Below are 55774 nucleotides of genomic sequence, written 5' to 3'. Positions count from 1 at the left end.
GCCCACCCGCACCACCAGGTCGGCGCGCCCGCGCGAGGCCTGCACCAGCGCCGCGTTCGGGTCGTCGACGGCGGCCACCCAGGCCGCCGCGTCGGCGGGCGCCTTCCCGAACGCCACGTGCCGGGCGAGCAGGCGCTCCCGGCGCAGCACCGGGTCGACGTCGCAGAACCAGGTGGCGTCGAGCAGGCCGGGCACCGCGCGCCAGCCGGGGGCGTCGAGGAGCAGGTAGTTGCCCTCGGTGAGCACCACCCGCGCCGCGCGCGACACCGGGATCGACCCGGCCACCGGCTGCTCGAGGTCGCGCTCGAACGCCGGCGCGTACACGACGTCCTCGTCGCGGGCCCGCAGGCGCCGCAGCAGCGCGACGTAGCCGCCGACGTCGAAGGTGTCGGGGGCGCCCTTGCGGCCCGCGCGGCCGAGCCGGGCCAGCTCGACGTCGGCCAGGTGGAAGCCGTCCATCGGGACGTGCGCGACGGCGTCGGGACCGTGCGCGGCGGCCAGCGCGGTGAGCAGGCCGGTGACCAGCGTCGACTTGCCCGCGCCGGGGCACCCGGCCACGCCGACCAGCACCCGGTCGCCCGGGAGGTCGCAGATCCGGGCCACCAGGTCGGGCAGGGTGTGACTCACCGGACGCGCACCGCGAGCAGGACGATGTCGTCGTCGGTGTCGGCGACGCTGTCGCGGACCAGGTGGTCGCAGAACTCCCCGAGCGGGCGGCCGGCGTGCGCCCGGACCAGGTCGAGCAGGTCGGCGGCGGCACGGTCGTCGGGGTCGCGGCGGCGCTCGACGAGGCCGTCGGTGTACAGCAGCAGGGTGCTGCCCGGCGGCAGCACCACCTCGGAGTCGCGCCGCGGGCTGTCCGGCGCCACACCCAGCACGACCCCGACCTCGCCGCGCAGGAACTCCGGCTCCCCCGCGGCCGCCACCAGCACCGGCTGCGGGTGCCCGGCGTTGGACCAGCGGAACACCACCTCGCCTGTGGCCCGCCGCGCGACGTGGCCGTGCACGAGCGTCGTGAAGTGGGTGACGCCCAGCCGGGTGGCGACGCGGTCGAGCGCGGTGACCGCCGCCGACGGGGGCCGGTCGACGTCGGCGAGGGCCCGCAGCATGCTGCGCAGCTGGCCCATCGCCGCCGCGGCCGGGAGGTCGTGGCCCGCGACGTCGCCGACCCCGACCGCGAGGTCGCCGCCGGGCAGCGGGAACGCGTCGAACCAGTCGCCGCCCACCGCGAGGCCGACGGCGGCGGGCAGGTACCGCGCCTCGATCTCCAGCCCCGGCACCGACGGCGGCTCGGTGAGCATCGCGCTCTGCAGCGCCACCGCCACCTGCCGGCTCTGCTGGAACGCCGTCGCCCGCTCGACCGCCGCGGACGCGCGCGTGCCCAGCTCACCGGCCAGGCCGAGGTCGTCCTCGGTGTAGGGGGGCCGGTCACCGACGCCCATGAACAGCAGCACGGCGACGACCACCCCGCCGGAGAGCACCGGGGCCACCAGCACCGAGTGGGCGTCGATACCGATCCCCCACCGCGCCATCTCCGGTGTCGGCCGCCAGTCGGCGGCGTCGATGGTGGGGACCGCGGACAGCACGGGGGCGGCCTCCCGGACGCAGCGGGCGATCGGGTGCGCCGGGCCGAACACGAACCGCACGTCGCCCATCGGCGACTCGGGCAGGCCGGGCGCGGTGCGGGTCACCGAGCGCCGTCCGGTGATGCCGGTGCCCCCCGTGCGGGGCGGGTCGACGAGGTAGACGCGGCAGATGTCGGCGAAGTCGGGCACCACCGCGCCGGCCAGCGCGTCGAGCTCGCCCTCGGTGTCGGTGACGCTGTTCATCGCCAGGGTCGCCCGCGCGAGCAGGTCGAGGCGGTCGCGGGCGCGGACCGCGTCGTCGATGTCGGTCTCGGTGCCGACCCACTGCGCGACCCGGCCGTCGGTCCGCACCGGGACGGCGCGGCTGCGGAACCAGCGGTAGCCGCCCTCGGCGGTGCGCAGCCGGTAGTCCAGGGAGAACACCCCGGCCGACTCCGCGGCCACCGCCCGCTCCCACGACGTGCGCCAGGTGGCGCGGTGCGTGGGGTGCACGGCGTCGAGGAACCCCCAGCCGCGCATCTGGGCGACGCTCTGCCCGGTGATCGCGCGCAGCCCGGGGGCGTCGCGCCGGGCGCTGCCGTCGACCTCGCGCACCCACACCGCGGCGCTGGTGGCCTCGATGAGGCTCTGGTAGCGGTTCAGCGCGTGCGCGCGCTGCGCCGCGACCCGCGCGAGCTCGCGGCGGTTCCGCTCCGAGGAGGTCACGTCGACGAGCACGACCCCGCACCCGAGCACCTGCCCGTCCGGTGCGTGCACCGGGTACATGCTCATCCGCCACTCCTGCGGCGGCCCCGCCCCGTGCCAGAGCCGGCCCCGGATCGGCACGGCCGACCGGGCCCGCCCGTCGGCGAGCACGCCGCGCAGGCCGTCGGCGATCGTGGCCCCGACGGCGCCGTGCACCTCCTCCAGCGTGCGGCCCAGCCGCTGGTCGACGGTGCCCCCGTCGATGTCGAGGACGGCCCCGTTGACCCGGCGGTAGCGCAGCGCGGTGTCGAAGTAGGCGAGCCCCACGGGCGCGCTCTCCCACAGCGCGTCGAGCAGGGCGAACGCCTCGTCGCCCGCGCGGGTGTCCACGACGTCCTGCAGCACCCCGACCACCGTGATCCCCGGCAGCGACACCGGGACGGCCCGGAAGTACAGCGTCGGGCCGGTGTCGCCGAGCACCGGGACCCGGCCGGCGAAGGGCCGGCCGGCGCGCAGCTCGTCGACGATCCGGTGCAGCGTGGGGTCGTCCAGCGGCGCGTCGGCGAGGCGGCTGCCCAGCACCCGCTCGCGCGCCCGTCCCGTCAGGCGCTCGGCGTGGGCGTTCCACACGACCAGGGCGTCGTCGGCGTCGATCGCGAAGACGCCGATCGGCAGGTGGTCCACGACCCCGGCCGGGACGTCGTCGGGGCGTTCCACGTGACGGATCGTAGGTGGCGCGCGGCCCGTCCGGGCAGCGGACATCCGTCCCGCCGGGCCCGGCGGCCGCTACGGTCGGACGGGTGAGCGCACCCGTCGAACGCCTGCGCGCCCTGTGCCTGGCCCTGCCCGCCGTCACCGAGCGGATCAGCCACGGCGAGCCGACGTGGTTCGTGCAGCCGGGCCGGACCGGCAAGGTGTTCGTCTCGCTGGCCGACCACCACCACGACGACCGGCTCGGCTTCTGGTGCGCCGCGCCGCCCGGCGTGCAGGAGGAGCTGGTGGCCGCGGAGCCCGGCCGCTTCTTCCGGCCGCCCTACGTGGGCGGTCGCGGCTGGCTGGGGGTGTGGCTCGACGTCGGGGCCGGCCCGGACGGGCTCGACTGGGCCGAGATCGCCGAGATCGTCACCGACGCCTACCTGGTGGTCGCGCCGCGGCGGCTTGCCGACGAGGTGCGGGCGCGCACCGGCGGCACCGGCGGCGGCTAGGTTCGACGCGTGTCCGATCTCCCCACCCTCGCGGTGCCCGGCGGGCGCGTCGAGGTCGACGACGTCCCCGGCCGCGACGACCGCGCGCCGCTGCTGTTCCTGCACGAGGGCCTGGGCTCGGTCGCGCTGTGGCGCGGCTGGCACCGGCGGGTCGCCGAGGCCACCGGGCGGCGCACCGTGGCCTACTCCCGGCTTGGCCACGGCTGGTCCGACCCGCCGCCTGCGCCCCGCGCGGTCGACTTCATGCACGAGGAGGCGGCCACCGTGCTGCCCGCGCTGCGCGCCGCGCTGGGCCTGGCGGCCCCGGTGCTGGTCGGGCACAGCGACGGGGCGTCGATCGCGCTGCTGCACGCCGCCGCGCCCTCCTCCGGGGTCGCCGGGACCGTGGTGCTGGCCCCGCACGTGTTCACCGAGGAGTTCGGTCTGGTCGGGGTCCGCGCCGCCCGGGACGCCTACGACCACGGTGACCTGCGCACGCGCATGGCCCGCCGGCACCGCGACCCGGACGCGGCCTTCCGCAACTGGAACGACGTGTGGCTCAGCGACGGCTTCCTCGACTGGGACCTGCGCCCCGACCTGCCCGGCATCACCTGCCCGGTGCTCGCGGTGCAGGGCACCGACGACCCCTACGGCACGCTCGCCCACGTCGAGGCGGTGCGGGACCGCGCGAGCGGACCGGTGGAGCTGCTGGTGCTCGACTGCGGCCACGCCCCGCACCTGGACGCGCCGGAGGCCACCACCGGGGCGGTGCTGGCGTTCCTCGCGACGCTGCCGTAGCCCCGGGCGTGCCGTAGCCCCGGGCCTTCAGGGGGCCGGGACGTCGACCCGCACGGCCAGCAGCGCCGCCTCGCGGGTGTCGCGGCGCTCGTGCTCGGCGAACCCGGGGGCGGTGCACAGGAACAGCGTGCGGCCGTCGGCGCCGCCGAGCGCGCAGGCGTAGACGCCGGTGCCGACCTCGACGGTGTCGACGACCGCCCCCTGCGGCCGCACGCGCAGCGCCCGCTCACCGAGCGCGTCGGCCACCCAGACCGCGCCCTCGACGTCGGCGCACAGCCCGTCGGGCGCCACGGCCAGCGCCCCGAGCACGTCGGGCACCTCGGTGCCGGTCGGGTGGTCGCCGAAGCGGGCCCAGTCGCGGCGGCGGCCCAGCGAGCCGTCGAAGTCGACCGGGAAGCCGCTGATCCGGTTGCCGAGGGTCTCGGCGACGACGAGCTCCCCGTCGACGAACGCGGCACCGTTGGGGAAGCTCAGGTCGGTGGCGGCGACCGTGACCGACCCGTCGGGGTCGACCCGCACCAGCGACGCGGTGCGGACCGGCGCTCCGGACATGAGGTCGAACCCGAAGTTGCCGACGTAGGCGCGCCCGGACTCGTCGACGACCATGTCGTTGAGCAGGCCGGTGGCGTGGTCGGACAGGTCGGCGTGGGTGACCAGCTCGCCGGAGGGCTCGCGGCGCAGCACCCGGTGGTCGCGCATCGACACCACCAGCAGGCGGCCGTCGGGCAGCCGGCCCAGCCCGGAGGGCTGCCCGGGCACCTGCGCCTCGACGCGCACGTCGGAGCCGTCCTCGCGGGCGGACAGGACGCGGTGGGTGTAGAAGTCCGACACCCAGATGCGGTCCTCCCACCAGCGGGGGCTCTCCAGGAACGAGTACTTCTCCAGCACGACCGTCGGCGCAGTGGGCATGGCTCAGAGTGTGGCCGTGTCGTCGGCCGCGCGCAGCACCCGCAGCACGTTGCGCCCGGCCAGCTTCGCCCGGTCCGGCTCGCTCCAGCCGCGGTCGTGCAGGGCGTCGAACAGGGCCGGGTAGCGGGAGACGTCCTCCAGGCCGGTGGGCAGCTCCGGGCAGCCGTCGTAGTCGCCGCCGATGCCGATGTGGTCGACGCCCGCCACCTCGCGGGCGTGGTCGAGGTGGGCCACGACGTCGTCGAGGGTGGCGCGCGGGGCCGGCGGCCCGTCCCAGGTGGCGGCGAAGGCGTCGCGGGCGCGCAGGTCGTCGTGGTCGAGACCGACCCCCGCCATCGCCTCGGCCAGCCGCGCGTCCCACTCCGCGACGGCGGTGGAGACGAACCGGGGCACGAACGTGATCATGGCGGTGCCGCCGCCGGCCGCCAGCGCCGCCAGCACGTCGTCGGGCACGTTGCGCGGGTGGTCGGTGACGGCGCGGCAGGACGAGTGGGTGAACAGCACCGGCGCGCGCGTGGCGTCCAGCGCGTCGCGCATGGTGGCGGCAGCGACGTGCGAGAGGTCGACGATCATGCCGATCCGGTTCATCTCGGCCACCACCTCGCGACCGAACGGCGACAGCCCGCCGCAGGCCGGGACGTCGGTGGCCGAGTCGGCCCAGGCGGTGTTCGCGTTGTGGGTCAGCGTCAGGTAGCGCACGCCCAGGCGGCGCAGCATCCGCAGCACGCCGAGCGACCCGCCGATGCAGTGCCCGCCCTCCGCGCCCAGCAGCGAGGCGATCCGCCCCCCGGCCAGCGCCGCCTCGACGTCGTCGGCGGTCGTCGCCGGCGCCAGGTGCTCCGGGTACCGCGCGACCATGCGGTGCACCAGGTCGATCTGCTCCAGCACCGCGGTGACGGCCGCGTCGCCGGTGAACGAGCACGGTACGTAGACCGACCAGAACTGGGCGGCGACCCGCCCGGCCCGCAGCCGCGGCAGGTCGGTGTGCAGGTGCGGCTGCGGCACGGAGACGTCGGCGTCGCCGGTGCGGCGCCCTGCCCGTTTCCGCAGCGCCCACGGCAGGTCGTTGTGGCCGTCGACGAGGTGCATGGGGCCAGTATGGGAACAACCGGGCGCGACCTACTGTTTGCGCAGTCAACAACCGACACGACACCACCGATCGACCGGGAGGTCCCGATGCCCGCCGTCACCGTCCCCGACATCACCGTCCTGCCCCGGGTCGCCGCGCCGGACGCGACGGCGGTGGAGCGGCCCGTCCGCTCCGTCACCACCGCCCCGACCGGCTTCGAGGGCGAGGGCTTCCCGGTGCGCCGCGCGTTCGCCGGCATCGACCTGCGCGACCTCGACCCGTTCCTGATGATGGACCAGATGGGCGAGGTCGAGTACGCGCCCGGGGAGCCCAAGGGCACCTCCTGGCACCCGCACCGCGGGTTCGAGACCGTGACCTACATCATGGACGGCGAGTTCGAGCACCAGGACAGCCACGGCGGCGGCGGGTCGATCACCAACGGCGACACCCAGTGGATGACCGCGGGCGGCGGACTGCTGCACATCGAGCGCCCGCCGGAGGCGCTGGTCGCCAGCGGCGGGCTGTTCCACGGCCTGCAGCTGTGGGTGAACCTGCCGCGGGCCGACAAGTGGCTCGAGCCCAAGTACCAGGACCTGCGCGGCAGCGAGACCGTGCTGCTCACCACCCCCGACGGCGGCGCGCTGATCCGGCTGATCGCGGGCGACCTGGGCGGGCACACCGGGCCCGGCTCCACCTACACGCCGATGACGATGACGCACACCACCGTCTCCCCCGGCGCCCAGGTGCGGCTGCCGTGGCGGCGCGACTTCAACGCGCTGGTCTACGTGCTGTCCGGGTCCGGGACGGTGGGGGCCGACCGGCGCCCGGTCCGCACCGGGCAGGCGGCGCTCTTCGGCCCCGGCGACGTCGTCTCCTTCGCCGCCGATCCCGCCCAGGAGTCGCGGCTGGCCGGGATGGACGTCGTGATCCTCGGCGGCGCGCCGCTGCGCGAGCCGATCGCCTGGGCGGGCCCGTTCGTGATGAACACCAAGGCCGAGGTCCTGGCGGCGTTCGAGGACTACCAGAAGGGCAAGCTGGGCGTCGTCCCGGCCACCTACGTCCCGCACGGCGGCGCGCGTGGCTGACGCCGAGGTCGTCGACGCGGCCGGGCGCTCGCCGTCCTCCGCCCAGATCTGCACCCGGGGTACGCCGACCCGGTGCCGGCCCCGGACTGTCGGGGCGGCTTCGTAGTCTGGGCCGGTGCTCGCCGTCCACGCCCTCTGGTCCCCCGGACGGGGGATGCTGATCTGGGCGGAGGACGGCGAGCGGCCCGCCACCACCAGCAGCCGGTCGCTGCGCTCGGCCCGGCCGCACCCGTTCGCGGTGCCGTCGGCGGGGCTCGCGGCGCTGCACCCGGGCAAGGCCACCACGGTCACGCTGCTGCTGCCCTCGCGGGCGGGCGGGCCGCTGGCCTCCCCCGAGCTGGTCCGGGCGCGCGACACCTCGCCCCGGGGCGGGCCGGTGCTGCGGCCGTGGTCGGTGCCCGCGCTCGTCGTCGACCCGGCGGAGCTGGAGGACCCGGTCGACGAGGTGCGCTACGGCGCCTCGGTCGCCCACCTGCGGGCGATCGCCGCCACCGCGGCCGACCTGGTGGCCCGCGGCCGCGTCCTGCCCACCCTGCACGGCGACGAGGCCCGCTGGCGGCCGGTGGTGCAGGGGCTCGACGCGGTGGCGCTCGACACGCTGGTCGCGGCGACGCCCCCGGTGGCGCGCGCCGAGCACACCGGCGGCCGCACCGGGTTGACCGGGCCCGACCCCGACGCGCTGGTGGCCGACGCGCTGGCCGTGCTCGTCGACGCCGGGGTGCGCGACCGCCTCGCCCGCGCCCCCGAACCGATCACGATCGCGCCGCCCCGCCGGGCGCGCACTCCCGTCACCGAGACCTGGCTCGCCGCGCTGCTCACCCCCGACGCCCGCGTCGAGGCGGGCGGGCGCGAGCTGGGCGGCCTCGCCGACGACCTGGCGGCGTGGGACGCGTTCGGCACCGCCCCCACCGGGGAGGGCCGGGCGAGCTTCCGGCTGGTCGAGGAACGCACGCTGCACGACCCGGCGGACCCGGGGGACGACCCGGACGACCAGACCGGCGACGGCACGCGCTGGGTGCTGGAGTTCCTGCTGCAGTCCAGCGCCGACCCGAGCCTGCAGGTGCCCGCCGAGCAGGTGTGGGACGGCGCGGCCGCGCGGCTGATCGCGCAGCCCCAGGAGCTGCTGCTCGCGGAGCTGGGCCGCGCCGCGCAGGTGGTCCCGTCGCTCGCCGACGCCCTGCGCTCGGCCCGGCCCGCGCGCCACGAGCTCGATCTCGACGGCGCCCACCGCTTCCTCACCGCCGACGCCGCGCTGCTCGTCGGCGCCGGGTTCGGGGTGCAGCTGCCCGCGGGCTGGGACGGCACCCGCAGCGTCGGGCTCACGCTCAGCGCCCGCAGCACCCCCACCGACGGCGTGATCACCCGCGGCGGGCTGGGCCGCGAGGAGCTGGCCGACTTCGCGTGGTCGCTCGCCGTCGGCGACGAGGAGCTCTCCGAGGAGGAGATCGGCGAGCTGGTGGCGGCGAAGGCGCCGCTGGTGCGGCTGCGCGGGCGCTGGGTCAGCGTCGACGCCGACCGGCTCCGCGCCGGGCTGGAGTTCCTGGCGGCGGCGCGGCGGCGGCGCCGGGCGCCCACGGTGGCCGAGGTGCTCGCCGTCGCCCAGCAGCACCCCGACGACCAGGACGCGCCGCTGCCGGTCGCCGTCCGCACCGACGGCTGGATCGGCGACCTGCTCGCCGGCCGGGCCGAGCAGGCGCTGGCCCCGGTCCCGCCGATCCCCGGGTTCCTCGCCGAGCTGCGCCCCTACCAGCGGCGCGGGGTCTCCTGGCTGGCGTTCCTGGCCCGGCTCGGGCTCGGCGCCTGCCTGGCCGACGACATGGGGCTGGGCAAGACGGTGCAGCTCCTGGCGCTGGAGGCGCACGAACGGCGCGACGGCAGCCCGGGGCCGACGTTGCTGCTGTGCCCGATGTCGCTGGTCGGCACCTGGCAGCGGGAGGCGGCGCGGTTCGCCCCCGGGCTGCGGGTCCACGCCCACCACGGCCCGGGCCGCCCGCACGGGCCGGAGCTGGCCGAGCGGATCGCCGCCTCCGACCTCGTCGTCACCACCTACGCCACCGCCACCCGCGACGTCGGGGAGCTGGAGTCGCACGCGTGGCACCGGCTGGTGCTCGACGAGGCCCAGGCCGTCAAGAACAGCCGGGCCACGCACAGCCACGCGGTGCGCCGGTTCGTCGCCGGGCACCGGGTGGCGCTCACCGGCACGCCGGTGGAGAACCGCCTGTCCGAGCTGTGGTCGGTGATGGACGTCCTCAACCCCGGCCTGCTCGGCACGGCGGAGCGGTTCCGGGCCCGGTACGCGATCCCGGTCGAGCGCAACGGCAGCACCGAGGCCGCCGAGCTGCTGCGCCGCGTCACCCGGCCCTACCTGCTGCGCCGCCTCAAGACCGACCCGGCGATCATCGACGACCTGCCCGAGAAGATCGAGATCACCCAGCACTACCGGCTCACCCGCGAGCAGGCCTCGCTCTACCGCACGGTCGTCGACGACATGATGGAGAAGATCGAGGACAGCCAGGGCATCGAGCGGCGCGGCAACGTCCTCGCGGCGATGACCAAGCTCAAGCAGGTCTGCAACCACCCCGCCCAGCTGCTGCACGACGGCTCCGCGGTGGGGCGGCGCTCCGGCAAGATCATCCGGTTGGAGGAGATCCTCGGCGAGATCCTCGACGAGGGCGACCGCGTGCTGTGCTTCACCCAGTTCACCGAGTTCGGGCACCTGCTCGTGCCGCACCTGAGCGCCCGCTTCGACACCGACGTCGCCTACCTGCACGGGGGCACGCCCAAGAAGCGCCGCGACGAGATGGTCGCCCGCTTCCAGGCGGGTGAAGGCCCGCCGGTCCTGCTGCTCTCGCTCAAGGCGGGCGGCACCGGGCTCACCCTCACCGCGGCCAACCACGTGGTGCACCTCGACCGCTGGTGGAACCCGGCGGTGGAGGACCAGGCCACCGACCGCGCGTTCCGGATCGGGCAGAAGCGCAACGTCCAGGTGCGCAAGTTCGTCTGCCCGGGCACCGTCGAGGAGCGCGTCGACGAGATGATCACGAAGAAGAAGGCGCTGTCGGAGATGGTCGTCGGCGACGGGGAGGGATGGCTCACCGAGCTGTCCACCGAGTCGCTGCGCGAGGTGTTCGCCCTGGGCAGCGAGGCGCTGGAGGACGTCGATGGCTGAGGGTCCCGATCCCTTCTGGTGGCGCGACGGGGAGCACTCGGGTCCCCGCCGCGTCGAGGGCGGCATCCAGATCCGCAACACCCGCGGGAAGGTGTCGCGGACGTGGTGGTCGGGCCGGTTCCTCGCGGTGGTGGAGTCGCTCGGGGTGGGCGGGCGGCTCTCGCGCGGGAGGTCCTACGCCCGGGCCGGGCAGATCGTCTCCCTCGACGTCGACGCGGGCGGCGCGCTCGCCCGGGTGCAGGGCAGCAGGCCGCAGCCCTACCGGGCGCGGATCGGGGTGCCCGCCTACGGCAAGGCCGAGTGGACCCAGGTGCTCGACGCGCTGGCCGCCGACGCCTCCTACGCCGCGGCGCTGCTGGCCGGGGAGATGCCGCGCGGCATCGAGGACGTGTTCGACCGCGCGGGCCTGAGCCTGTTCCCGGCCACCGCCCGCGACCTGGTGATGGACTGCAGCTGCCCCGACCACGCGGTGCCCTGCAAGCACCTCGCCGCGGTGTTCTACGTGCTCGCGGAGCGTTTCGACGACGACCCGTTCCAGATCCTCGCGCTGCGCGGGCGCGACCGGGAGACCCTGCTCGAGGACCTGCGCGCCCGCCGGGGCGCCCCGGCCGCGCCGCGGGGCGTGCCGCTCACCGAGCTGCTCGACTCCTGGTTCGTCGCCGGTCCGGGGCTCGGCACCCCGATCGCGGGCCCGCGCATCCCGTCCGACGCCCTGCTCGACCAGGTGCCGGAGTTCCCGGTGGCCGTGCGCGGCGCGCCGGTCACGGAGCTGCTGCGCCCGGCGTATCAGGCGCTGGCCGGGCCCGACGCCGGCTGACCCAGTCGGCCCGTCCGGCGCGCCCGCCGCTCGAACCACAGCGTGGCCAGCGGCGGCACGCTCGCCGCCAGCGCGACCACCAGCGTGCGCAGGTCCCAGCGGAACACCCGCGCGGCCATCAGCGCGACCACCAGGTAGGCGACGAACAGCGCCCCGTGGATCGGCCCGAACACGGTGACGCCGATGTCGTCGCCCACCGGTCCGTACTTGACGGCCATCCCGACCAGCAGCCCGGCCCACGAGCAGGCCTCGGCGATCGACACCACGCGGAAGACCCGGGCGGCCAGGGGCGGGGACAGGACCGGAGCGGACACGCCACCACTGTGCCCGACCTTCTACAGGCTGTCGAAGCCGGGGTGGCCGACGGCGGGCTACCGTCGCAGGGTGCCCGCCGCGCTGCCGTCGTCGAAGGTCCGCATCGGCCTGGGGTCGGTGCCCCACGACGACCTCGGCGGGTACGTCGACGCCTGCGAGGAGGCGGGCGTCGACTCGGTCTGGCTGCCCGACTTCCCCTCGGCCGACGACGTCGACCCGCTGGTCGGCCTGGCGTACGCGGCCGGGCGCACGCAGCGGCTCAAGCTCGGCACCGGCGTGCTGGTGCTGCCGGGCCGCAACCCGATGCTGGTGGCCGCGCAGCTCGCGTCGCTGGCCGCGCTGGCGCCGCGGCGCGTCCTGCCGACGTTCGGCGTCCGCCCGGTCGGGCGCCGCGACCGCGGGCTCTACCCGGTCCCCGGCGACCGGGCCGCGCTGTTCGACGAGGCGCTGGTCGTGCTGCGGCGGCTGCTGTCCGAGCCGTCGGTCACCCACCACGGCGAGTTCTTCCACCTCGACGACGCCACGGTCGGCCCCCGGCCCGCCCGCCCGCTCGACCTGTGGCTGGGCGGGCAGGCCCCCGCCGCGCTGCGCCGGATCGGGCGCCTCGCCGACGGGTGGCTGGGCGCCGCGGTGACCCCGGCGGAGGCGGAGCGGTGCCGGGCCGGGATCGAGCGCGCCGCCGCCGACGCGGGCCGCGCGATCGACGACGACCACTACGGCACCAACCTCACCCTGCTCCCGCCCGGCACCTCCGACGCCGACCGCGCCGCCGTGCTGGCCCGGACCGCGCAGCGGCGCCCCGACGTCGACCCGGCCCTGCTCGTCGCCGACGGCTGGGCCGCGGCCCGGGACCAGGTGCGGGCGTTCGTCGGCGTCGGGGTCACCAAGTTCGTGGTGCGTCCGCTCGCGCCGGTGGCGTCCTGGCGCGGGTTCGTCGACCAGTTCGTCGCCGAGCTGGGACCGGAGCAGACCTGATCAGCCGCGGTCGGCGTCGAGCAGCCGGGCCGCCCGGACCGTCACGGGGTCGGGCGCGGCCCACGCCGCGCCGGGCGCCGAGCGCACCCACTGCACCCCGCGCAGCGCGTTGAGCAGGAACATCCCGTCCGCGCCCGCCAGCTCGGCCAGGCCGGGGGCGCGCAGGTCGTAGGGCAGGCCGGCGGCGTCGAGGACGTCGAGCAGGGCGCGGCGGGCGGTGCCGGGCAGGATCCGCCCGTCCAGGGGCGGGGTGGTGACCCGCCCGTCGAGCACCACCGCGACGCAGGACCGGGTCGACTCCAGCAGGAGCCCGCGGTCGTCGACGAGCAGCGCGGCGACGCCGGGGGGCAGCCCGGCCTCGACGTCGGCGACCCACCGGCGGTCGGCGAACTTGTGCCGCGGGGCGCCCGCGGGCCCGAGCCGGTGCACGACCAGGTCGACGCCCGGCTGCGCGCACAGGGGCACCGGCTCGAACGGGGCGGCGGTCACGTGCAGCCGGCCGTCCGGGTCGGCGTCGACGCGGACCCGCGCGGTGCCCGGGCACCGGTGCGCGGTGACGGCGGCGGCCACGTCGGCCCCGAGCGGGCGGCCGTAGCACTCGGTGAAGGAGGACTCCAGCCGCCGGACGTGCTCGGCGAGGCGCCGCGGGCGGCCGTCGAGGACCAGTACGGTCTCGAACAGGCCCTCGGCCGGGTCGGCGAGCGGGCTGTCCCCCGGCCCGCCGGGCCACGGCGCGGCGCCCAGCACGGTGAGCACCGGGGCGGCCTTGGTGGCGCACTCGGCCCACTCCTGGACCGGCGTCGAGTCGACGGTGACCCCGCCCCCGACGCCCAGCCGCGCCGCGCCGCCCGGCCCGACCTCCAGGGTCCGGATGGCCACCGACAGCTCGACGCCCGCGAGCGGGCTCAGGTAGCCCATCGCCCCGGTGAGCAGCCCCCGCGGCCCGGTCTCCAGCTCCGTGATCAGCTCCACCGCCCGGATCTTGGGGGTGCCGGTGACCGAGCCGGGCGGGAACGTGGCGGCGAGCAGGGCCGTGTCGTTCCGGGCTGCGTCGTCGCGCTCCAGGGTGCCGCGCACCGTCGACACCAGGTGCCAGACGCCGGGGTGCGGCTCGATCTCCAGCAGCCGCGGCACCGTGACGTCCGAGCAGACGCGCGCCAGGTCGTTGCGCATCAGGTCGACGATCATGACGTTCTCCGCGGCGTCCTTGGCCGACCCGGCCAGGCGCGCCCGCTCCGCGTCGTCGGCGGGTCCGCCGGTACGCGGGCGCGTGCCCTTGATCGGCGCGGTCTCGACGGTCCGGCCGCGGCGGCGCAGGAACAGCTCCGGGCTCGCGCCGACCGCCGTCAGCACCGGGTCGGCGACGAGCGCGGCGCGGGCCGGGGCGTACGCCTCGACCAGCCGGGCCCACGCGTCGTGCGGGGAGCCGTGCAGCCGGCCCTCGACGTGGCAGGCGATGTTGGCCTGGTAGATCTCCCCGCGCCGGATCGCCTGCCCGCACCGCTCGACGGCGACGACGTGCGCGGCGGCGTCGGGGTACGCCGTCACCTCCAGCCGCGCCGGGGCGAGCGTCGCCGGGCGTCGCAGGTCGGCGGCCAGGTCCGCGGCGCGGCGCCGGGCCGCCGCGGCGTCGAACCCGCCGCCGAGCAGCGCCTCGTACCACCAGCGGGTGCCGTCGGTGCGCAGCACGTCACGGTGGAAGGCCCAGGAGTCGTCGCCGGTGAACGTGCGGTATCCGAACCAGCCCCCGCCCACGGCGTCCGGCCACGCCGGGTCGGGCTCCACCTCCGGCAGGGCCGGGAACCCGGACGCGGCGACGGGATCGCAGGTCAGCAGCCCGCCGGTCGACCAGTCACCGGCCCACGCGGTGACCCGCCCGCGGTGGGCCAGCCGCCGCGCGGCCTCGCCGACGCGCAGATCCGGCAGGTCGAGCGGGACGACGTACAGCCGCGCCCGTCCGGTTCCCGTCACCGCCCGGTCCCCGTCACCGCCCGATCATCGCCGATCACCCGATGCGGCGGTCCGCCCCCTGCCACGCGGTGTCGCGCAGGACGAACTTCTGGATCTTGCCGGTGGAGGTCTTCGGCAGCTCCCCGAACGTCACCGACCTCGGCGCCTTGAACCGCGCCAGCCGCTCCCGCACGTGGTCGATGATCTCCTGCTCGGTCGCGCTCGCGCCCTCCTGCAGCGTGACGTAGGCGGCGGCCACCTCGCCCCACCGCTCGTCCGGCACGGCGATCACGGCCACCTCCAGCACGGCGGGATGGTCGGCGATGGCCTGCTCCACCTCCACCGAGGCGATGTTCTCGCCGCCGGAGATGATCACGTCCTTGGAGCGGTCGCGCAGCTCCACGTACCCGTCGGGATGGATGACGCCGAGGTCACCGGTGCGGAACCAGCCGTCCGGGACCGCGGCGGTGGTGGCCTCGGCGTCGATCCCCCCGGCGTCGTCGAGGTAGCCGAGCATCACATTGTTGCCGCGCAGGGCGATCTCCCCGACCGACTCCCCGTCGCGCGGGACGTCCGCGCCGTCGTCGGTCACGACCCGCACCGCACACGAGATCATGTTCCCGACGCCCTGGCGCGCCTTGAGCGTGGCCTGCTCGCCGCCGTCGAGGGTGTTCCACTCGGGCCGCCAGTCGCAGATCATCACCGGCCCGAACGTCTCGGTGAGGCCGTAGAGGTGCGTGACGTCGAAGCCGAGCTCACCCATCCGGCGCAGGATCGCCGGGCTCGGCGGCGCGCCGCCGGTGGCCACCCGCACCGGCGGGCCGTCCAGCGGCGACGCCTCCGTCGCGTACGCCAGCATCGAGAGCACCGTCGGCGCGCCGTTGAGGTGCGTCACGCCCTCCTCACGGATCAGCCGCCACACCTCGGTCGGATCGACCTTCGGCAGGCAGACGTGCGTGCCGCCCGCCGCGGTGACCGCCCACGGGAAGCACCAGCCGTTGCAGTGGAACATCGGCAGCGTCCACAGGTGCACCGCGCTCGGCGTCAGCCCGGTGTGCCCGACCATCGCCAGCGCCTGCAGGTAGGCACCGCGGTGGTGGTACATCACGCCCTTGGGCCTGCCCGTGGTCCCCGACGTGTAGTTGATCGAGAGCAGCCCGCGCTCGTCGTCGACGGCGTGCGCGGTGGGCGTCGCGCCGTCGAGCAGCGCCTCGTACTCCTCGCCGGCCCGGACCCGCTGCGGCGGGACCTCCATCGTGGCGAGCGCCTCGTCCACCAGGTCGTCGAACACCGGATCGTGCACCAGCACCGACACCCGCGCGTGCCCCAGGATGTAGGCCACCTCGCCCGCCGAGAGCCGCGTGTTGACCGCCACCAGCGGCACCCCCGCCCACGGCACCCCGAAGTGGGCCTCCAGCAGCACGTGCGTGTTCGGCGCGAGCACCGCCACCGGCCGACCGTCCGCGAGCGGGACCAGCGCGCCCGCCAGCCGCCGGCAGCGCTCGTGCAGCTCGGTGTAGGTGATGCGGCGCTCCCCGTCGACGACGGCGGTGCGGTCGCCGTGCGCCGCCGCCGCGCGGTCGAGGAAGGACACCGGGGACAGGGGCTCGAAAGAGTGCTCCACCACCGTGAACCTAGTGTGCCCCCGGGCGCCGGAGCAGGTCGTGGATCCGGGCGGCCAGCCAGGCCTCGATCCGCGCGTCGTCCCAGCCGCGCGCCGCGAGCCGGGCGTACTGGTCGGGCGCCATGTAGAGCCAGAGCTCGTCGATCGCGGCGTCGAGGTCGAAGCCCTCGGGGGGCGGGCGTTTGGCCGCGAGCGCCGTCATCCATATCCGCGCGCCGGTCAGCCGCTGCGCCTCGCTGGCCGCCCACAGCGCACGCGGGCCCTCCTCCCCCGCCGCGGCCGCCCCCCGCAGCACCTCGTCGACCCCCGCGTAGCGCCGCGCCACACCGGTCATCGCGGCGGCGGCCAGCGCGACCGCGCGGTCCTGGTCGGGCTCGGCGCGCATCGCCTCGGCCGTGGGCCGCTCGCTCAGCGCGACCGGCTCGTCGTCACCGGCCATCGCGACGTCGCGCACCACCTTGAGCAGCTCCTGCTTGTTGCCCACCGCGGTGAACACCGTCGGCTTGCTCACCCCGGCCCGGGTCGCGATCTGCTCGACGGTGGTGGCGCCGTAGCCCTGCGCCAGGAACAGCTCGCGGGCCGCCGCGAGCACGGCGGCGCGGGTCGTGTCCGCCTGGGCACGGCGCAGCGGCGAGGAGTACCCGCGACGCGGGGTGTTGACGTCGGCCACGTCGGGAGCCTACCGTTCCGGTATTCGTTAGACGCTGAGTATCCGAAAAGGGAGGCGCCGTGTTCCGACAGGTGGTGGCCCACCGCTGGGCCGAGGGCACGACCGACGAGGACCGCGAGCGGTTCCGCGAGGCGATGGACGGCCTGCGCGCGATCCCGGAGCTCGCCGCGCTGCGCTACGGCGACGACGCGGCGCACTTCGCGGGCAACCACGACTTCGTGGCGGTGCTCGACTTCCCCGACCTCGCCGCCGCCCGCCGCTACGTCGAGGCCGAGCCGCACCGCCGGTTCGTCGCCGAGCACGCGCGCCGCGTCGTCGACGCCCGGATCGTCGTGCAGCACGACTGGGCCGACGGCGGGCCGAGCGGCCTGCACCACGTCAAGATCCCGGTGGGCGACGTCGGGCGCAGCCGTGACTGGTACGTCCGCGTGCTGGGGTTCCGCGAGGAGGTGGAGTTCCACGAGGACGGCGTGCTGCGCGGGGTCGGGCTGCACCACCGCGACGCCGACCTGCGGGTCGCGCTGCGCGGTGACCCCGGGCGCGCCCGCGCGCTGGCCGGGTTCGACTGCCTCTGCCTCGCCGTCGGCACCCGCGACGACCTCGACGTGCTGCTGGGCCGGGTGCGCGCGGCGGGCGCCGAGACCACCGAGCCCCGCCCCGGCCACCGCGGCTGGGCCGCCGACGTCGTGGACCCCGACGGGTATCTCGTCCGCGTCCACACGCTCCTCTGAGGATGGACGCCATGACGACCGGACCCGGCCACACGCACGGCCGCAGCTGCTACTGGGACCACCTGCGCTGCGCGTGGGTCTGCCCGCCGACCCCCGCGCGCTGAGCACCTGTGGCAGCGTGCGGGGCATGGCATGGGACTTCTCCACCGAACCGGAGTTCGAGGCACAGCTGGAGTGGATGCGGGGTTTCGTCCGCGACGAGATCATCCCGCTGGAGACGCTCGACCTCGACCGCGCGGCCTTCGACCGGATCACCGCCCCGCTCAAGGACCGGGTCAGGGAGCGCGGGCTGTGGGCCGCGCACCTGCCCCCCGAGCTGGGCGGCGGCGGGTTCGGGCAGGTCCGGCTGGGCCTGATGCACGAGATCCTCGGGCAGTGCCGCTACGCCCCGGGGGTCTTCGGCAACCAGGCCCCCGACTCGGGCAACGCCGAGCTGCTGGCCATCGGCGGGTCACCCGAGCAGCAGGAGCGCTGGATGCACCCGCTGCTGCGCGGCGAGCTGCGCAGCTGCTTCTCGATGACCGAGCCGGGCGCGGGCGCCGACCCGACGCTGCTGACCACCCGCGCGGTGCTGGACGGCGACGAGTACGTGATCGACGGCCACAAGTGGTTCAGCTCCAACGCCTCGGTGGCCGACTTCCTCATCGTCATGTGCGTGACGGACCCGGACGTCTCGCCGTACCGGGGCAGCTCGATGATCATCGTGCCCACCGACACGCCCGGGGTGGACATCGTCCGGGACATCCCGGTCATGGACCACCCCACCCACTCCCCCGAGCTCTACGGCGGACACGCCGAGGTGCTCTACAGGGGCGTCCGGGTGCCGCGGGAGAACCTGGTCGGCAACCCCGGCGACGGGTTCCGGCTCGCCCAGCAGCGGCTCGGGCCGGGACGGATCCACCACGCCATGCGCTGGCTCGGGCAGTCCAGGCGGGCCTTCGACATGCTCTGCGAGCGCGCCGTCAGCCGGCACACCCACGGCTCGGTGCTCGCCGACAAGCAGATGGTGCAGGACTGGGTGGCCACCAGCGCGGCCGAGATGCAGGCCGCCCGGCTGCTCACGCTGCACGCCGCGTGGACGATGGACCGGGTCGGGGCGTCGAACGCGCGCCTGGAGATCGGGATGATCAAGTACTGGGGCGCGAAGGTGCTGCACGACGTCATCGACCGGGCGATCCAGGTGCACGGCTCGCTCGGCTTCTCCGGCGACCTCCCGCTGGAGGAGATGTACCGCGCCGCCCGCGCCGCCCGCATCTACGACGGCCCCGACGAGGTGCACAAGGCCACCGTCGCCCGGCGCATCCTGCGCGGCTACACCCCGGTGGAGGTCCCCACCGAGCACGTGCCGACCCGCGCCGCGGCCGCCCGCGACCGGTTCGCCGAGTACCTGGTCGGTGCGACGGCCGACCTCTAGCGGGCCTTCGCCCCCGCCTGCGCGGCCCGGTCGCGCAGGCGGGTGCGGATCTCGTCGGGGGTGTAGGCCCGGCGCTGCCGCTCCGCGCGGGCGGTGACCACGCCCGTCGCCGCGACCCCGGCCAGCCCGGCGAGTCCGATCAGCTTCCACCAGCGCATCTCGCTACCGTACCGCCGTGCCTTCGACCCTGATCACCCTCGACCGGGCCTGTGAGCTCGCCCGGACCGGAGACATCTGGGTGTTCCGCGGGAGCAGCGGCGCCGACCGCGCGATCCGCGGGCTCACCAACTCCCCGGTCAACCACGTGGGCATGGCCGTGGTCGTCGACGACCTGCCGCCGATGATGTTCCACGCGGAGCTGGGCCGCTCGCTGCTGGACCTGTGGACCGGCGAGCACCAGCGGGGCGTGCAGCTGCACGACATGCGCGACGCCGTCCTGCAGTGGGGGCACCGCTACGGGCAGCGCGGGTGGCTGCGCCAGCTGGAGGGTCCGGTCGGCCGGGACCAGGAGGACGGCGCGCTGCGCGCGGTGGCCCGCCTCGACGGCACCCCCTTCCCGTCGACGGCCCGGCTCACCGGGCGCTGGCTGTGGGGCCGGGCCCCGCAGCCGCCGTGGCGACGCTCCGCCGACGACCCGGAACCGGCCGGGCTGGAGACCGCCTACTGCGCCGAGGTCGTGGCACTGGCGTACGAGGAGATGGGCCTGCTCCCCCGCGGCCGGCGCCCGAACTGGTACGACCCCGGCCGCTTCTGGAGCGGGGACGACCTCGAGCTCACCCCCGGGTTCCGGCTCGGCGGCGAGATCGAGGTGGCGTTGCCGCACGCGGCCGGGACGGCGCCGGTGCCGCTGGAGACCGCCCCGCGGCGGTCCGCCCGGGAACGGCTCGCCGGCTGGTTCCGGCCCGCTCAGGGGGAGACCGACTCGCGGTAGGCGCGCACCATCTCGGTCGCGTCGCCGAGGAAGCGCCGGGCGGCGGCGAGCTCGGCGGCGTCGTAACCGCCGAGCATCTCGTCCATCCGCTCCCCCAGCGGGCCGAAGAACGCCGAGCCGACCTGCTCGGCCGCGGCGCCGTGGTGCAGCGTCACGCGGCGGCGGTCGCGGGCGTCGCGCGACCGGCGCACGTGGTCGGCGCGTTCCAGCCGGTCGACGACGGCCGTCGTGGCCCCGGAGGACAGCCCCAGCTGCCGGCCGAGGAGCCCCGGCGTGAGCGGCTCGCCCGACCGGTCGGCCTGCATCACCGCGAGCAGCGCCGCGAGATCGGTGGAGTGCAGCCCGTGGCGGTCGGCGAACACCTGGCTCAGGCGCAGCGCCTCGGCCGCGTAGGCCTGCAACAGATGCACCAACTGGTCCCGGTCACCGTCCACGATCCGACGATAGCAGGCATCTCGACGGTCGAGAGACCTCATTCCGGCACCCGAAGGGGGGAATTGTCGACGATTCCGCCGGGGCCGTCCGGCCCTCCCACGCGGAACCGCGACCCCTCGTCGACAATACGATGGTGCATCGTTTATCGTCATCCACAACAATGCGGCACTCCCGAGAAAGGCACGTGCGTGGCGAAGCACACAACGGTGACCCTGATCGACGACATCGACGGTTCCGAGGCCGACGAGCAGGTCGACTTCGCGATCGACGGCAAGTCCTACGAGATCGACCTCTCCAGTGCCAATAGTTCGCGTTTGCGCGAGGCCCTCGCCCCGTTCGTTTCCGCGGCCCGCCGCGCCGGCGGTCGCCGCAGCTCAGGAGGGTCGGCCACCGCGACGGCCACCCGGCCGAGCACCGACCGTGAGCAGAACCAGGCGATTCGGGAATGGGCCGTGGCCCAGGGCATGAAGATCTCCGAGCGCGGCCGTATCCCGTCCAACGTTCTCGAGGCCTACCACCAGAACCACTGATCCGTCCGGGACGGCCGCGTCCGGAGGACGGTTCCTCCCGGCCGCGGCCGCGACGGCGGGTATCGGTGTCCGGTAGGGGCGGGATCCGGCCGGTAACCGATCTCCGTCGCCCGCCGACCGATCCCCGTCACGATTTCGCCACGCTCACCCGCGCCGCGCGTACGCCCGCCGCCCGGTCGCCGACGCCACCGCGATCGGCAGCGCCGCGGCCGCGGCGACACCGAACACCAGCGGGTACGCACCGGCCTCGGCCGGGCCCGCGAACAGCGACGTACCCGCCGCGCTGCCCAGGAACAGCGAGGCCGCGAACAGCGCCACCGCCGACGCCCGCTGCCCGGGCACGACCTCGGTGACCCACGCCTGCAGCGTGGAGTGCAGGAACGCCCACGCCCCGCCGACCAGTACGCCCGCGACGGCGATCGTCACCAGGTTCACCGCCACCGCGGGCACCGCCCAGGCGGCGACCAGGAACGCGCCGCCGATCGCGGCGAGCCCGGCCGGGCTCACCCGCCCGACGAGCCGGCGCACCAGCCGCGACCAGGCCAGCGCACCGAGCCCGTAGCCGGCGGCCAGGAACCCGGCGACGGTGGCGCTGGTGCCGAGCGACTGCGCGGCGGGCGCGAGGAAGGTCAGCACACCCAGCACCACGACCCCCTCGCTGAACGCCAGCACCAGCACCGCCACCGCCCAGGGCGAGCGCACCACGCCGAGCAGCGACCCCCACGGGGTGTCACCGGTGGGGGCCCGGTCGGGCTCGGGCAGCCGGGCGAGGGCGAACCACAGCGCCACCGCGGCCGCCGCGGTCACCCCGGGCACGACCCGCCAGCCGACGAGGTCGGCGAGCAGCCCGGCCCCCGCGGTCGCCGCCGCCACCCCGAGCGAGGACGCCGCGAGGACGTCGGAGAGCGGGCGCTGGCGGACGTCGGCGGGCCAGGCGTCGCCGACGTAGACCAGGGTCGTCGGGATCAGCGCGGCGAAGCAGCCGCCCGCGACGGCCCGGGTGACGCCCAGGACCAGCAGGTCCGGCGCCAGCACCGAGCCCACGCCGCCGAGCGCGGCCCCGACCAGCGCGATCCGCATCACCCGGACCCGCCCGATCCGGTCGCTGACGATGCCCCACACCGGCTGCATCAGCCCGTAGGTGAGGAAGTAGGCGCTGGCGACGGCGGCCACCGCGGCCAGCGGCGCCCCCAGGTCCAGGGAGATGACGACGAGCAGCGGCGCGATGGCGAACCGGTCGCAGGTGCTGGTCAGGGCGGCGGCCTGGAGCAGGCGCAGCCGGGTGTCCGGGACGGTGGTCACCTGCCGACCCTCCCCCACCGCGTTACGGTGAGTCGCATGCGGGGGCTGATCGTGGGGGCTGCGGCCGTGCTCGTCGTACTGGCCGGCTGCGGCGCGCCGCCGGGTCCGGCCGGCCTCGACGGGGTCTGGCAGGGCCGCATCGACGTGCCGGGCTCCCCGTTGGACATCCAGGTCACCTTCGACGGCACGGGCGGCGGCGTCGACATCCCTGCCCAGGGCATCACCGCACTCCCGGTGCGCGACGTGCGGGTCGAGGGCACCCGCGTGAGCTTCGCGCTGCCCGACGCCCCCGGCGGGGCCGCCTTCACCGGCACCCTGTCGGGCGAGACGATCGCCGGCGACTACACCCAGGGCGCCGCCCCGCCCATCCCGTTCACGCTGGCCCGGGGCGAGCTCGCGGCCCCCGCCCGCCCCCAGGAGCCGCGGCCGCCGTTCCCCTACCGCGCCGACGACGTGACCGTCGAGAGCGGAGACGTCACGCTCGCCGGCACGCTGACCCGTCCCGAGGGCCCCGGGCCGTTCCCGGCCGTCGTCCTGATCACCGGGAGCGGGGCCCAGGACCGCGACGAGACCCTGTCGGGACACAAACCGTTCCTGCTGCTGGCCGACACCCTGACCCGCGCCGGGTTCGCCGTGCTGCGCACCGACGACCGCGGCGTCGGCGGGTCCGGCGGTGCCCCCTCCGGCACCGCCTACGACGTGCTGGCCGACGACGCGCTCGCCGCCGCGGCGTTCCTGCGCGGCACCGAGGGCGTCGACCCGGCCCGCGTCGGGCTGTTCGGGCACAGCGAGGGCGGCTACCTGGCGCCGCTGGCCGCGTCCCGGGGCGAGGTCGCCTTCGTGGTGTCCATGGCCGGTCCCGCCGTGCCCGGCGAGGACGTCCTGATCCTGCAGAACCGGCTGCTGCGCGAACAGGCCGGCGCGCCCTCCGCCGACACCGAGGCCTACCTGGCGTTCCTGGACCGGTTCGTCGACCTCCTGCGGGCGGGCGACGTCGACGCGGCCCGGGAGCTGTCGCGGGACGAGGTCGTCGGGCAGCTCGCGACCCTGCCCGAGTCGCAGCGGCCCGGCCCCGAGCAGGTCGAGGCGATCGTGGCGTCCACGCTCGACCTGGCCCCGTTCCTGCTCCACGACCCGGCCCCCTCGCTGGCGGCGCTCGACGTCCCGGTGTTCGCGTTCTTCGGGGAGCGCGACCTGCAGGTGCCGCCGTCGCAGAGCGAGGGCCCGATGCGGGAGCTGCTGGCGGGCAACCCGGACGCCACGGTCACGACCTTCCCCGGGCTCAACCACCTCATGCAGCCCTCCGCCACCGGCGCGATCGGCGAGTACGGCGCCATCGAGACGACGATCGCGCCCGAGGTGCTCGACGCCGTCACCGGCTGGCTCACCGCGCGGTTCACGTGAGCGACCTCGATCCCGAGGAGTTCCGGCGGCTCGGGTACGCCGTCGTCGACTGGGTCGCCGCGTACCGAGCGGGGCTCGGCGGGCAGCCGGTGCGGCCGCCGGTGGAGCCGGGCAGCGTCCGCGACCGGATGCCCGCCCTGCCGGAGTCCCCGCAACCGCTGCCCGCCCTGCTCGGGGAGCTGGACCGCACCGTCGTCCCGGCCGTCACCCACTGGCAGCACCCCGGGTTCTTCGGCTACTTCCCGGCCAACGCCTCCCTGCACTCGGTGCTGGGCGACCTGCTCTCGGGCGGGCTGGGCGTGCAGGGGATGTTGTGGTCGACCTCGCCCGCGGCCACCGAGGTGGAGCAGTCCCTGCTCGACGGGCTCGCCGGCGCGCTCGGCCTCGATCCCGCGTTCACCTGGGCCGGCGGCGGGGGCGGCACGATCGCCGACTCCGCGTCCTCGGCGGCGCTCGTCGCCCTGCTCGCGGCGCTGCACCGCGGCTCGGGCGGGGCGTGGCGGGAGACCGGCGTCGACGGAACCGAGCGCGTCTACGTCACCGCGGAGACGCACTCCTCGCTGGCCAAGGCCGTCCGGGTGGCCGGGCTCGGCGCGCGGGCCCTGCGGATCGTGCCGCCGGCACCGGGCACGCTCGCGATGTCCGCCGACGCGCTGGCCGACATGCTGGCCGCCGACGTCGCCGCGGGGCTGCGTCCCGTACTGGTCTGCCCGACGGTGGGCACCACCGGCACCGGGGCGGTCGACCCGGTCCGGGCGGTCGCGGTGGCCGCCGCGCCGCACGGGGTGTGGGTGCACGTCGACGCCGCGTGGGCGGGCGTCGCGGGGCTGTGCCCCGAACACCGCGGCCTGCTCGACGGCGTGGAGTTCGCCGACTCCTTCTGCACCGACGCGCACAAGTGGCTGATGACGGCGTTCGACGCCTCCCTGCTGTGGGTGCGCGACGCCGCCGCCCTCCCCGCCGCGCTGTCGATCACCCCGGAGTACCTGCGCGACAGCGCCACCGACTCCGGCGCGGTGGTCGACTACCGCGACTGGCAGGTGCCGCTGGGCCGCCGCTTCCGCGCGCTGAAGCTGTGGGCGGTGGTCCACGGCTTCGGCCTGGAGGGGCTGCGGGCGCACCTGCGCGCGCACGTGGCGCTGGCCGCGGAGCTGGAGTCCCGGGTCGTCGCCGAGCCCGGGTTCGTCCTCGCCGCGCCCCGCTCGCTGTCGCTGGTCTGCCTGCGGCTGGCCGCGGGTGACGGCCCGACCCGCGCGCTGCTCGAGCGCGTCAACGCCTCGGGGACCGCCCTGCTCACGCACACCGTCGTCGACGGCCGCTACGTGATCCGCGTGGCGATCGGATCCGTGGCGACGCAGCGGGAGCACGTCGACGCGCTGTGGGACGCCCTGCGGACGGGCCGACCCGACGGACCCTGAGCTACACGACCTCGTTGCCCAGCAGCGGCAGCACCGGGCGGCACGGCACGTCGCCGGCGTTCTCCGGGTCGAGCGCGTTGAGGATCAGCTGCCCGGTGCGCTCGGAGAAGATGATCGACAGGTGGTCGGACAGGTCGATCTCGCACCCGTCCTGCACGACGATGTTGGTGGCGCCCTCGAGCACGCCGCTGGTGTAGGGGATCACCAGCTGGTCGTAGCGGGTCATGATCGTCGTGTAGTCGACGCCCTCGACGCGCGTGCCCTCCTCGGCCATCCGGTCCAGGTAGTCCGAGCCCGAGATGAACTGCGGGCACGACCCGCAGAAGGCCGCGACCGGGGCGCCCGCGAGGTCGCGCGCCGACAGGGTGTCGGCCACCTCGGCGACCGGGAGCGGGTCGGCCAGCGTGCCGTCGTAGAGCGGGGTGACCGCGACGTAGTCGTCGGTGACGGCGTCGCCGCCGAGGAACTGCAGCCAGTACTGCGGCATCAGCGTGCCCTCGGAGTGCCCGACCAGGTCGACCCGCTCCGCGCCGGTGGCCTCCAGCACGCCCTCGACGAACACGTCGAGCTCCTCGGCGCTCTGCTCCATCGGGTTCAGGCCGCCGACCCGCTCACCGGGCAGCGCCGTGCCGTAGGTCAGGGCGAACACGCAGTAGCCCTCGTTGGCCAGCAGCGGCGACATCGTCTGCCAGTTCGTCGTCTTCGACGCGCCCAGCCCGTGCACGAGGACGACCGGGTCGGGGTGCTCGGCGCTGGGCTCGCAGTCGTAGTCGTTGGCCCCGGGCGGGTCGGCGGCGTCGGGCGAGGCGGCGGCGAGCACGGTGGCCAGCCCGCCGTAGGGCACCGGGAGATCGCCCTCCTGCGCGGCCGCAGGCCCCGCCGCCAGCCCGGCGACCACGGCCGCGACGAGCGCGGCACCCCCGACGTACCCGATCCTGCGTCCCCGACCCATACCCGGCGAACGAGCGAGGTTACCGCGGGTTACTCCCGTGCGGGATGCGGTGGCGCAGCAGCACCCGGCTCCCCCGGTCGTCGTAGTGGATCAGCACCGACTCCGACATCGTGCTCATCAGCGGGATCCCCCGCCCGCCCTCGACGGGCCGCTCGGCGGGGGCCTGCCACTGGCCGTGGTCGACGATCTCGATGCACAGGGTCGTCGCGGCCTCGGTGTCCGCGTCCGCGGGCGGCTCGGTCCACAGCGTCAGCTCGACGGCCCCGGACTCGTCGGGGCCGTAGGCGTGGCGGACGGCGTTGGCGGCGGCCTCGTCGACGGCGAGGACGACGTCGGCGGTCTCGTCGTCGGTGAGCGACAGCGGTGCGAGCCACCCGGCGAGCTCGCGCCGGATGACGGTGAGTTGGGCGGGATCGGCGGGCCAGCTCCGGTGCACGAACTCGACGCGACCGTATTCGGACAGCTCCATGATCGTCGCGTTCCCGCCAGTCGCGAACCGGCAAACCCCGCCCACCGCTCACGACAGGCCGTTCGCCCGTTCACCCGTCCGGATCACCAGCCCGCCGCGCCGGCGAACGAGGTGGGTGCCGGATCCAGCCCCAGCCGGGTACGGGCGGCGGTGAGGTCGAGGGTGCGCTCCATCCCGAGCTGGCTCACCGCGTACCGGGTGAGCCGCGGCGGGTCCGGGCGCCGCAGTGCGCGCCACACCTGCTCGGCGGCCCCGGCCAGCGCCCACGCCGCACCCACGGGCAGGTGCCGCACGGTCACGTCCAGGCCGCGGGCGGCGAGCAGCCCGCGCAGTGCCGCGTCGAGGGTGACCGGCTCGGCGTCGCCGACGTTGTAGGTGCCCGGCGGCCCGGTGCAGCCGAGCAGCGCGGCCCGCGCCAGCGTGGCCACCGCGGTGAGGGTGTGTCGCGCGCTGCCGTCCCCGGCGACGACGAGCGTGCCGCCGCGCACCGCGGCCAGCACGCGGGGCAGCAGCGTGGGATCACCCGGGCCGTAGACGGCGTGCGGGCGCAGCACCACCGTCTCCGGCCGCCCGGCCAGCAACCGCTCGGCGGCCGCCTTCGACGCGCCGTAGGCGGTGAGGTGGCGCGCGGCGGGGCCGGCGGACTCGGGCGCGTCGACGGTCGGGACGTAGGGGTCGTACACGCTCGCGGTGGAGACGTGCACCAGCCGCACGCCGGGGAAGCTCGCCGCGACGTGCCGGGTGCCGTGCAGGTTGGCCGCCCAGACCGGGGCCGGGGCGCCCCAGTCGCGGACGGCGGCGGCCGCGTGCACGACGGCGTCGACGGCGGGCGGGTCGGGCAGCGGGCCGGTGGTGAGGTCCCACTCCCGGCGGGTCAGCGGGTGCACCGTCCACCCGCGGGCCCGGGCGGCGGCCACGACGGCCGAGCCGACGAACCCGCCCGCCCCGGTCACCGCGATCCGCACGGCCGCCCCTCCCCCCGGCGCGCCAGCAGGAGCCTCAGGGCCGCCCGGTCGGGCTTGCGGGTGCGGCCCGAGACCGGCACGGCGTCGACGACCACGACCTCGTCGGGCAGCGCGCTCGCGTCGAGCATCCCGGGCAGCGCGGCGCGGACCGCGTCGGCCAGGCCGGGCGGCGCGCCGGGGGCGGCGACGACGGCGAGCACGACGCGCTCGTCGCCGATCGCGTCCGGCACGCCGACCAGCACCGCCTCCGCGACGCCCGGCAGCGCCGAGATCGCGGGCTCGTGCAGCCCGGGGTAGATGTTCGTCCGGCCCCGGATGATCATGTCGGTGGCGCGGCCGCCCAGCACGACGGCGCCGTCGGCGGTGATCGTGGCGAGGTCACCGGTCGTGTGCTCGCGCAGCTCCGGACCGCCCAGGTAGCCGCGGGCGAGGTTCGCCCCCGCGACCACGAGCCGCCCCGCGGCGTCGACCCGGGCCCGCACGCCGGGCAGCGGGGCGCCGACCAGGTCGCCCGGCCCGCGGTGCGCGAGCTTCTCCGCCGCGGTGGCGATCGCGACGGGCAGGATCTCGGTCATCCCGTAGACCGCCAGGAACTCGACGCCGGGCAGCGCGGCGCACGCCCGGCGCAGCAGCGGGGGCAGCACCGGCGCGGCACCGAGCAGCACCCGGCGCAGCGACCGCGGCAGCGCCACCTCCCCGCGTTCGACGGCGTCGAGCACCGCGGCGAGATCGGCCGGGACGAGGAAGGTGTGGGTGGCGCCCTCCAACCCGCGCGCCAGCTCGTCCGGCCGGGCGGCGGGGGCGAAGCCGAAGGGCGGCATCGACCAGTGCCCGCCCCCGACGAGCGCGGGCAACCCGAGCAGGAACTGGTCGGTGTGCACGCGGGTGCCCGGGCCCAGCGCGCAGCGGGTGGACAGCACCTCCAGCGCCGCCCCGAGCGAGCCGCGGGTGTGCACCACGGCCTTCGGGGCGGCCGTGGTGCCCGCGGTGAAGACGACGACGGCGTCCTGCCCCAGGTCGGCCGGGACGTCCCGGACCGGGGCCGGGCGCATCAGGTCACGAAGCGCCACCGCGTTCCGCGGGACGCCCGGCAGCCACCGCCCGGCCCGGACGTGGCGCACCGGGAGCCCCGCGTAGTCGGGCAGCAGCACCCCGCGCCGCCGCGCCAGCGCCCGCAGCGGGGGCCGGCCCGCGGCGTGGAGCACCGACTCCGCGGCGGCCCAGGAGGGCGCGGCCAGCTCGGTGCGCGCCGCGAACAGCGCCGGGCCCACCCCGGGGTCGACGAACACCACCGTGCCCCCGGCCGCGACGGTGCCCAGCGCGAGCACGACCGCGTCCGGGCCGGGGCGCACGGAGAACAGCATCCGCTGCCCGGGCGCGAACCCCGCGTCGGCCAGCCGGGCCGCGACGGCCCGGATGCGGGTACCCAGCTGGGCGTAGGTCAGGGTCCGGCGGGGTGCCGGGCCGGTGAGCGCGGGGGCGTCGCCGTGCGCGTCGGTGGCGGCGAGCACCTGGGAGAGCAGGTCAGGCACCGTGCACCACCAGCTCCCGGTAGCCGGGGATCAGCACCCGCCGCGCCACCCGCCGGCGGGTGATCCGCAGCGGCCGGGCCAGGTGGGCGTCGAGCACGGCGTCGAGGACCAGCCGCGCCTGCGCGGTGGCCAGCGGCATGCCCAGGCAGAAGTGCGGCCCGGCGCCGAACCACAGGCGGCGCAGCTCGGGCGGGTGCGGGCGGTCCGGGTCGAAGCCGCCGAGCGCCCGCGCGGCCGAGACCGTGGCGATCACGACCCGGTCGCCGGGTGCCACCCCGACGGTCCCGATCCGGGCGGGCGCCGCCACCCGGCGCAGCATCACCGGCGACGGGACGGTGACCCGCAGCGCCTCGTCGACCGCGGCGTCGGCGCGGGAGCGGTCGGCCGCGACCGTCGCGAGCCATCCGGTGTCGTGCAGCAGCGCGACGAGCCGGGGCACGAACGACACGACGGTCTCGGTGCCGGTGAGCGCGAACGCCGCCACCGCGCCCCGGGCCTCGTGCTCGGTGAGCCCGAGGGCGCGCATCCGGCCGGGCACCGTGGCGGGGTCGCCGTCGCGGTAGGCGCGGGTGGCGGGCGCGGTGATCGCCTCCAGCGCGGCGCGGCCCCGCGCGACCTGGCGCGGCGTCAGCTGCGGGCGGGCCAGGCGCACCATCGAGGTGACGGCGGTGGCGGCGGCGAAGGCCGGACCGGCGGCGTCGCGGGCGTCGAGGCCGACCAGCCCCGCGATCACCGCACCCGCGAGCCGCTGCGCGACCGGCACCAGGTCGACCGGCTCCCCGGCGGCCAGCCGGTCGCGCAGCGCGGCGCAGTCCGGCCCCGCCACCCGCGCGCACAGGGCCGCGACCGCGGCCGGGGTGAACAGCCCGGCCAGCGCGCGGCGCAACGCCGCGTGCCCCGGCCCCTCCATGTTCAGCAGCACCGACGGCCCGACGACCGGGGTCCACAGGGCCGCGGGCGAACCCGGCCCCGTCTTGGCGAACGCGGCCGGGTCCGTCAGCACCTCCCGCGCCAGGGCCGCGTCGCTGACCACCACCCCCACCCGCGGCACCCGCACCACCGGCCCGACCCGGGCCAGGGCCCGCACCAGCGGGTAGGCGAGCGGGTGCGCGCCGAGCTGGACCCGTCGTTCCCAGCCCGCACTGCCCCTCACCGGATGTCCACGTGCTCGGGCCGGTAGCGGTGGTCGGCGTACCACCCCAGGGTGCGCACCAGCCCCCACGCCCGGACCCGCCTGCTCGACCCGCGCACGACCACGTCGCGCCGCGCGCCGTACCGGGCCGTGAGCGGGCGCACGGCGTTGACCAGCGCGCGGTCCTCGTGCACGTCCTGGATCCGGGTGCGCGGGAAGCCGCCCGCGCGCTCGTAGAGGGCGGCCGTGATCGCCATGTTGCAGCCCGCCGACATCACGTAGGGCCCGAGCGCGCCGGGCACGCGGTTGCCCGGGCGCAGGCGGCCGAACGCCGCGGCCACCGACACCGCCGCGACCAGCACCCCGCGCTGCCACGCCGGCACCCCCTCGTCGGTGCGCGGCAGCAGCCGGCCCGCGACGAGGTCGAGATCGGCGAACGCCGCCCGGATCCGTGCCGTCCAGTCCGGGGCGGGCACGCAGTCGGCGTCGGTGCGGGCGAGGTGGGTGGCTCCGGCGGCGATCGCGTGCCGCATCCCGGTGTCGGCCGCCGCTCCGGTGCCGCGCTGCGGCTCGACCACCACCCGCGCCCCGAGCGGGTGCGCCCGCACCACGTCGGCGGTGCCGTCTGTGGAGGCGTTGTCGACGACGAGCACCCGGAAATCCCGGTCGGTCTGCGCGGCCAGCGCGTCGAGCGTGGCCGTGATGCCCGCGGCCTCGTCGAAGGCGGGCACGACGACCCAGAGCCTCACAGCCGCATCCCTCACAGCCGGATCCCTCACAGCCGGATCACCGTGATCCCCAGGCTGACGCCCCCGGCCAGCCCGACCAGCGCCACCAGGTCACCCGGCCCGCAGCGGCCGAGCTCGCGGGCGGTGACCAGCTGCAGCGGCAGGCTCGCCGAGGCCACGTTGCCGTGCTCGGCGACGGTGACGACGAGCCGGTCGCGCGGCACCCCGGCCCCGCGGGCGAACACCTCGAGGTAGGGCAGCGACACCTGGTGCACCGCGACGACCGCCATGTCCTCCCAGGTCAGCCCCAGCCGGGCGAGCGTGTCGTCCAGGACGCCGGTGCCGACGGCGAGGAACGCGGCCTTGAGGCGCGCGGAGTCCATCGCGAAGTAGGTGTGCTCGACCTCGCGCGGGTGCAGCGACCCGCCCCCGGCCAGCGTGCCCGCCGCCCAGTGCCGGGAGTCGGCGGTGAACCCCGAGCCGAGCACGCCGGAGCCGGCCGGGGCGCCGTCGGTGAGCAGCAGGGCGGCACCGGCGTCGGACAGGGTGTAGCCGGGGAACGCGCGCAGGAACCCGCGCAGCGAGTCGACCTCCCAGCGCACCGCCCGCGACGGCGTCTCCCCCGAGACCACGAGCACCCGCCGGTACCGGCCGCAGGTGATCAGGGCGTCGGCCACCTCCAGGGCGTTGAGCACGCTGTTGCAGGCGTTCTTGACGTCCATCACCGGGCAGCCGAGCTCGAGCTTCGCGGCCACGATGTGCGCGGTGGCGGGCTCGACCATGTCCTGGCTGGCCGAGGCGAAGATCAGCAGGTCGACGTCGGAGGCCGCGGTGCCGGTCCCGGCCAGCAGCTTGCGGGCGGCGGCGGCGGCGAGGTCGGAGGCCTGCTCGTCGGGGCCCGCGACGTGCCGGGTGGTGATGCCGGTGAGCCGGTGGACGACCCCGCGCGGCGGCGTGTAGGGCGCGATCCGGCGCTCCACCTCCGCCGATCCCACCCGCCGTTCCGGCAGGTGCACCTCCACCCCCGCGAGTCGCGTCCCCACCTGTCCCCCTCCGCGTCACCCGTTCGACGGGTCGAAGACTAGGAGGCGCCGGGCCGGGCCACGACCGAGGAACTACCGAGTCGGCGCCCGGACCGCCCGGTCCGACCCCTGCCGCTGCCGCCCCGGTCTGTGCCAAGATCCCCGCCGTGCAGGGATTCCGACTCAACGGGTCGCGGGTGCTGGAGATCGACCTGATGGGCGACGCCGTGCGCGCCGCCACCGGGTCGATGATCGCCTACACCGGCGACGTCACGTTCAAGAACGCCGGCATGGGCGGCGGCGACGGCCTGATGGCGGGCCTCAAGCGCCGCGCCGCGGGCGAGTCCGTCGCGCTGATGCACTGCACGGGGCAGGGCACCGTGTGGTTCGCCAAGGACGCGATGGAGGTGCTGATCGTCGAGCTGAACGGCGACACCCTCAAGGTCGAGTCCGAGCAGCTGCTCGCGCTGTCGGACAAGCTCAAGACCGACGTCGCGTTCGCCGGGGTGCGCGGCGCGTCGTCGGGGCAGGGGCTGTTCACCACCACCGTCACCGGGTACGGCACGGTCGCGCTGCTCTCGGCGGGCGGCCCGCCGATCGCGCTGGAGGTCTCGCCGCAGTACCCGCTCGTCGTCGACCCCGACGCGTTCGTCGCCAGCCAGGGCCAGCTCAACCAGTCCTTCGTCACCGACGTGTCCTGGCGCAACCTGATCGGCGAGAGCTCCGGGGAGGCGTTCTCCCTGCGCTTCGACGGCAGCGGCGTCGTCTACATCCAGCCCGAGGAGCGCTGATCATGCCGTTCGAGCAGGTCAACGGCAAGGTGGTCGCGGTGTCCGTGGCGCCGGGCCGGGAGGTGCTGGCGCGCAAGGGCGCGATGCTCGCCTACACCGGCGACGTCCACTTCTCGCCGGTGCACATGGGCCAGGGCGGTGCGGGCGGCATGGTCGGGCGGATGATGTCGGGCGAGCAGGTGGCGATGATGGTCGCCCAGGGCAGCGGCACCGTGCACTACGGCTACCGCGGCCTCTACGTCACGATCATCGAGCTCGACGGCTCCGGCCCGCTCTCGGTGGAGGCCGACCGGCTGGTCGCCCACGACGCCGCGCTCCAGTCGACGGTGGTGTTCCTCGGCTCCCAGGGCGGCATCCGGGGCGCCGTGCGCGGCGCGGTGTCGGGGCAGGGGCTGTTCACCACCCAGCTGCACGGCTACGGCACCGCCGCGGTGCTGAGCCACGGCGGCACCATCGCGCTCCCGGTGAACGGGCGGCCGGTGGCCGTCGACCCGCAGGCCTACGTGGCCCACATCGGGCAGGTGAACGTCGACATCTCCGCCTCGGTCGGCTGGCGCGACGCCGTCGGCCGCGGGTCGGGCGAGGCCGTGCAGCTCAAGTGCACCGGCCAGGGAACCGTGTACGTCCAGGCATCGGAGCAGAAGCTGTGATCCCCCTCAACCCGACCACGCTGCCGGACAACGACAACATCCCCGGCAACCACTACGCCTACTGCGTGCGCCTGGACGGGCAGCTGTTCATGCAGACCGGCCGCATGATCGCCTACTACCCGGCCCCGCACAGCCAGGGCATCCGCTTCGAGCCGCTCACCGCGGCGAGCCTGGGCGGGATGGTCGCGACCCGGTTCTCCGCACCGCTCTACACCCGCGACTGGGTCGTCGCCGCCGGCGCCGGGCACCTGATCCTGGGCGACCGCGGCTACGACATCAACAGCTACGACCTCGACGACGGCAACCTGACGCTGCGCGCGGCCAACCTGCTGGCCTTCGACTCGACGCTCGAGCTCAAGCAGTCCATCGTCCCCGGGTTCCTGACGCTGATCGGCACCGGCAAGTTCCTCGCCTCCAGCTCCGGCCCGGTGATCTTCGCCGAGCCCCCGATCCGGGTCGACCCGGAGGCGCTGGTCGGCTGGGCCGACTGCCCGTCGCCCAGCCACCACTACGACGCCGGCTGGATGGGCGGCTTCCTGGCGGGCGCGATGGGGATGATGGGCGTCAACTCCGGGGAGGAGCGCCAGTTCGACTTCACCGGCGCGGGCACGGTGCTCATCCAGTCGAGCGAGAGCACCGTGGCCGACCCGCACCTGGTGCAGCAGCTGGAGGGCCAGCTCGCCGGGCTCGGGCTGTCCGGGCTGCAGCGCATGCAGCAGGCGGTGGCCCAACAGCTGGCCCAGCAGCAACAGCGCTGAACCCCGCGCGTCAGGGCTCGGCGAGCCAGACGAAGCCGAGCGTGGGCACGACGAGGCGGCCCTGGTGCACCAGCAGCGGGCCGTCGCTGGACAGCACCGTGTCGAGGGCGCCCAGCCCGTCGAGGACGTGGGCGCCGACCGTCACCGCGTGCTCGGCCATGTTCACCATGCCCACGAAGTGCCCGCTGCGCGGGTGGCGGCGGTGCCAGGCCAGCACGTGCGGGGAGTCGACGTCGAGCACCCGGCCCGCCCCCGCGGCGTGCAGCGCGGGCAGCGACGCCCGGGCCGCCGAGAGCGCCTTCATCCAGCCGAACACCCGGCCCTCCACCGTAGCGGGGTCGTGGCGCCGCGCGGCCGCGGCGTCGTCGAAGTACGGGCGGTGCATCCAGCGGTTGTCCCCGGCGAGTGCCGGGTCGTCGAGGTAGGAGGTGTCGTTGTCCTGCGCCAGCTCGTCACCCATGTAGATCAGCGGCACGCCGCCCCAGGCGAAGGTGACCGCGTGCAGCAGGACGAACCGGCGCAGCGCGGCCTCCAGCGCCGCCGCGTCGCCCCGCTCCCGCGCCTCGCTGATCCCGCACAGCGCGGCCGTGGAGCCGGAGATGCGGGCGTCACCGGTGGCCGGGTTCTCGCCGAAGCGCGCGCCGCGGGCGAAGGAGAGCGGGAACTCCCCGGAGTAGAAGGCGTTGAGGAAGTCGCGGTGGGCGGTCGGGTCGTAGCCGACGGCCCGGGCGTCGAGGTCGCCGACGGCCCAGCCGATGTCGTCGTGACAGCGCACGTAGGTGGCCCACGACGTCTCGTCGGGGATCGGGCGCAGGCGCCGCAGTGACTGCACGGCCAGCCGGGCGTCCTTCGTCGCGATGCTCGACCACAGCATCACCATGAGCTGGTTGTGGTAGGCCAGCTCGCACTCCGGGCGGTAGCGGTCGTGCCCGCCCAGGTAGGCCACCAGCTCGTCGGGGGCGACGATCGCCTCGGCCTTGAAGACCGTGGCCGGGGCCGCGAGCTGCACGCACGCGTGCAGCGCCTGCACGATGTCGTGCACCTCGGGCTGGTTCATGCAGGAGGTGCCGAGCCGCTTGCCCATGAACGGCACGGCGTCCATCCGGAAGATCTCGACGCCGCGGTTGGCCAGCCAGAGGATCTCCCCGAGCATCGCGGTGAAGACCCGGGGGTTGGAGTAGTCGAGATCCCACTGGTAGTCGAAGAAGGTGGTCCACACCCAGCCCGTGCCGGGCACCTCGGTGAACGAGCCGGGCGCCTGGTCGGGGAAGACGTCGGTGATCGTCGCCTCGTAGGCGTCGGGCATGGTGCGGTCGGGGAAGGCGAAGTAGAAGCCCGCGTACGCGGGGTCGCCCGCCTGCCAGGCGCGGGCCCACGGGTGCTCGCGGGCGGTGTGGTTGAGCACCAGGTCGACGCACAGGCTCATGTCGCGGGCGCGCAGCTGCGCGGCCAGGTCGGACAGGTCGTCCATGGTGCCCAGGCGGGGGTCGACCGCCCGGTAGTCGGCCACGGCGTACCCGCCGTCGTTGGCGCCCTCTCGCGGGGCGAGCAGCGGCATCAGGTGCAGGTAGGTGACGCCCAGCTCGGCGAGGTGGTCCAGGCGCCCGGCCAGCCCGTCGAGCGTGCCGGCGAAGCGGTCGGTGTAGGCGACGTAGCCGACCATCCGCTGGTGCTGGAACCAGCGGGGGTCGATCTCGCGGCGGCGATCGACCGCCCGCAGGTCCTCCGGGCGCTGGGCCGCGGCGTGCAGGGCGAGGCGCACCAGGGTGCCTGCCAGGGCGTCGGCGTCGGGGTAGAGCGCCGCCAGCGGCGTGTGGACGTCGGCGAACCAGCGGTCGAGCCGCGCGAGGAACCCCACGGCCTCGGCCCGCCCGAGGCAGCGCTCCGCGTCCCGCGCCACCTCCGGTCGCAGCAGCGCCAGCACCTCGGCGGCGCCGCGGGCCCGTTCACCGTCGGAGGGGGAGCCGGTGGTCGCGATCACCGGCACATCCTGCCAAAGGAGGGTCAGCCGTCGATGCCGACCGTCAGGGTGGCGGACAGGCCGGTGGCGACGTCTCCGGTGACGGTCGCGAGCTGGGTGGCGTACCCGTCGGAGAACACCATGTCGCGCTCCAGCGAGGTCTGCGCGAGGTTCCGCGCGCTCGACCCGTAGCCGTCGGTGGCGTACACCCGCTCGCACACGTCCTGCGGCAGGGCGAGCTGCGAGGTGACGGTGGCGTTGTCCGGGGTCGTGGCCGCGTCGAGGTCGGGGTAGACCTCGACTGCGCGTGTCGTGGTCGTGGTCGTGGTCGCTCATGGGACCCACGGTGCCGGACGTGGCTGTGCGCGCGCTGTGCGTCGGCTGTGGCCGGCTCTAGGGTCGGTGCCGTGGACCTCGACGACCTCGCCGACGCGCTCTACGGCGGGCCACCCGCCGACTTCGTCGCCACGCGCGACGAGGCGGTCCGCGCGGCGCGCGCCCGCGGCGACCGGGAGTTCGCGACGGCCGCGGGCCGCCTCCGGCGGCCGACCCGCGCCGCGTGGCTGGCCAACCTGCTGGCCCGCCACCGCCGCGAGCAGCTCGACGGGCTGCTCGCACTCGCCGGGAGCCTCGCCGACGCCCAGCGCACCCTCGACGGCGCCGCGCTGCGGGAGCTGTCGTCGCAGCGGCGCCGGCTCGTCGCGGGGATGGCGCGGGAGGCCGGGCGGCTGGCGCGCGAGGCCCACGAGCCCGTCGGCGACGCGCTGCTGCGCGAGCTGGCCGACATCCTGGAGGCCGCGCTGGCCGACCCCGTCGTGGCCGACGAGGTGCGCTCCGGGCGCCTGACCCGCACGATCACCTACTCCGGCTTCGGGCCCGACGCCGACCCGCAGGCGGCCGCGCGGCGTTCCGCGGAACGCGCGGCCGCCGCGCCAGCGGCCGCTGCCCCGGAGCCCGCGGCGGAACCGGCGGAGGACCCCGCCGAGGTCGCCCGCCGCGAGCGCGAGCAGCAGGAACGCCGCCGCGACCTCGCCGACGCCGAGGCGGCGGAGGCGACCGCCCGGGACCGGCGCGACGCGGCCGAGGCCGAGCACGAGCGCGCGGCGCAGGAGCACGAGCGGGCCCGCGAGCGCGTCGCGACGCTCACCGCCGAGCTCGAGGCCGCGCAGCGCCACGAGCGCACCGCGGCCGCGCAGGGCCGCGAGGCCGCCGCGGCGGCCAGGGCCGCGGCCCGCGAGGCGGGCGTCGCCGCCACCCGCACCGCCCGGGCCCGGGCCCGGGTCGAGGACGCGTGTGCGGGTGGCCACACCGGGGTGTGAGCCCCCCGCCGCCGCGGACACCCCTTCGGTATGGACACCCGCACCGTCATCCCCACCCTGATCACCCAGCTCCGCGCGATGCAGCAGCTGACGCAGACCGAGGCGCAGATCGCGCGGGTGCGCGTCGGGCAGGCGCGGACCGACGCCGTACGCCGCGAGCTCACGCAGAACGGGGCCAACGCCGAGCGCCGCACCGAGCGGATCGGCACCGAGCTGCGCCGCCTCGGGGGCGTGCCCGACGTCGTCACCCCGGCGATCGGCCGCGTCCTCGCGCTGGTGAAGTCGACCGTCGAGCAGGGTCAGCCGCTCGACGAGGCGCTGCTCGGTGACCTCACGCTGGAGCACCAGCTGCTCGACCGCGCCCGCTACGTCCGCACGCTGGCCCGCCGCGCCGAGCGCGCGTCCACCGAGCGCCTGGCCGACGACCTGGTCACCGCGCACGAGGCCACCGTCGACTGGCTGACCACCGTGCTGGCCGAGGAGGCCATGGGCGGGGTCACCGCGCTGGTCGCCACGCCGCTGCAGCGGGTCACCGGGGGCCTCACCCGCGCGGTGGGCCTGCCGACGCGCTTCGCGATCGAGCGCTTCAACCAGGCCGTCGCCGTCGTCTCGCGTACCGGTGAGCAGGTGCGCGACGGTGCCGAGGACATCGCCCGCGACACCGCGGCCACCGTCACCCGCATCGGGGCGGGGGCGCGTGAGGTCGCCACCGCGGGCCGCGACGCCGCGCTGGGCCGCGCCGAGCAGGTCGCCCGCCGCGACGGCGCGGACGCCACCGCCCGCGCCGTGCACGAGACCCGGCGCGACCTCGGCACGCTCGACGCCGCCGAGCTGCCCGTCCGCGACTACGACGAGCTCAACGTGCAGGACTCGATCACCGCGATCCGCGAGCTGTCGACGCCGGAGGACATCACGGCCGTCCTCACCTACGAGGAGGCCCACAAGAACCGGTCGGGCGTCGTCTCCGCCGCCCAGACCCGGTTCGCCGCGGTGGCGAAGGACGAGGCCGGGGTCTGATCCCCGGGCGGACCGGGCGCCCTCAGCGTCGCGCGGCCAGCAGGCCGAGCGCGTTGAGGGCGCCCCAGCCCAGACCCACCCCGATGGCCTTGCGCCGAGCGGCCGGGTCGTCGTTGGGCGAGAGCGCGAAGACCAGCGCGTCGCCCAGGTCGCCGGCGATGCGGGCGGCGATCGCCAGTTGCAGCGCCGGGCCCGCGGGCGCGGCGGCGATGGCGACGCCGTTGGCCAGGTCACGCACGCCGACGGCCCGCACGAGGATCCCGACCGGCGCGGGCGGCTCGTCGCCGGACAGGCCCGCGGGCTTGGCGAAGACGGCGGGCCGGACGAGCGTGGACAGCCCGTAGGCGGCGGTGAGCACGCCGAGCGTGCGGGGGAGCCAGGTCATGGCCCGATCCTCGCAGCATGCCTGCCGCGCCGCTCGGGGAGACTGGTCCCCGATGGACCTCCCCGACCTGCCCGTCCGGCCCGCGCTCGACGAGATCACCGCGACCCTGGACGGGCACGGCAGCGCCGTGCTGGTGGCCCCGCCGGGCACCGGGAAGACCACGCTGGTCCCGCTCGCCTTGCTCGCCCTGTCCGGTCGGGTGGTCGTCGCCGAGCCCCGCCGACTGGCCGCCCGCGCCGCCGCGGCCCGGATGGCGCACCTGCTCGGGGAGCCGGTGGGCGGGACCGTCGGGTACTCGGTGCGCGGGGACTCGCGGACCTCGGCACGGACCCGGATCGAGGTCGTCACCTCCGGGCTGCTGCTGCGGCGCCTGGCCGCCGACCCGGAGCAGGCCGCCGTGGGCACGGTGCTGCTCGACGAGTGCCACGAGCGCCACCTCGATGCCGACCTGCTGCTCGCCCTCCTGCTCGACGCCCGCGACGGGCTGCGCCCCGACCTGCGGCTGCTCGCGACCTCGGCCACCGTCGCGACCCCCCGGCTGGCGGAGCTGCTCGGCGACGCCCCGGTCCTGCGCGTGGAGGCCCGCACGTTCCCGGTCGACGTACGCCACGACCCGCCGCTGCGCGGGGAACGTCTGGAGGGCACGGTGGCACGGGCCGTGCGGGCGGCGCTGGCCGGGGGCGACGGCGACGTCCTCGTCTTCCTGCCCGGCGTCGCGGAGATCCGGCGGACGGCGGCCGCGCTGTCCGGCGTCGACGCCGACGTGCTGGTGCTGCACGGGCGGCTCCCCGCGGCCGAGCAGGACGCCGTGCTGCGCCGGCCGGACAGCGGTCCGCGGCGGGTGGTGCTGGCCACGGCGGTCGCCGAGTCGAGCCTGACGGTGCCCGGCGTGCGCGCCGTCGTCGACGCCGGGCTGGCGCGCACCCCGCGCGTCGACCACCGCCGCGGGCTGGCCGGGCTCGTCACCGTCCGGGTGTCCGACGCCGTCGCGCGGCAGCGGGCCGGGCGCGCGGGCCGGGAGGCCCCGGGCCGGGTGCACCGCTGCTGGCCCGAGGGCGAGCTGCTCCCCCGCTACCCCGAGCCGGAGATCCGCACCGCCGACCTCACCCGCCTCGCGCTCGACCTCGCCTGCTGGGGCACCCCCGACGGCACCGGCCTGCGCTGGTGGGACGCCCCGCCGGAGGGCCCGCTGCGCGCCGGGCAGGAGGTCCTGCGGGCGCTGGGAGCGCTGTCCGGCGACGGCACCGTCACCGACCGGGGACGGCGGATGGCCGGCATCGGTCTGCACCCCCGCCTGGCCAGGGCCCTGCTCGACGGGGCCGGGATGGTCGGCGCCGCGGCGGCGGCGGAGGTGGTGGCGCTGCTCGACGACGACACCCTCGGCAGCGGGCCCGACGCCGACACCGAGCTGGCCCGCCTGCGGGCGGGCACCGCCCCGGGCAGCGGCCGGTGGCGGGCCGAGGCGGGCCGGCTGCGCCGCCTGGTCCGCGGCTCCGGCGGCCCCGCGCGGCCCGCCCGCGCCGCGCCCGTCGTGGCGCTCGCGCATCCGGAGCGGCTGGCCCGGCGCCGCTCGGAGGGCGCGACGCGCTACCTGATGGCGGGTGGTACCGCCGTCGAGCTCCCGCCGGGGAGCCCGCTCGCCGCGGCGGAGTGGCTGGCGGTGGCGGTGGCCGACCGGGCTCCGGGCGCGGACCACGGCACCGTCCGGCTCGCCGCGGTGGCCGACCGCGAGCTGGCCGAGCTCGCGGCCCCGGCCCTGCTCACCGAGGCCGACGAGGTGCGCTGGGAGCGGGGCGACGTCGTCGCCCGGCACGTCCGGCGCCTCGGTGCGATCGTGCTGGACGAGCGCAGGCTCGACCGGCCCGATCCCGCCCTGCTCCGCGCCGCCCTGCTCGACGGCCTGCGCGCCGAGGGCACCGCGCTGCTGCGCTGGTCCGACGCCGCCCGACGGCTGCGCGACCGGCTCGCCACCCTGCACCGGGTGCTCGGGGAGCCGTGGCCCGACGTCGGCGACGACGCCCTGCTGGCCGGCGCGGACCGGTGGTGGGCCGGCCCGTTCGACCGCGCCCGCAGCCGGGCCGACCTCGGACGCATCGACGCCGGCCCGGTGCTGCGCGCGCTGCTCGACCGGCGCCACACCGCCGCCCTCGACGAGCTCGCCCCCGAGCGGATCACGGTGCCGACCGGCTCGTCGGTCACCCTGGACTGGTCCGGCGACCAGCCCGTGCTCGCCGTCCGGCTCCAGGAGTGCTTCGGCTGGACCGCCACCCCCACCGTCGCGGGCGGGCGGCTGCCGGTCGTGCTGCACCTGCTCTCCCCCGCCGGGCGCCCGGTGGCCGTCACCGCCGACCTCGCCTCGTTCTGGGCCACGGGCTACCCCCAGGTGCGCGGCGAGCTGCGCGGGCGCTATCCCCGCCACGCCTGGCCCGCGGACCCGCTGACCGCCGCGCCGACCCGGCGCACCGCCCGGCGCACACCGCGCTGAGGTGACCGGTCGGGGCCGCCCCGTACCCTCTCGGGCGTGTCCATCGACCCCGCCGACCTGGCCACCTGCCTGCGGGTGCTCGACCAGGTGACCGATCTCGATCCCGAGCACCCCGACGCCGTGGCGGTCCGGCGGGCGACGGCGGGGATCTGGAAGTCGGTGAAGCTGGCGCGCCGCCACGCGAAGCGCGACGCGGTGGCCGCGGCCGACCACGCCGTCACCGCCGCCACCGCCACCGGCGCGCCGGGCCGTATCGACGACGAGACGGCCGGGCTGCCGCTGGTGTCGACGGCCGCGGGTGCCAGCGCGGGCACGCTGCTGCGCTCGCGGGCCTGCTACACCTGCAAGTGCCGGTTCACCGTCGTCGACGCGTTCTACCACCAGCTCTGCCCGCCGTGCGCCGCCCTCAACCGCTCCCGGCGCGACGCCCGCACCGACCTCACCGGCCGCCGTGCCCTGCTCACCGGGGGCCGCGCCAAGATCGGCATGTACATCGCGCTGCGGCTGCTGCGCGACGGCGCCCACACCACGATCACCACCCGCTTCCCGCACGACGCCGTGCGCCGCTTCTCCGCGATGGAGGACTCGGCCGACTGGCTGCACCGGCTGCGGGTCGTCGGGGTCGACCTGCGCGACCCGGCGCAGGTGGTGGCGCTGGCCGACACCGTCGCCGCGCAGGGCCCGCTCGACATCCTGGTCAACAACGCGGCCCAGACCGTGCGCCGCTCCCCCGGCTCGTACTCCGCGCTGGTCGAGGCCGAGCGGGCGGCGTTGCCGGAGACCCCGGTCGAGGTGATCACCTTCGACCACGTGTCCGACGCCCACCCCGCGGTGCTGGCCGGGAGCCTGGAGCAGCAGAACCCCCATGCGGTCACCGAGCTGGCCCTGGCCGCGCGGCCCTTCTCGGAGGTCTACGACGCCTCACCGGAGCGCATCGCCGCCGGCACGGCCATCGACGCGGGCGGGCTGCTCCCGGACACCGCGCCGGTGAACAGCTGGACCCGGCACGTCGACGAGATCGACCCGCTGGAGCTGCTGGAGGTGCAGCTATGCAACCAGACGGCGCCGTTCATCCTGATCAGCAGGCTGCGCCCGGCACTGGCCGCGTCCCCCGCCCGCCGCACCTACGTCGTCAACGTGAGCGCGATGGAGGGCCAGTTCAGCCGCGCGTACAAGGGCCCCGGCCACCCGCACACCAACATGGCCAAGGCCGCGCTGAACATGCTCACCCGCACCAGCGCCGGGGAGATGCTGGCCACCGACGGCATCCTGATGACCGCCGTCGACACCGGCTGGATCACCGACGAACGGCCGCACCCCACCAAGCTGCGCCTGGCCCAGGAGGGTTTCCACGCCCCCCTGGACCTGGTCGACGGCGCGGCGCGCGTCTACGACCCGATCGTGCGCGGCGAGGCGGGCGAGGACCTGCACGGCTGCTTCCTCAAGGACTACGCCCCCACGAACTGGTGAGCCGGTAGCGGGTGTCTCAGTAGCGGCACTGCAGCACCTGCATCGCCCTGGCCGGCACCCGCACCCGCCCGCCGGGCACCGGGTGCCGGCGCCGGGCGTTGGCCAGCAGCGGGTCGGCGGTGTCGACGACGACCTGCCAGGTCCGGCCGTAGGACTCGTCGGGCACGGTGAACTGCACCTGCTGGTGGTGGGCGTTGATCAGCAGCAGGAACGAGTCGTCGACGATCTGCTCGCCGAGGTCGTCGCGCTCGGGGATGCCCTTGCCGTTGAGGAACACCCCGATGCTGCGGGTGCCGGAGTCCCAGTCGGCGTCGGTCATCTGCTGCCCGTCGGGGCGCAGCCAGGCGATGTCCTCGATGCTCGACCCGGTGATCGCCCGGCCCTGGAAGAACCGCCTGCGGCGGAAGACCGGGTGGTCCCGGCGCAGCCGCGCCACGCCCGCGGTGAACTCGGTGAGCACCTCGTGTGCGCGCGCGTCCTCCCAGTCGACCCAGCTGATCTCGCCGTCCTGGCAGTAGACGTTGTTGTTGCCGTGCTGGGTGCGGGAGAGCTCGTCGCCGTGGGCGATCATCGGGACGCCCTGGCTGAGCAGCAGGGTGGCCAGGAAGTTGCGCTTCTGCCGTTCGCGGAGCACGTTGACCTCGGCCGCCTCGGTGGGGCCCTCCTCACCGCAGTTCCACGAGCGGTTGTGGCTCTCCCCGTCGTTGTTGTCCTCGCCGTTGGCCTCGTTGTGCTTCTCGTTGTAGGAGACCAGGTCGTTGAGGGTGAACCCGTCGTGCGCGGTGACGAAGTTGATCGAGGCGATCGGGCGCCGGCTGTCGGCCTCGTAGAGGTCGGAGCTGCCGGTGAAGCGGGCGGCGAACTCCCCGATGCTCCCCGGCTCGCCGCGCCAGAAGTCGCGCACGGTGTCGCGGTACTTGCCGTTCCACTCCGTCCACAGCGGCGGGAACCCGCCCACCTGGTAGCCGCCGTCGCCGACGTCCCACGGCTCGGCGATCAGCTTCACCTGGCTGACGACCGGGTCCTGGTTGACCAGGTCGAAGAACGCCGAGAGCCGGTCGACCTGGTGGAACTCCCGGGCGAGGGAGGACGCGAGGTCGAAGCGGAACCCGTCGACGTGCATCTCGGTGACCCAGTACCGCAGCGAGTCCATGATCAGCCGCAACGACTCGTGGTGGCGGACGTTGAGGCTGTTGCCGGTGCCGGTGGTGTCGAAGTAGTGCTTCTCGTCGCCGTCGACGAGCCGGTAGTAGGCCTGGTTGTCCACGCCGCGGAACGACAGCGTCGGACCGAGGTGGTTGCCCTCGGCGGTGTGGTTGTAGACGACGTCGAGGATCACCTCGATGCCCGCCCGGTGCAGCGCGCGGACCATCGTCTTGAACTCCTGCACCTGCTCGCCGCGGGTGCCGAAGCAGGCGTAGCCGTTGTGCGGGGCGAAGAAGCCGATGGTGTTGTAGCCCCAGTAGTTGCGCAGGCCCCGGTCGTGCAGCGTCGAGTCGTGCACGAACTGGTGCACCGGCATGAGCTCCAGCGCCGTCACCCCGAGCGACTGCAGGTGCCGGATCATCGCCGGGTGCGCGAGGCCCGCGTAGGTGCCGCGGACGTCGTCGGGGACGTCGGGGTGGCGCATCGTCATGCCCTTGACGTGCGCCTCGTAGATCACGGTCTCGTGGTACGGGATGCGCAGCGGGCGGTCGTCCGCCCAGTCGAAGTAGGGGTTCACCACCACCGACGTGGCCGCGTAGGGGGCCGAGTCGGTCTCGTTGAACGAGTCGGGGTCGCCGAAGTGGTAGCCGAACAGCGCCTCGTCCCAGCGGTTCTCCCCGTCGACGGCCTTGGCGTAGGGGTCGAGCAGCAGCTTCGCGGGGTTGCAGCGCAGCCCCGCCGCCGGGTCGTGCGGGCCGTGCACCCGGTAGCCGTAGCGCTGGCCGGGGCCGCAGCGCGGCAGGTAGCCGTGCCACACCAGCCCGTCGCGCTCGGGGAGCGCGAGCCGCGTCTCGCCCCCGGCGTCGTCGATCAGGCACAGCTCGATGTGGTGGGCGACCTCGGAGAAGATCGCGAAGTTGGTGCCGCCACCGTCGTAGGTGGCGCCGAGGGGGAAGGGCTTGCCGGGCCAGATGTGCACGAGCCATCCCACCATCGACGAGCCCTTCCCGCTGGGTGCGACCGCGCAGCGGCCTCGTAGGTCACAGCACCGCTCGGGTCACAGCACCTCGTAGGTCAGCGTGCCCTCCGCGTCGACGGTGACGGTCACCTCGGCGACCAGCGACGGGTCGGCGACGTTCGCGGCCCCGCAGGCGATCGGCGTGCCCGGCGCGTTGACCAGCACCGTCCGCTCGTCGGACCCGCAGGCGACGACGATCTCCTCACCGACCTCGGTGCTGAGCAGCTCCGCGGTGGTCGTCTCCAGCTCGGCGACGAGCAGCGTGCGGTCGTGGGTGATCGTGAGGTTGCCGCGGTCGTCGTCCTGGCGCACGCCGTAGCTCAGCGGCTGCCCGTCCAGCGTCGCGGTGCAGGTGGTGACGGTGCCCGCGGCGACGTCGATGGTCTCGGGGCAGGCGACGTCGACCGGGACGATCCCGACCTCCTCCTGGGTGACGCGGACGATCTCGCTGCGCACGTCGTCGACGTCGAGGCGGGCCGGGGCGAGCAGGAGGAACGCGACGACGCCCGCGGCGCCGAGCAGCAGCACCACCCAGAGCACGAGCCCGACGACGAGCCCGGTCCGCCGGCGCGGCGGCGGCGGGGCGGCGGGCGGGAACGGCGGGGCGGCGGGCGGGAACGGCGGGGCGGCGGGCGGGAACTGCGGGGCGCCGTAGGGGTGGGACGGTCCGGCGAAGTGCGGGACGACGGTGGTGCGCTCGTACACGGTGGTCTCCTGGGATGGTCGGTGCGCGACGAGACAAACACTGCGCGCCGGGCGCCCTCCCGGGCGACGGTGGCTCCAGGCCGGTCGGGGTCGTGCCAGCACCACCCCGCCCGGCGGCCACTACCGGTGGTCGGCCTCGTCGAGCCAGGCCCGGATGGCGTCGGTGTGCTCCCCGACCGCGGGGACCGGGCCGAGGCGGGGCGGCCGCCCGGGCAGCGTGATCGGCGGGAGCAGGGTGCGGACCGGGCCGCCGGGGGTGTCGACGGTGGCCCAGCGGTCCCGCGCGGCGAGCTGCGGGTGCTCCAGCACCTCGGCGACCTCGCGTCGGCGGCCGTGCGCGATCCGGGCCGCGGCGAGCCGGTCGACGAGCTCCGCGCCGGTCAGGCCGGCGAGCACGGCGTCGATCTCGGCGTGCAGGGCGGGGCGGTGCTCGACGCGGCGGGCCCCGGTGTCGAAGCGGGGGTCGGCCGCCAGCTCGGGGCGGGCCAGCACGCCCGCGCAGAACGCCGTCCACTCGCGCTCGTTCTGGATCCCCAGCACAACCTCGACGCCGTCGCCTGCGCGGAAGGTGCCGTAGGGGGCGATCGCGGCGTGGCTGGTGCCGGTGCGCCGCGGCGGCTCCCCGCCGCCCGCGGTGTACTGCAGCGGGAAGCCCATCCACTCGACGAGGGAGTCGAACAGGCTGATCTCCAGGTGGGTGCCCTCGCCGGTGCGCTCGCGGTCGTAGAGGGCGGCGAGGATCCCGGAGAAGGCGTACATCCCGGCCCCGATGTCGGCCGCCGGGATGCCGGCCTTCGCGGGCTCCTCCGCGCTGCCGGTCACCGAGACCAGCCCCGCCTCGGACTGGATCAGCAGGTCGTAGGCCTTCGCGTCGCGGTAGGGGCCGTCGGGGCCGTAGCCGGAGATCGAGCAGGTGACCAGGCGCGGGTACCGGGCGCGCAGCGCGTCGGCGCCCAGCCCGAGCCGCTCGGCGGCACCGGGGGCGAAGTTCTGCACGAACACGTCGGCCCGCTCCAGCAGGCGGTGCACGGTGGCGGCGTCGGTCTTGAGGTCGAGCGCCATCGACTCCTTGGACCGGTTGAGCCACACGAAGTGGCTCGACTGGCCGTGCACCGTCGTGTCGTAGCCGCGCGCGAAGTCGCCCTCGCCCGGGCGCTCGATCTTGATGACGCGCGCACCCAGCTCGGCGAGCTGTCGGGTGGCGAACGGCGCGGCGACGGCCTGCTCGCAGGAGACGACCAGGATGTCGTGGAGGGGGAGCACGACCCTATTGTCCTACCCGACAGGATCGGGCGGTGACCATGACGTCGACGGCGCGGTCCCGCCGCGGCCTGCCCGCCCGGACCCGGATCATGGCGTGGTTGCTGCTCCTGCTCACCGCCGCGCTGCTCTCGGTCGTCGTCGTCACCCGCAACCTGCTGCTCGGCACCCTCGACGCGGAGATCACCGCGGACCTCGTGCAGGAGTCCGGCGAGTTCGACGACTTCGCCCGCATCGGCGTCAACCCCGAGACCGGGCGGCCCTTCGCCGACGCCGGGGAGCTGCTCGCCACCCACCTGGAGCGCCAGCGGCCCGGTGACGACGAGGTGCAGGTCGGGGTGTTCGCCGACGGCTCCGCGCCGCAGGCCCAGGGCCTGGCCCGCAACCGGCGCGCGATGACACCCGAGGTGCTGTCGCAGATCCTGGACCCGGCGGCGGGCGACACCGGGCTCGTCGACACCCCCGAGGGCCCCGTCCGGTGGACCCGCACCCTGATCAACCGCGACAGCGCCCGGATCGACGGCTACTTCGTCGTGGGCGAGCTGGTGGCGCCCCAGCGCGCGGTGGTCGACGAGTCGATCCGCACGCTCGCCGTCGTCAGCGGGATCGGGCTGCTGCTCGCCGGCGTCGGGTCCTGGGTGGTGTCCGGGCAGATCCTCGCGCCGATCCGGCTGGTCCGGCGCACCGCCGAGGAGATCACCGAGGACGACCTGACCCGCCGCATCCCGGTCTCGGGCCGCGACGACCTCTCCGCACTCGCCGACCGGTTCAACGACATGCTCGACCGGCTGCAGCGGGCGTTCGCCACCCAGCGCGAGTTCGTCGACGACGCCGGGCACGAGTTGCGCACCCCCATCACGATCATCCGCGGCAACCTGGAGCTGATGGGCCTGGACAACACCCCCGGCGCCCCCGCCGAACGGGCCGAGGTGGTGCGCCTGTGCACCGACGAGCTCGACCGGATGAGCCGCATCGTCGAGGACCTGCTGGTGCTGGCCAGGGCCGAGCGCCCCGACTTCGTCCGGATCGCCCCCGTCGAGCTCGCCGAGCTGACCAGCGACATCGACGCGAAGGTGCGGGCGCTGGCCGACCGGCGCTGGATCCTGGAGAGCTGCGGTGACGGCGAGGTGCGGATCGACGCGCAGCGCGTCACGCAGGCGATGGTGCAGTTCGCCCAGAACGCCGTGCAGCACACCGCCGGGGGCGACGTCATCCGGCTCGGCTCGGCCGTCCGGGGCGGGAGGGTGGAGCTGTGGTCGCCGACACCGGCCCGGGTGTCCGCCCCGAGGACGCCGAGGGGATCTTCGAACGCTTCTCCCGCGGCTCCACCGGGGGCTCGCGCAGCCACCGCACCGGCGCCGGGCTCGGGCTGGCCATCGTCCGCGCCATCGCCGAGGCCCACGGCGGCCGGGTCGGCCTGGTCTCCGTCCCCGGCGAGGGCGCGAGGTTCTGTCTCGAACTGCCGGCGGCGGGCCCGACCCCCTGACGCGTGGCCGTCGCAGAGGCCGCGGTCGGTCGCAGGGGGTGCAACCTGTGCGACGGTGCGGGGGGTGTGCGAGGAGTGTCAGTCGTCGCCGGTCGTGTCGTCGTCCACGTCGTCCACGCCCGGGCCGTCGTCCCCGCCCGGCACGTCATCCCCACCCACGTCGTCGTCCCCGCCCGGACCGTCGTCGTCACCCGGACCGTCGTCGTCACCGGGAGGCGGGCCGGCGGGGGCGGGCGGAGGGCCGGCGGCACCACTCCCGGCGACCCCGACCGGCCCGTCGTCCCCGGCCCCCGGCACCGCTGTGACCAGCACCGCCGTGACCGGCACCGCAGTGACCGGCACCGCCACCGACCGGACGGTCGCCGACCCGGGCCCGGGCAGCGGGACGGGCCCGACCGGGACGGGGACGGGGGCGGGCGCGGTGAGCCCGACGAGACCGTCGAGCCGGGGCGGGAACGCCGGGACCGGGACGTCGTCGGCCCCCTCGATCCGGACCGGGTTCGGGCCGAGCCAGCCGTCGGGGACCGCGAGCGTCGCCAGGCCCAGCGCCAGGGGGAGCGCGACGATCGCGATGGCCACCCCGCGCCGGTTGCCCGGCGCCTGCGGCACGGTGCCCGGCTCGACGGGTGCGGGGTCGACGGGTGCGGGGTCGGGCTCCGTCGGGGTGTCGGGCATCGTCGCAGTGTCCGGTCCGCGGGTGACCACGGCCTGAGCGCAGGATGAGAGGTCTCTCATCCGGGCGGGCCCTCTCGCGCATCGACACCGCCGTCCATCGACACCGCCGCCGAGCGAGGATAGCCTCACCAACATGACGAGCGTGCTGGTTGCGGGACCGCTGCAGTCCACCGTCGCCCGGCTGGACGCGGCGATCGGGTGGCTGACCCTGCGCGTCGGGCTGCCCGAGGACACCACGGGCTGGACGCGCTGCGCCGACGTCGACGCGGCGTTCGTCGCGGACTGGGAGTCGGCGCTGGCCGGGGGCATCGCCCGCACCTACGGCCGCACCCACCCGATGACCGCCACCGGGTTCTGCCTCGACGGGTACGCGGGCATCCCGGGCAACATCGGCGGCGCGACGTTCCGGCTGGCCCGCCGGGTCCCCCGCCTGGACCGCGACTCGCTCGCCTTCTCCCGCGACCCCGTGACGCACCACCCGGACGGGATCGCGCTGCTGGACCCGCGCTTCTGGTGCCTGCCCGGCGACCCCGACGCCGCCGACCCCGCGGCCACCGTCGTCGACGACGAGTGCGCGCTGGCCGGGGTGCTGCGCGCGCAGGTCCGCACGCACGCCGACGCGTTCCTCGCGGGCTACCGCGGCGGCACCCGGCTGCCGCGCCGCGGCCTGCTCGGGGCCTTCTTCGACGGTCTCGACGTCGGGGTCTGGTTCGGCGGCGACCCGGCGGCGCCCGAGGTGGTCGCCGAGGGGGCGGTCGCCCTGCCCGGCGGCGGCACGGAGTTCGGCGCGTCCTCGCTGTACCGGTTCGTCGACGCCCGCGACCGCGCCCACGTCTCCCGGCGCCGCGTAGGTTGCTGTTACTACTTCAAGGTGACCGACGACGGGCGCGCCTGTTCCACCTGCCCCCGCGTCGACGACGCCGAGCGGGTGCAGCGCTACTCGGAGATCGACTGAGAGGGGACGCCGGTGTACGGCCGCGTCGAGCACGTGGAGCAGTTGACCCCGCACATGGTGCGCGTGGTGCTGTCCGGGGAGGGGCTGCGCGGTTTCTCCGCGGGCGAGTTCACCGACCACTACGTCAAGCTGGCGTTCCCGCCGCCCGGCGCCCCGTACCCGGTGCCGTTCGACGCGGCGCAGGTCCGCGCGACGCTGCCGCGCGAGCAGTGGCCGGTGTCGCGGACCTACACCGTGCGGTCCTGGGTCGACGGCCGGCTGACGATCGACTTCGTCGTGCACGGCGACACCGGCGTCGCGGGGCCGTGGGCGCAGGCGGCGCGGCCCGGTGACCTGCTGACCCTGAGCGGGCCCGGCGGCGCCTTCGTCCCCGATCCGGGCGCCGACTGGTACCTGATGGCCGGTGACGAGAGCGCGCTGCCGGCCATCGCCGCGTCCCTGGAGCGGGTCCCCGCGGGCGCGCCCGTGCACGTCTTCCTGGAGGCCGACGGCCCCGACGACGAGGTCGAGCTGTCCAGCCCCGGCGAGCTGACTCTCACCTGGGTGCACCGGAAGCCCGACCCGTCCGCCCCCGACCTGCTGCTGCGCGCGGTCGCGGAGCTGGAGTTCCCGCCGGGGCGGGTGTGCGCCTTCGTGCACGGCGAGGCGGTCGCCACCCGCGCGCTGCGCCGGCACCTGCTCGGGGAGCGCCACGTGCCGCGGGCCGACCTGTCGGTGTCGGGGTACTGGCGGCGCACCTTCACCGAGGACGGCTGGCGGTCGAGCAAGGCCGAGTGGAACCGGGCCGTCGAGCAGGACGTCTGACGCCCACGGTTCAGCGGGCCAGCGCGGCCACCTCCGCCAGCCCGGCGCGCACGCCGTCGAAGAAGAGGTCGGGCTCGGTGACGGCGGCGTCGTCGAGCACGATGCCGACGCACGCGGTGCCGTCGTGGGCCACCATCGTGACGGTCGCGGCACACCCGGCGAGGGGGCCCAGCGGGTAGAGCCGCGTCACCCGGGAGCCGGCGAACCACACCGGGTGCCCGATGCCGGGCACGGACGCCACCTGCACGTCGGCGCCGGACCCGAGCGGCCCGGACGGCCCGGTCGACAGCAGCAGCTCGCGCACCGCCCCGACCCGCTCCCCGACGTCGGCGACGGTCAGCGGCGCGCGCACCACGGCACCGGCCAGCCGTCCCCCGGCGCCGTCCTGCGCCCCGAGCCCGACGGGCAGGCCGAGCCCGACGGTGGCACCGCCGTCCACGTCGATCCCGAAGTGGCGGTGGTACTCGCGCAGCGCGCCGAGGACGGCGGCCAGGAACCCGTCGGTCGGCGACCCGCCCGCGGCCGCCGCCCCCGCCCGCAGCGCGTCCAGCGGGACCTCCAGCACCTCCGCGCGCCGCACGCCCCCGCGCCCGGCCAGCAGCGGGGCGCGGCGGTCCGCGGGATCGTCCGGCGGGGCGAGCACCCGGACGGCGGAGCGGACGAGCCCGCCCACCGTGTCGACGGGGTGGGCCAGCACCTCGGCGCCGAGGCGGGCCAGCGCCCCGGTCGCCGACGGTGCGGCGAGGACCGGGGGCACGGGCGGCTCGGGCCGCTGCGGGTCGTGCTCGGCGGTGCGGCTGTGCAGCATCCCCATCAGCCGCACGGCGCCGACGCCGTCGGTGACGCTGTGGTGGATCTTGACGGCGTACCCGGCCGTGCCGTCCTCGAGCCCCTCCAGGACCAGCGCGGCCCACAGCGGGCGGGTGCGGTCCAGCGGGGCGGCGGCGAACGCGGCGACGGCGTCGAGCAGCTGGCGCCGTGTGCCCGGCGCGGGCAGCGTGACGCGGGTGACGTGGTGGGCGAGGTCGAGGTCGGGCACCCCGGCCCAGACCGGCGGCCCGGCGCCCAGTGCGGGCTCGGCCACGACCTGGCGCATCCGCGGCACCATCCGCGACGCCCACTCGTGCGCGGCGGCGAGGCGGTCCGGGTCGGGCGCGGGGTCGAGCATCTCCAGCAGGGTCAGCGTGGAGCGGGCCGACCCGGTGCGCCACACCGCGGCGGCGTCGGCGTCCATCTCGGTGGCCGTGCCCCACTCCAGCGGCTCCCGCACCGGCCCCGTCGGCCCCGTGGTCACCTCGACGGTGCCGCGCGGCGCGCCGACCTCGCGCTGGTCCAGCACGTCGAGGTAGCCGCCGCGCACCTGCGCCACCCGCGCGTCGAGCTCGTCGACCCGCCAGCCCGCGGTGTCGACCGGCGGCAGGACGGTGACCTGCACCGTGCCCTCGCGGATCGTCGAGGCACCCCGCCACATCAGCTCGCCGGCGTTGTGGATCACGATGGGCACGATCGGCACCCCGGCCTGCATCGCGACGTGGAACGCGCCCTTCTTGAACGGGCCCAGCGCCGGGGTGACGCTGCGGGTGCCCTCCGGCGCGATGACCAGCGAGATCCCCTCCCGCAGCCGCTCGACGGCCGGCTCCAGCGCCGCCTTGGCCGCCGCCGTGTCGCCCCGGTCGACGAACGCGACGTCGGCGAGCCGGAACGCCGCGCCGAACCCGGGGATCGACGCGACCTCCTTCTTCGCCACGGCGGTGAACCCGCCGCGCAGCAGCTTGGCCAGCACGATGACGTCGAGCTGGCTCTGGTGGTTGAACAGGAACACCGCGGGCCGGTGCGACACGAGGTGCTCGGCGCCGTGCACGTCGAGGGTGACCCCGGCCAGCGCGGTGCCGAGGTCGCCCGCCAGCCCCAGCCCGAGGTCGACGGCGTCGCGGCGGCTGCCCTGGCCGAGCAGCCGGTTGACCGTGCCCAGCGCGACACCGGCCCCGAAACCGCCGAGCGTGCCGCCCAGGGCCCCGAGCGTCCTGGCGATCTCCCGGGCCCCGCCGCGCCCGCGCGGGCGGAACCGCGCCACCGGCCAGCCCTGCTCGGCGGCCTCGCGGGCCAGCCCGTCGCCGGGGTTGAGCGCGCGCGGGCGACCGACGGTGCCCAGGAACGGCACGTCCTCGTCGCCGTTGGAGTAGGCGTAGCTGCGTTCCAGGTCGACGCCGTGGGCGGGGGCGAACCCGCGGACCGCGGCGGCCTTGCCCGCGCGCCACAGCGGCGGCCCGCCGGGGCGACCGGTGCACAGCCCGTCGCCGAACTCGACGGGGGTGACCAGCACGTGCTCCACGCCCAGCGCCCGCGCCGCGGGCTCCACCTGGAACCGGGTGGCCGAGGAGGCCAGCACCACGGTGTGCCCGGCGCGGCGGTGCGCGGCGACCAGCCGCCACGCCTCCGGGTACAGCGACCCGGCGACGCCCTGGCGCCACAGCCGCTCCCCCAGCTCGGTGAGCTCCTCCTCGCTGCGCCCGGCCCAGGCGCGCATGCCCAGGACGAAGAAGCGCTCGAAGTCGTCCTCGGTGGTCAGCCCGCGCATGCCGATGAGCAGCATCCGGCCCAGGTCGACCGGCTCGACGTGCCCGGACCGCACGTGGTGGCGGGCGAACGCGCCCAGGGAGAACCCGTCGATCAGGGTGCCGTCGAAGTCGAAGAACGCGCCGATCTCCGGCCCCTGCGGCCCGGCCGCGACGTCGGCGATCAGGTCGGCCTCGCTCCATCCGCCATCAGGGTGCGACACCGACGACCTCCCTCCGCGACGCCGCGTCCAGCTCGTCGATCGTGATCACGCGGGCCAGCACGGCCCGCAGCCTGCTCGCCAGGTCCGCCCGGCGCAGGCCCAGCTCGTCGCGCCCGGGGTCGGTGAGGTCGAGGTTGCCCGCGAGCCGCAGCGCGCCGGCGAACAGCTCCCGCGACAGCGACTCCGGCCCGTGCAGCCTGCCCTGCAGCAGCATCTGCTGCCCGACGCCGGCGCACTCGTCGAGGAACTCCTTCTCGACGACGGGCACGCGCGGGTCGCGGGCGGCGAGCCGCTCGGCCACGACGAGCTGGGCGTCGACGAAGGACCGCAGCACGCGGTGCGCCATGAGGAACGGCGCGCGGGCGAGGACCGCCCGCCCGTCCCGCTCGGTCTCCCACCCCGGGTCCAGCCGCTCCAGCTCGGCGGTGATCCGGGCCCGGAAGGTGTCGCGGTCGGGGAAGAAGAACTCGAACTTCAGCAGGTCGCGCAGGCCGAACGCGACGTCCCAGCGCTCGTCGGGGGGCCCGGCGAGCATCAGCTCGGCCAGCGCCCGGTCGACGAAGTGGTGGATGGCGCTGTTGCGGTAGAAGGCGGCGACCAGGTGCTGGCCGCGTTCGATCGCGTAGACGGGCTCCTCGCCGCCGGAGTACGTCGTCACCACCCTCGACGCGGCGAGTGCGGCCAGTACGCCGCGCAGCCCGGCGTCGGTGTCGAGCGTGTCGCCGGAGTGCGGGAGGTCGCGGTCGAGCACGTAGTCGCGCACCGGCGCCAGCACGGCCCGCACCTGGCCGAGGGTCAGCGCCCGGTCGCGGACGCCCAGCAGCGCGAGCGTGACCAGCGCCGTCGCCATGATCGGGGTGACGCGGTTGATCCCGACGGCCACCTCGAACGCGGCCTTCTGCAGCGCGAGGCGGCGGTCGGGCTCCGCGTCCAGGGCGGCGCGCAGCGAGATCGGCTCGGCGAAGCGCACCTGCGCCGTGCCGATCTGGCTGAGCTGCGCCTTGGCGTAGCGGGCGAGCCACGCCAGCCCCTCGCCCTTCTTCACCGCGCCGGCCTGCTCGGCGGCCATCGCGGCCACCTCGCGGAGCTGGTCGTAGGTGATCGACACCGGGACCAGGTGGACGTCGGAGACGCGGTCGCGCTCCACCGCCTCGGCCACGTTGGCCAGCAGCCCGAACCGCGGCGGGCGCAGCTTGCCGGTGCGCGAGCGGCCGCCCTCCATGTACCACTCCAGGTTGAACCGCTTGGACAGTAGGAACCCGAAGTACTCGCGCACGGCGAGCTTGTAGACCTCGTCGTCGCCGAAGGTGCGCCGGATGAACACCACCCCGGCGCGCTTGGCGACCGGCCCGACCGGCCAGAACCGCAGGTTCTCCCCGCCCAGGACGTGGTTGCGCGGGAAGTCGTGCTCGGCCAGGACGTCGGCGAGCAGCAGCGGGTCGGCGTAGGAGCGATGGCTGGGCAGGAACACCAGCGCGTCGCGGCGGTTGAGCTCGCGCAGCCGCTCCAGCCCCGCGGTGTCGACCTGCACGTCCCACGCGCGGGCGTGCAGCGGACGCAGCGCGCCGGTGAGCAGGTCGACCGCCATCGGGCTCATCGACGCGACGAGCTCCTGGAGCGCATCGTGCGCCTTCGCGGTGATCTCGGCCTCGGGCAGCTCCAGCCGCTCCGCGAGCGCCGCGACCTCGCGCCGGAACGACGGGTCGTCCTCGATCATCTCGACGATCTGCTTGGGCACCTTGTAGCGGTCGCCCACCAGGGCCCGCTCGGCCCGTTCCAGTGCCAGGACGGCCTGCCCGGCGACGAACCGGCCCAGGTCACCGCCGCCGCCGTGCCGGGCCCGCAGCTCCGCGACGGTGGCCGGCTCCGCGACCACGACCGGCGCGCGGTCGGGCTCGCGCCGGGCGATCCGGGCCTGCTGGTGCGCGGGCGGGTGGCGCGGGTCGGTGAACGACGCGAGATCGGCCCAGCGGACGCGGCGGACGCCGTTGCGCTCGCGCGGCAGCCACGCCACCCGGGCCGCCGTGACGACCGTGGCACCGTCGGCGTCGGCCAGCGGCCGGGTGAGCGCGGGGCCGTGCAGCGGCAGCACCCGCACCGGGTCGAGCCCGCTGTCCTGTGCCCAGCGCGAGATGAGCTCCCGCTCGACCGCGGTCGAGGCCTGCACCAGCAGGATCGTCGGCGCCCCGGGACCGCCGGCCGCCCCGGGCGGCACCGGGCCGGCCTCCGTCGCGAGTCCCATGCGCGCCCCCTCCGTGTGTCCCGTGCCGACGATCGGGCCCATCCTGTCTCATCCCGTGACGGCGGTCAC

48 protein-coding genes are annotated in these 55774 nt (G+C 75.9%); 22 read left to right on the top strand and 26 right to left on the bottom strand.

Annotated elements, in window-relative coordinates:
• The coding region (locus tag PHY01_RS12495) for a nucleoside/nucleotide kinase family protein (RefSeq protein ID WP_218030128.1) at positions 1-627 on the bottom strand (627 nt) is incomplete at its 3' end.
• The gene (locus tag PHY01_RS12490; protein ID WP_170183782.1) at positions 624-2987 is read right to left on the bottom strand and encodes a SpoIIE family protein phosphatase; all 2364 of its coding nucleotides are present in this window, start codon (positions 2985-2987) and stop codon (positions 624-626) included. The genes PHY01_RS12495 and PHY01_RS12490, both read right to left, overlap by 4 nt.
• A gap of 83 nt (positions 2988-3070) precedes the next feature.
• Here PHY01_RS12490 and PHY01_RS12485 point away from each other — a divergent pair, with 83 nt between their 5' ends.
• Together PHY01_RS12485 and PHY01_RS12480 are read left to right on the top strand one after the other, a co-directional pair.
• Positions 3071-3475, top strand: a complete 405-nt coding sequence (locus PHY01_RS12485; RefSeq protein WP_141278753.1) for an MmcQ/YjbR family DNA-binding protein — start codon at positions 3071-3073, stop codon at positions 3473-3475.
• 9 nt (positions 3476-3484) lie between these two features.
• Positions 3485-4252: an alpha/beta fold hydrolase gene (locus tag PHY01_RS12480; RefSeq protein ID WP_141278752.1), complete on the top strand. Its 768-nt coding sequence runs from the start codon at positions 3485-3487 to the stop codon at positions 4250-4252.
• A 27-nt stretch (positions 4253-4279) separates the two neighbouring features.
• Here the strand turns inward: PHY01_RS12480 and PHY01_RS12475 are convergent, their stop codons facing one another.
• Together PHY01_RS12475 and PHY01_RS12470 are read right to left on the bottom strand one after the other, a co-directional pair.
• Positions 4280-5161 carry an SMP-30/gluconolactonase/LRE family protein gene (locus PHY01_RS12475; protein ID WP_141278751.1) on the bottom strand — a complete coding sequence of 294 codons (882 nt, stop codon included), beginning with the start codon at positions 5159-5161 and terminating at the stop codon, positions 4280-4282.
• Between the two features lie 3 nt (positions 5162-5164).
• Positions 5165-6250 carry a dipeptidase gene (locus PHY01_RS12470; RefSeq protein ID WP_141278750.1) on the bottom strand — a complete coding sequence of 362 codons (1086 nt, stop codon included), beginning with the start codon at positions 6248-6250 and terminating at the stop codon, positions 5165-5167.
• Positions 6251-6337: 87 nt separating this feature from the next.
• Here PHY01_RS12470 and PHY01_RS12465 point away from each other — a divergent pair, with 87 nt between their 5' ends.
• The 3 genes from PHY01_RS12465 to PHY01_RS12455 all read left to right on the top strand — a co-directional run bounded on the left by PHY01_RS12465 (position 6338) and on the right by PHY01_RS12455 (position 11301).
• Positions 6338-7315 carry a pirin family protein gene (locus tag PHY01_RS12465; RefSeq protein WP_141278749.1) on the top strand — a complete coding sequence of 326 codons (978 nt, stop codon included), beginning with the start codon at positions 6338-6340 and terminating at the stop codon, positions 7313-7315.
• 154 nt (positions 7316-7469) lie between these two features.
• Positions 7470-10484 (top strand): DEAD/DEAH box helicase, encoded by a 3015-nt coding sequence (locus PHY01_RS12460; RefSeq protein WP_370467430.1) that lies wholly within the window; start codon positions 7470-7472, stop codon positions 10482-10484.
• Complete coding sequence (locus tag PHY01_RS12455; RefSeq protein ID WP_141278747.1) at positions 10477-11301, top strand: SWIM zinc finger family protein; 825 nt, start codon at positions 10477-10479, stop codon at positions 11299-11301. The genes PHY01_RS12460 and PHY01_RS12455 overlap by 8 nt, the downstream gene beginning before the upstream one ends.
• Here PHY01_RS12455 and PHY01_RS12450 read toward each other — a convergent pair.
• Positions 11271-11615: a DUF3817 domain-containing protein gene (locus tag PHY01_RS12450; protein ID WP_218030127.1), complete on the bottom strand. Its 345-nt coding sequence runs from the start codon at positions 11613-11615 to the stop codon at positions 11271-11273. The two genes, PHY01_RS12455 and PHY01_RS12450, sit on opposite strands and share 31 nt — an antisense overlap.
• A 70-nt stretch (positions 11616-11685) precedes the next feature.
• On the opposite strand from PHY01_RS12450, the gene PHY01_RS12445 reads away from it, so the two are divergent.
• On the top strand, positions 11686-12591 hold the full coding sequence (locus PHY01_RS12445; protein ID WP_246085861.1) for a TIGR03854 family LLM class F420-dependent oxidoreductase: 906 nt from the start codon (positions 11686-11688) through the stop codon (positions 12589-12591).
• Here PHY01_RS12445 and PHY01_RS26460 read toward each other — a convergent pair whose 3' ends face one another.
• From PHY01_RS26460 to PHY01_RS12430, 3 genes are read right to left on the bottom strand one after another with little or no spacing between them, the layout of a single operon-like run.
• A complete protein-coding gene (locus tag PHY01_RS26460; protein ID WP_170183781.1) occupies positions 12592-14562 on the bottom strand; it encodes a bifunctional chorismate-binding protein/class IV aminotransferase in 1971 nt (656 codons plus the stop codon).
• 34 nt (positions 14563-14596) lie between these two features.
• Positions 14597-16168 carry an acyl--CoA ligase family protein gene (locus tag PHY01_RS12435; RefSeq protein ID WP_141278746.1) on the bottom strand — a complete coding sequence of 524 codons (1572 nt, stop codon included), beginning with the start codon at positions 16166-16168 and terminating at the stop codon, positions 14597-14599.
• 7 nt (positions 16169-16175) lie between these two features.
• A complete protein-coding gene (locus PHY01_RS12430) occupies positions 16176-16835 on the bottom strand; it encodes a TetR/AcrR family transcriptional regulator (protein WP_141278745.1) in 660 nt (219 codons plus the stop codon).
• A 59-nt stretch (positions 16836-16894) separates the two neighbouring features.
• Between PHY01_RS12430 and PHY01_RS12425 the strand changes: the two genes are divergently transcribed.
• Positions 16895-17566 (top strand): VOC family protein, encoded by a 672-nt coding sequence (locus PHY01_RS12425; protein ID WP_141278744.1) that lies wholly within the window; start codon positions 16895-16897, stop codon positions 17564-17566.
• Positions 17567-17693: 127 nt separating this feature from the next.
• Entirely contained in the window at positions 17694-18980 is a 1287-nt protein-coding gene (locus PHY01_RS12420; RefSeq protein WP_141278743.1) for an acyl-CoA dehydrogenase family protein, read from the top strand.
• On the opposite strand, the gene PHY01_RS26455 is transcribed toward PHY01_RS12420, so the two are convergent.
• Positions 18977-19138: a hypothetical protein gene (locus PHY01_RS26455; protein WP_170183780.1), complete on the bottom strand. Its 162-nt coding sequence runs from the start codon at positions 19136-19138 to the stop codon at positions 18977-18979. The genes PHY01_RS12420 and PHY01_RS26455 overlap by 4 nt on opposite strands.
• Positions 19139-19155: 17 nt before the next feature.
• Between PHY01_RS26455 and PHY01_RS12415 the strand changes: the two genes are divergently transcribed.
• Positions 19156-19911: a hypothetical protein gene (locus PHY01_RS12415; RefSeq protein ID WP_246085860.1), complete on the top strand. Its 756-nt coding sequence runs from the start codon at positions 19156-19158 to the stop codon at positions 19909-19911.
• On the opposite strand, the gene PHY01_RS12410 is transcribed toward PHY01_RS12415, so the two are convergent.
• Positions 19887-20345 (bottom strand): MarR family winged helix-turn-helix transcriptional regulator, encoded by a 459-nt coding sequence (locus PHY01_RS12410; protein ID WP_246085859.1) that lies wholly within the window; start codon positions 20343-20345, stop codon positions 19887-19889. The genes PHY01_RS12415 and PHY01_RS12410 overlap by 25 nt on opposite strands.
• Positions 20346-20534: 189 nt before the next feature.
• Between PHY01_RS12410 and PHY01_RS12405 the strand changes: the two genes are divergently transcribed.
• Positions 20535-20876, top strand: a complete 342-nt coding sequence (locus PHY01_RS12405; RefSeq protein ID WP_141278741.1) for a histone-like nucleoid-structuring protein Lsr2 — start codon at positions 20535-20537, stop codon at positions 20874-20876.
• Positions 20877-21020: 144 nt separating this feature from the next.
• Here PHY01_RS12405 and PHY01_RS12400 read toward each other — a convergent pair whose 3' ends face one another.
• Positions 21021-22178 carry an MFS transporter gene (locus PHY01_RS12400; RefSeq protein ID WP_246085858.1) on the bottom strand — a complete coding sequence of 386 codons (1158 nt, stop codon included), beginning with the start codon at positions 22176-22178 and terminating at the stop codon, positions 21021-21023.
• Between the two features lie 36 nt (positions 22179-22214).
• Here PHY01_RS12400 and PHY01_RS12395 point away from each other — a divergent pair, with 36 nt between their 5' ends.
• A complete protein-coding gene (locus PHY01_RS12395) occupies positions 22215-23582 on the top strand; it encodes an alpha/beta hydrolase family protein (RefSeq protein WP_141278739.1) in 1368 nt (455 codons plus the stop codon).
• Entirely contained in the window at positions 23579-25000 is a 1422-nt protein-coding gene (locus PHY01_RS12390; protein ID WP_141278738.1) for a pyridoxal-dependent decarboxylase, read from the top strand. The genes PHY01_RS12395 and PHY01_RS12390 overlap by 4 nt, the downstream gene beginning before the upstream one ends.
• Before the next feature lies 1 nt (position 25001).
• Here PHY01_RS12390 and PHY01_RS12385 read toward each other — a convergent pair whose 3' ends face one another.
• From PHY01_RS12385 to PHY01_RS12355, 7 genes are all read right to left on the bottom strand, one after another.
• Positions 25002-25952 carry an esterase/lipase family protein gene (locus tag PHY01_RS12385; protein WP_141278737.1) on the bottom strand — a complete coding sequence of 317 codons (951 nt, stop codon included), beginning with the start codon at positions 25950-25952 and terminating at the stop codon, positions 25002-25004.
• A 19-nt stretch (positions 25953-25971) separates the two neighbouring features.
• Positions 25972-26421, bottom strand: coding sequence for an ATP-binding protein (locus PHY01_RS12380; RefSeq protein WP_141278736.1), 450 nt, complete (start codon positions 26419-26421; stop codon positions 25972-25974).
• Between the two features lie 83 nt (positions 26422-26504).
• Positions 26505-27386 carry an NAD-dependent epimerase/dehydratase family protein gene (locus PHY01_RS12375; protein WP_141278735.1) on the bottom strand — a complete coding sequence of 294 codons (882 nt, stop codon included), beginning with the start codon at positions 27384-27386 and terminating at the stop codon, positions 26505-26507.
• Positions 27371-28918: a class I adenylate-forming enzyme family protein gene (locus PHY01_RS12370; protein ID WP_141278734.1), complete on the bottom strand. Its 1548-nt coding sequence runs from the start codon at positions 28916-28918 to the stop codon at positions 27371-27373. The genes PHY01_RS12375 and PHY01_RS12370 overlap by 16 nt, the downstream gene beginning before the upstream one ends.
• Positions 28911-30071, bottom strand: coding sequence for a cytochrome P450 (locus PHY01_RS12365; protein ID WP_141278733.1), 1161 nt, complete (start codon positions 30069-30071; stop codon positions 28911-28913). Before PHY01_RS12365 ends, PHY01_RS12370 begins: the two co-directional genes overlap by 8 nt.
• Complete coding sequence (locus PHY01_RS12360; protein ID WP_141278732.1) at positions 30068-30799, bottom strand: glycosyltransferase; 732 nt, start codon at positions 30797-30799, stop codon at positions 30068-30070. The genes PHY01_RS12365 and PHY01_RS12360 overlap by 4 nt, the downstream gene beginning before the upstream one ends.
• Before the next feature lie 26 nt (positions 30800-30825).
• Positions 30826-31821, bottom strand: coding sequence for a 3-oxoacyl-ACP synthase III family protein (locus PHY01_RS12355; RefSeq protein WP_141278731.1), 996 nt, complete (start codon positions 31819-31821; stop codon positions 30826-30828).
• A gap of 146 nt (positions 31822-31967) precedes the next feature.
• On the opposite strand from PHY01_RS12355, the gene PHY01_RS12350 reads away from it, so the two are divergent.
• From PHY01_RS12350 to PHY01_RS12340, 3 genes are read left to right on the top strand one after another with little or no spacing between them, the layout of a single operon-like run.
• The gene (locus PHY01_RS12350; RefSeq protein WP_218030126.1) at positions 31968-32591 is read left to right on the top strand and encodes an AIM24 family protein; all 624 of its coding nucleotides are present in this window, start codon (positions 31968-31970) and stop codon (positions 32589-32591) included.
• A gap of 2 nt (positions 32592-32593) precedes the next feature.
• Positions 32594-33241, top strand: coding sequence for an AIM24 family protein (locus PHY01_RS12345; protein ID WP_141278730.1), 648 nt, complete (start codon positions 32594-32596; stop codon positions 33239-33241).
• On the top strand, positions 33238-33999 hold the full coding sequence (locus tag PHY01_RS12340; RefSeq protein WP_218030125.1) for an AIM24 family protein: 762 nt from the start codon (positions 33238-33240) through the stop codon (positions 33997-33999). The genes PHY01_RS12345 and PHY01_RS12340 overlap by 4 nt, the downstream gene beginning before the upstream one ends.
• A 10-nt stretch (positions 34000-34009) precedes the next feature.
• On the opposite strand, the gene PHY01_RS12335 is transcribed toward PHY01_RS12340, so the two are convergent.
• Positions 34010-35980, bottom strand: a complete 1971-nt coding sequence (locus tag PHY01_RS12335) for an alpha-amylase family protein (protein WP_218030124.1) — start codon at positions 35978-35980, stop codon at positions 34010-34012.
• Between the two features lie 23 nt (positions 35981-36003).
• Positions 36004-36168 carry a peptidase associated/transthyretin-like domain-containing protein gene (locus tag PHY01_RS26450; RefSeq protein WP_170183779.1) on the bottom strand — a complete coding sequence of 55 codons (165 nt, stop codon included), beginning with the start codon at positions 36166-36168 and terminating at the stop codon, positions 36004-36006.
• A gap of 198 nt (positions 36169-36366) precedes the next feature.
• Between PHY01_RS26450 and PHY01_RS12330 the strand changes: the two genes are divergently transcribed.
• Positions 36367-37278 carry a hypothetical protein gene (locus PHY01_RS12330; RefSeq protein ID WP_141278728.1) on the top strand — a complete coding sequence of 304 codons (912 nt, stop codon included), beginning with the start codon at positions 36367-36369 and terminating at the stop codon, positions 37276-37278.
• Positions 37279-37308: 30 nt separating this feature from the next.
• A complete protein-coding gene (locus PHY01_RS12325) occupies positions 37309-38295 on the top strand; it encodes a ferritin-like domain-containing protein (RefSeq protein WP_141278727.1) in 987 nt (328 codons plus the stop codon).
• Positions 38296-38317: 22 nt separating this feature from the next.
• Here the strand turns inward: PHY01_RS12325 and PHY01_RS12320 are convergent, their stop codons facing one another.
• Positions 38318-38680: a hypothetical protein gene (locus PHY01_RS12320; RefSeq protein ID WP_141278726.1), complete on the bottom strand. Its 363-nt coding sequence runs from the start codon at positions 38678-38680 to the stop codon at positions 38318-38320.
• A gap of 52 nt (positions 38681-38732) precedes the next feature.
• Between PHY01_RS12320 and hrpB the strand changes: the two genes are divergently transcribed.
• Both hrpB and PHY01_RS12310 read left to right on the top strand, forming a co-directional pair.
• A complete protein-coding gene (gene hrpB / locus PHY01_RS12315) occupies positions 38733-41165 on the top strand; it encodes an ATP-dependent helicase HrpB (protein ID WP_141278725.1) in 2433 nt (810 codons plus the stop codon).
• A 36-nt stretch (positions 41166-41201) separates the two neighbouring features.
• Positions 41202-42635, top strand: a complete 1434-nt coding sequence (locus PHY01_RS12310; RefSeq protein WP_141278724.1) for an SDR family NAD(P)-dependent oxidoreductase — start codon at positions 41202-41204, stop codon at positions 42633-42635.
• A gap of 16 nt (positions 42636-42651) precedes the next feature.
• On the opposite strand, the gene glgX is transcribed toward PHY01_RS12310, so the two are convergent.
• The 3 genes from glgX to PHY01_RS12295 all read right to left on the bottom strand — a co-directional run bounded on the left by glgX (position 42652) and on the right by PHY01_RS12295 (position 46767).
• Entirely contained in the window at positions 42652-44760 is a 2109-nt protein-coding gene (gene glgX, locus PHY01_RS12305; RefSeq protein ID WP_141278775.1) for a glycogen debranching protein GlgX, read from the bottom strand.
• Between the two features lie 78 nt (positions 44761-44838).
• Positions 44839-45504, bottom strand: a complete 666-nt coding sequence (locus PHY01_RS12300; RefSeq protein WP_170183778.1) for a DUF4333 domain-containing protein — start codon at positions 45502-45504, stop codon at positions 44839-44841.
• Between the two features lie 120 nt (positions 45505-45624).
• Positions 45625-46767 carry a CaiB/BaiF CoA transferase family protein gene (locus tag PHY01_RS12295; protein ID WP_141278722.1) on the bottom strand — a complete coding sequence of 381 codons (1143 nt, stop codon included), beginning with the start codon at positions 46765-46767 and terminating at the stop codon, positions 45625-45627.
• A 38-nt stretch (positions 46768-46805) separates the two neighbouring features.
• Here PHY01_RS12295 and PHY01_RS28355 point away from each other — a divergent pair, with 38 nt between their 5' ends.
• The 3 genes from PHY01_RS28355 to PHY01_RS12275 all read left to right on the top strand — a co-directional run bounded on the left by PHY01_RS28355 (position 46806) and on the right by PHY01_RS12275 (position 50684).
• A complete protein-coding gene (locus PHY01_RS28355; RefSeq protein WP_440590672.1) occupies positions 46806-48962 on the top strand; it encodes a sensor histidine kinase in 2157 nt (718 codons plus the stop codon).
• Positions 48963-49058: 96 nt separating this feature from the next.
• A complete protein-coding gene (locus PHY01_RS12280; protein WP_141278720.1) occupies positions 49059-49880 on the top strand; it encodes a (2Fe-2S)-binding protein in 822 nt (273 codons plus the stop codon).
• Between the two features lie 12 nt (positions 49881-49892).
• The gene (locus PHY01_RS12275) at positions 49893-50684 is read left to right on the top strand and encodes a siderophore-interacting protein (RefSeq protein ID WP_281283623.1); all 792 of its coding nucleotides are present in this window, start codon (positions 49893-49895) and stop codon (positions 50682-50684) included.
• Between the two features lie 10 nt (positions 50685-50694).
• Here PHY01_RS12275 and PHY01_RS12270 read toward each other — a convergent pair whose 3' ends face one another.
• A complete protein-coding gene (locus PHY01_RS12270; protein WP_141278719.1) occupies positions 50695-53463 on the bottom strand; it encodes an HAD-IB family hydrolase in 2769 nt (922 codons plus the stop codon).
• The gene (locus PHY01_RS12265) at positions 53450-55705 is read right to left on the bottom strand and encodes a glycerol-3-phosphate 1-O-acyltransferase (RefSeq protein ID WP_141278718.1); all 2256 of its coding nucleotides are present in this window, start codon (positions 55703-55705) and stop codon (positions 53450-53452) included. The genes PHY01_RS12270 and PHY01_RS12265 overlap by 14 nt, the downstream gene beginning before the upstream one ends.
• Between the last annotated feature and the right edge of the window lie 69 nt (positions 55706-55774).

Source organism: Pseudonocardia hydrocarbonoxydans (assembly GCF_006539565.1).
Lineage (GTDB): Bacteria > Actinomycetota > Actinomycetes > Mycobacteriales > Pseudonocardiaceae > Pseudonocardia > Pseudonocardia hydrocarbonoxydans.
This window is presented reverse-complemented; position numbering and strand designations above follow the sequence as displayed.

Bases quoted from the DNA above. Each gene is read 5' to 3' on its own strand.
- PHY01_RS12420 (WP_141278743.1), top strand. From the start codon at position 17,694: ATGGCATGGGACTTCTCCACCGAACCGGAGTTCGAGGCACAGCTGGAG.
- PHY01_RS12265 (WP_141278718.1), bottom strand. From the start codon at position 55,705: ATGGGACTCGCGACGGAGGCCGGCCCGGTGCCGCCCGGGGCGGCCGGC.
- PHY01_RS12475 (WP_141278751.1), bottom strand. From the start codon at position 5,161: ATGCCCACTGCGCCGACGGTCGTGCTGGAGAAGTACTCGTTCCTGGAG.
- PHY01_RS12280 (WP_141278720.1), top strand. From the start codon at position 49,059: ATGACGAGCGTGCTGGTTGCGGGACCGCTGCAGTCCACCGTCGCCCGG.
- PHY01_RS12345 (WP_141278730.1), top strand. From the start codon at position 32,594: ATGCCGTTCGAGCAGGTCAACGGCAAGGTGGTCGCGGTGTCCGTGGCG.
- PHY01_RS12320 (WP_141278726.1), bottom strand. From the start codon at position 38,680: ATGACCTGGCTCCCCCGCACGCTCGGCGTGCTCACCGCCGCCTACGGG.
- PHY01_RS12460 (WP_370467430.1), top strand. From the start codon at position 7,470: ATGCTGATCTGGGCGGAGGACGGCGAGCGGCCCGCCACCACCAGCAGC.
- hrpB (WP_141278725.1), top strand. From the start codon at position 38,733: ATGGACCTCCCCGACCTGCCCGTCCGGCCCGCGCTCGACGAGATCACC.
- PHY01_RS28355 (WP_440590672.1), top strand. From the start codon at position 46,806: ATGACGTCGACGGCGCGGTCCCGCCGCGGCCTGCCCGCCCGGACCCGG.
- PHY01_RS12385 (WP_141278737.1), bottom strand. From the start codon at position 25,952: ATGGGTCGGGGACGCAGGATCGGGTACGTCGGGGGTGCCGCGCTCGTC.
- PHY01_RS26455 (WP_170183780.1), bottom strand. From the start codon at position 19,138: ATGCGCTGGTGGAAGCTGATCGGACTCGCCGGGCTGGCCGGGGTCGCG.
- PHY01_RS12395 (WP_141278739.1), top strand. From the start codon at position 22,215: ATGCGGGGGCTGATCGTGGGGGCTGCGGCCGTGCTCGTCGTACTGGCC.
- PHY01_RS12455 (WP_141278747.1), top strand. From the start codon at position 10,477: ATGGCTGAGGGTCCCGATCCCTTCTGGTGGCGCGACGGGGAGCACTCG.
- PHY01_RS12325 (WP_141278727.1), top strand. From the start codon at position 37,309: ATGGACACCCGCACCGTCATCCCCACCCTGATCACCCAGCTCCGCGCG.
- PHY01_RS12380 (WP_141278736.1), bottom strand. From the start codon at position 26,421: ATGGAGCTGTCCGAATACGGTCGCGTCGAGTTCGTGCACCGGAGCTGG.
- PHY01_RS12470 (WP_141278750.1), bottom strand. From the start codon at position 6,250: ATGCACCTCGTCGACGGCCACAACGACCTGCCGTGGGCGCTGCGGAAA.
- PHY01_RS12465 (WP_141278749.1), top strand. From the start codon at position 6,338: ATGCCCGCCGTCACCGTCCCCGACATCACCGTCCTGCCCCGGGTCGCC.